Raw genomic sequence first — 57,671 nt, forward strand, 5'->3', positions numbered from 1 at the left:
TTCCTGTTCGACGAGCCGCTGTCGAACCTGGACGCGCAGTTGCGCACGCAGATGCGGTTGGAGATCAAGAAGCTGCACCAGCGTGTGGGCAACACCATCATCTTCGTCACCCACGACCAGGTCGAGGCGATGACCATGGCCGACCGCATCGTCATCATGAAGGACGGTTACATCCAGCAGGTCGGAACGCCGCTCGAGGTCTATCACAGACCCGCAAACATCTTCGTCGCCCAGTTCATCGGCGCGCCATCGATGAACATGCTGCCCGGCACATGGACCGGCGGCGGCGTCCAGTTCGCCGACGGCGTCGGCGTGAAACTTCCCGCCCGCAAGGCCTCCGAAGGCACTGGCGTGGTGCTGGGCCTGCGTCCGGACGACCTGCTCGTGACGAAGGAGAAGGGGCTGTTCTCCGGCACCGTCAACATCGTTGAGCCGCTCGGCGCCGACACGCTCGTCTATGTCGGCGTCAACGGGCACGAGGTCATCGCCAAGGCATCGGGCCGCGAGCCGCCGAAGGTGGGCCAGACGGTCGAGCTCAGCGCGGATGCGGGAGAAATGCACCTGTTCGACGCCAGGAGCGGGGAGGCCCTGCCGTGACGCCAGCCGACCGTTTCGGACGGGTGATCTGCGTCGGCAGGCTCTATTGCGATCTGATCTTCACCGAACTGCCGAAAATGCCGACACTGGGTGAGGAGGTTTTCGCCGGCGGCCTGTCTGTTAAGCCCGGCGGCGGCGCCTTCATCACCGCCGCCTGCATGGCGGCCCTTGGCCGCCCCGTATCGCTCGCCTCGGCGCTGCCGTCCGGCCCTTTCGCCGTCGCCCTGATGGCTGATCTCGAGGCTAGCGGCGTCGACCTTTCCACGTCGGCGCCTTCCCCCGACATGTTGGAACCGCAGATCACGGTCGCCATGGCGTCCGGCAACGAGCGCGCCTTCCTGACGCGCCGCTCCGGCCCCGCCGTGCCCGCCGGTTTTGCAGCAACGCTCGCGACCGGCCGTTTCGGCCATCTGCATATCGGCGAGCTTGCGACGCTTGTCGAGCAGCCCTCGCTGGTACCGCTGGCGCGTGCCGCCGGCCTGACGATCTCGCTCGACTGCTCTTGGGACGACGCGGTTCTGGCCCGCGATGATCTCGCCGCCCTGATCGGCTCCGTCGACATTTTCCTGCCCAATGAGACGGAGGCCGACCGGCTGGGCGTCGCATCTTCCCCGCCGCCGCCCGCGCCTTTGACCGTCATCAAACGCGGCGCGGAAGGTTCCGTCGCCATCAGCGCCGAAGGCGCGGTCTCCGCAAAGGTGCATCCGGTCGAGGTGATCGATTCCACCGGCGCGGGCGATGCGTTCAACGCCGGCTTCATCGACGCCTGGCTCGCCGGCCTGCCGCTCGAGCGCTGCCTGCAAGCGGGCAATTCCTGCGGCGCCGAAGCCGTCACCCGCGTCGGCGGCTGTTGATACCTTAACTGTTGCCGACTAATCGGCTTTGGAAATCCGGCTGATCCAAGACCGCCGTCTCAACGATGCCGCTACTCGAACATCCCCTTCGGCGTTTCGCCCTTCAGGAAGGGCTCGATGAAGGCGTGCAGCAGGTCGGGTTGGCCGATGACGGCCGTGTGCGATGTCGCCGGCATTACGGCAAGGCGCGATTCGGGCAGCGGCTCGCCCATATCGCCCATGCCGCCGCCGCCGAGCAGGCGGAACATTGCCACCGCATGCTCCAGCGTGTTCACGTCGGCGTCGCCGGTGATGATGAGCACCGGGGTGTCGAGCGCCTTCACATCCTCCTCCCAGGCCATCGGCTCGTGTTCGAGCGCGATCAGCTTTTCCACCAGCGCGGGAAAACCTTCCGGATCGGGGGCGAGTTCGCGATAGTCTTCCGCGAACGGCATATCGAGGAACATCTCCACCGTCATCTGCGGGATGAACTGCCTGAACGCCGGCTGCCAGCCCTCCTTGTCATAGGCGACGGAGGCGGCGATGAGTTGGTCGACCTTCTCCGGGTGGCGGATGGCCAGTTGCAGCCCCACCGCCGCGCCCATGGAATAGCCGAACACGTCGGCCTGTTCCAAGCCTACCGCGTCCATGAAGGCCGCGACGTCGTCGGCCAGGTTGGGATAGGTGATCGGCCGGTCGATATCCGTGGTGCGGCCATGGCCCTGCAGCTCGAGCGCATAGACCTTGTGCGTCTCGGCAAGCTTGGGGATAATCTCGCCCATGGTCGGGATGTTCATATAGGCGCCGTGCAGGACGATCAGCGGATCGCCCTGGCCCGAGACCTCATAATACATCTGCATGCCGTTGACTTCGACGCGGTCACCCGTCGGCTGCTCCTCGGCGATAGCGGGGCTGGCAATCAGCAGGATGCCAGCGAAAAGGATTGTGCGGAACATGATCTCTCCTTGTGTCTCGTGCGTTTGGCCACTGAAGATAAGACGACCGGCCCTCCCGCAATCCGACAGGATCGCATCGAAACATTGAGGCCGCCAGCCATGATCAGAAGTGCCGGCCCACCTCCGCGAAGAGCTCCAGGTCGGCAAGCGAATCCTCCAGGTCGGTCTTGGGGCGAGCGCCCTTCGTCACACATTCGTGGAACGCCCCGAGCTCCACCCGGAAGGAATCCTCGTAGAACGGGCCGATGATCTGCGTTCCGGTTTCCCTATCGGTCGAGCTCGTGATCTCGAGGCGCGTCGGCAGGTTGCGGATATAAGGCGTGTCGTAATTGATCCGGTAATGCCGGTTCTGTGTCAGCACCTCGATCCCTGCATCGAAACGCGCCACATCGTGGATCACCGCCTCATAGACGCAGGTGAAGTGGCCGTAGTCGAACAGCACGACGACGGCCTCCCCGCCCGTCTGCCGGGCTGCCGCGACGCCCTTGGGCCGGCCAAGCAGCTCGCGCATGGCCGAAAAGCTGTGCGAGGAGAGGCCGGTCAGCACCTGATAGGCCCGTATCGCGGCCGCCGAACGTTGCTCGCCCATCGCCTCGCATACGAGCATGTGCGTCCTCGTCCGGCCTTCCTCGATGACGGTCTCGGGAATATCCGTGGCGCGCACGACATGACGCGTCTGGTCTATGAAGAAGCGGGATTCGCGAATGAGATCGCGGACGCGCACGTGGCGGATTTCATTCAGCTCCGGCAGGCGCTCCTTCAGCGCCAGGAACGGCCGTGCATAGCGGCGCATATAGCCGACGAAGACGGTTTTCGGATTGGACCCGTTGCGCTCGATGAGCGGCAGAAGCTCACGGCGGGTGAGGCATACCGGCTTCTCGATGAAGGCGTGCTTTCCCACGTCGATTGCCCGGCCGAGCAGTTCGGAATGCAGATAGTCCGGCGCGAGAATGAAGACTGCGTCAATTTCAGATGCGGCGAAGATCTCTTCCGCATCTGTAGTGCGAAGCGTGGCGCCGTAGCGCTTGCCCATCGCCTCGACCAGCATCGGCGAGACGTCGCAGACGCCGGCGATGCGGAAACGCGGATCGTCCGCCAGAAGCGGCAGGTGCATGAGCTGCGCAACCTCGCCCAGGCCGATCAGGCCGACTGAAATCTGCATCGGCATAGCTCCTAAAGAAGCGGTTTCAGAAATTCCGCATTGCGCCTTGCGAGCGCAGCCGGGCTCTCGCCGGAAGCCTCGAAATAGTCCTGCTCCACCACGACCGGCCCGGAGAAGCCGCGATCCTTGAGCATCCGCATCGCCGCGGCGATATCCACGACACCGTCCGGCAGCGGGCACATGATCCCCGCCTCGAAGGCCTCGCGCACACCGAGATTCCCGTCGAGCATGCGCTGCCGCACCGCGGCGTCGACATTCTTCAGATGCATATAGCCGATGCGATCCCAGACCTTTTCCATATAGCCGAGCGGATCCTGGTTCCAGAAGGCGTGGTGGCCGGTATCGAAGCAGAGATCGATGTCGGTTTCCTGAAGCAGGCGGTCGATCTGCGTCTCGAGCTCCACGGCCGTCGCCACATGCGGATGGAAGGTGAGCGTGATGCCGAACTGCCGGTCGAGCAGCGCCTGCGCGTCGCGCAGCATCACCGTCATGGCTCGCCACTGCGCATCGTCGAGCCGGCCGGCCGCGTCCGGCGGGTAGGCGTTGCCCTCGTCCATCAGCACCAACTGGTGGGTTCCAAGCGCATGCAGCAGCCGGCCGATCTTCTCGACATCGGCAAGCAATTGCGGTCCGCCGGCGGGATTGGAGAAGGTATGCACATGCACCGCTCCGGCAAGGCTCAGACCGCGCTCGGCGAGCGCGTCTTGCAGCGCTGCGGGATCGGTGGGCAGGAAGCCGTACGGGCCAAGCTCGGTGCCTTGAAAGCCCGCAGCCGCGACCTCATCCAGATATTGCTCGGCGCTCACGCGCGGAGTGTCGGGGTAGAACACGCCCCAGGAGCACGGGGCATTGGAAAGAAGCATGTCGGCCTCCTACGGCGCGCTGTAAACAGGATTGGAGACGGAGCGGCGCAGCGGCTCGGCCGCAACCTCGCCCTCCGTCAGTCGCCAGGGCAGAGGACCTTCGCCGAGCGCTGCGCGGAACTCTTCGATGAGTGAAGCGTGGCTGGCGTCGGCCAGCACTTCGCAGCGCAGGAAGCCTCGCGGTTGTGCCTCGAGCACCAGCCTCTGGTCGTCTTCGTCGATCGGCATGCGGGCAATCTCCCCGCTTGCGTCGAACCAGGCGAGGATATCACCCGCCGCGCCCTTCACATGCGCCTCGGCCCGTCCGCCGGACACGGTCGAGCCCATCGGCGAACCGCCGATCGTGAGCACAAGATGAGGGCCTGCCGGGCTCTCGGTAACGTATCCCCGCCCCGCCTTCATCGCCGCCAGCACGGCATCCTCCGAAAGCTCCTCCAGCCACAGCACCGTCGTCGGCCGGCCGAGCGCGAAGGGGCCTTCCGGCATCAGCCGGTCCGGCTGGTGAAAGTCGCTGCCGCCGATCGCCGACAATTGAAGGCCGGAGGCAAGCCGTTGCTGATAGCGCTCGAGCGATATCCAGTTGCGGCTGAGCCAGGCCTGCTGCCAGACCTCCATGCAGTCGATCTCGGGCAGGACGTAGTTCCAAGGGATCGGCGGCTTGTCGTGGTTGACCGAGAGCAGCCCGCCCTTCGCGTGCACGATGCGCGCCAGCTCGTGCGGGTCGTCAGGCCGGGTCATGCGGAAATCGATCCAATCGTCGACGCCGAAGACATTGGCGTGGCCCTCTGCCGTCGTCACCTCCATTGCCCGCACGAAGACGAGGTCGGGCGAGGAGTGCGCGTGGGAATAGCGGCGCTGCGTTATGGTGTTGTGATCGGAGACGGCGAGAAAATCGAGCCCCGCCTGCCTTGCCGCCGCATGCAGCAGTTCCGGGCTGCCCTTGGCGTCCGAATGGAAGGTGTGGCAATGCAGATCGCCCTTGTACCAGCCGGCCCCCTTTCTCACCGGAAACGGGCGCACGGGCTGAGGCGTGAGCGCACGGGGGCCGTCGTCGAGTTCGAATGCCAGTTCGACATCCACTCCGCGGGCCGGCACCTTGTAGAGCCCCAGGATCACGCGCCATGTGCCCGCCGGCATCTCGCCATGGACGTAGCCCGGCGTGGCATCGTCCGTGGCGATGAAGAAGCGGTCGCGCGCCCCGCCGCTCCAGCCGCGAAACCCATGCTCGCTCGGGAAATCGCCGAGGCGCGGATCGGCGCAGCCAAGATCGATGATGCAGTCGTCCGTCCTCTCGTAGCGCATCGCCACGTCGATGCGCGTTGTGCCCTCCGGCACTTCGAAAGACACATGGAAGTAGGGCGAACGCGCCTTGTCCGCCGGGGTGAGGTGCAGGTTCCGCGTCATCATCTCAGGCCTGCTCGCGGTCGAGGGGGAGCCTTGTCCCGTTGGAGTCGAAAAGGTGCACATGTTCGGATGCGAAGCCGAGCGTCACCTTGCCGTCGAGCGCCAGCGAATCGTCGGTGAAAATGCGGGCGGTGAAGCGCACGGCATCCTCGCGTTCAAGCGTCACCAATGTCTCCGGTCCCATATTCTCGTTTGCGAAGAGCTGGCCGGAAATCATGTTCCTTTCGCCGCTTTCGGCCACGGCCAGGTGCTCTGGCCGCACGCCCAGCGTCAGCTTTCCGTTGCCCTGCAGCGCTCTCGCCGCCGCCCGGCTTACCGGCAGGGGCGCGGCCGAAAGGCCTTCCGCCTTCAGGTGAACGGCTCCATCGGCGATCGTCGCATCGACGGGCAGAAGGTTCATGGGCGGGTTGCCGACGAAGTTGGCGACGAAGGTTGTGGCCGGCCTCCGATAGATCTCGAGCGGCGGTGCGTACTGGACTACCTTTCCCGCGTCCATCACGGCGATGCGCGTTGCAAGTGCCATGGCCTCGGCCTGGTCGTGGGTCACATAGACCGCGGTCATGCCCAGATCGCGCTGGAGATGGTTCAGAAAGCCGCGCGCCTCGAGCCGCAGCTTGGCGTCGAGGTTCGAAAGCGGCTCATCGAAGAGATAGACGTCGGAGGGATAGACAAGCGCGCGCGCAAGCGAGGTCCGCTGCTGCTGCCCGCCGGAAATCTGCGACGGCATGCGCTCCAGGAGTTGCCCGATCTTCAGGACGTCGGCCACCTCGCGGGCGCGCGCGTGGCGCTTTGCCTCGTTCTCGCCGCGGACCTTCAGCGGATAGGCGATGTTGTCGGCCAGGTTCATGTGCGGGTAGAGCGCATAGTCCTGGAACACCATGGAGATGTTCCGGTCCTTCGGGTGCATGAAGGTGACGTCGCGCTCCCCGATATGCACGCGCCCGCTCGTCGGCGTCTCCAGCCCGGCGATCATGCGCAGCGTCGTCGTCTTGCCGCAGCCCGAGGGGCCGAGCAGGCAGGTGAACTCGCCGTCGCCCATTTCCAGGTCGAGATCGGAGACGGCGGTGAAATCCCCGAACTTCTTGGTGACGCCGTCGAACCTTACTGAAGCCATGCGTTCAAGCCTTGATGCCGCCGAAGAACCGGAAGCCGAATTTCCAGCTCACGAACAAATAGAGGATGATGACAGGGAGCGAATAGATCAGCGAGTAGGCCGCCAGCAGCGTGACGATGGGCGTGCCGGCTTCCGAATAGAAGGAATAGATGGCGACCGCCGCCGGCATCTTTTCGCTGGAGCGCAGGAGAATGAAGGGGATGAGGAAGCTTCCCCAGATGTTCACGAAGGCCCACACCACCACCACGACAACGCCCGGCCGGATAACCGGCAGCGCCACGTCGAAAAAGGCCTGCACGGGTGTCGCACCCGCCACCATGGCGCTTTCCTCATAGCTCTTGGGAATGCTGTCGATGAAATCGCGCAGGATGAACATGGCCGTGGGCAGGAGGCCGCCGGCAAAGACCAGGATCACCGCGATCTGCGTATCGATGAGGCCGATGCCGTTGACGATGAGGAAGATCGGCACCATCGCCGCCGAGCCAGAGACGACGGAGGAGAAGAGGAGGAGGATATAGGTGATGACATTCTTGCCCGGGATCGGCGAGCGCGACAGCGCATAGGAGGCCAGCGTTGCGCCGACGCCCACGAGGATCACCCCGCCAACGCTCTGAACCAGGCTGTTCCAGAGCCCGCGAAGCGCGAAGCGGTTTTCGAACACGGTCTCGAAATTGGAGAAGGAAAACGGGTCCGGAATGGCAAGGCCGAGCTCGGCGCGCGGGTTGAACGGCGCGAAGATGAACCAGATGAGCGGCAGCGCAAAGATGACGCCGATCAGCGCCGTCAGCACGGAAAAGCCGATACGGGTGAAATAAAGGCTCAGATACCGCCTCATGCCGCCACTCCCCTGGCCCGCCTGCGTGTGACCCACAGGTAGAAAAGCGCGAAGACCAGATTGATCAGCATGACGATCACCCCCACGGCAGCGCCCTTTCCGAACTCGAAATCTCGGAAGGCCACGCGGTAGGTGTAGATGGGCAGGATCTCGGTGCGGTAGGACGGGCCGCCATTGGTCAAAAGGAAGGGCGTGAAGACGTTGAACGTCCACATGGTGATGAGAATCAGGTCGGTCACCACGTGGCCGCGGATCAAGGGCAGCCCGATATCGCGGAACTTCTGCCAGCTCGTGGCTCCAGCCACATCCGCCGCCTGGAAATAGCTGGGCGGAATGGAGGAGAAGGCCGAGTTGAACAGCATCATGGAAAAGGCCGTGCCGCGCCAGGTGTTGAAGACGACAATCACCCAGAAGGGGAAGCTCAAGAGCCAGTCGCCCTTTGGCAGGCCCAGCCCCTCCATGATCATGTTCAGCGTTCCGTTATCGTAGTCCAGGAAGGCGAACCAGGCGAAGGCGATCACCACTTCGGGCAGGATCCATGCCGCAATGACCACCATTTCCGTCAGGCTCTTGAGCGTCTTCGGCACGGTTTGCAGCATCCAGGCCAGCAGCATTCCAAGCGCGGCCTGGCCCGCCAGCGCCGACAGGAGCACGAACTGGATGGTGAGGATCAGCGAGAAACCGAACTCGCCGCGCGTGAAGAAGGAGGCGGCATCGAACAGCGAGACATAATTGGCGAGCCCTATGAACTCGGGATTGAGCGCCGTGCGCCCGAGCAGCGTTCGGTTGGTGAAGGAGACGTAGATGACCCAGAAGAATGGCGCGATGACGAAGGCGCCGATCAGCAGCCCCGCCGGTGTGAGGAAAGCCGCGCCGGCGCTCCGCGATAGAAGGGAAAAAGGTCTCATACCCACCGCTGTTTTCATCGATCGTCTTGCGATTTGAACCGTTCAGGCATGGACCACCAGCGATCATTGCAGTTCTCACCTGTCCTCCGCGCTGCCCGGTGCCGGTTCGGTCCGTTTCGTGACGGACGCGCGCCGGCACCGGCCAGGCGGGAGGATCATGTGTTCGTTTGAACGGATGCGCGGCGGTCGCGCCCATCCCGGCAGGCAGGCTCAGCCTAGAGCAGGCTCACCGTGTTTTCCTCGCCGACGATCCGGACCACCGCTTCGCCGTAGCGCTTCATCGCCTCTTCCGGCGAAAGTTCGCCCGACACGACAGCCTCGGTCATGCGCTGGATCTCGGCCGAGACGGCGTTGTAGTCGGCATCGTTCGGCCGCGCCGTGGTGAGCGGCAGGAGTTCCTGCGAGGTCTCCGTCAGAAAGGGCGAGTCCGGGATCGGCACGTCGTCGCGGATGCGGATGCGCGGCTGGAACTTCTGGAACTCGTTGAGCTGTTCCTTGCTGTTCATGAAGGCGAGCAACTCCCAGGCGAGTTCCGGCTCGTCGGTGTTCGGGTTGAGCACGAAGCCCGTGCCGCCGGAAATCGTCACGAAGTCCTGGCCGCGGATGCCCGCACCCGGCTCCTTTGCCGGCATCTTGGCCCAGGTCATGACTTCGTCGCGGTTCTCCACCGCAAATTCCGAGCCCGGCGCGGTGACCGAGCGATAGAACCAGTCACCCTCCACCAGCATGGCCGTGATGCCGTCGCGGAAATTGGCGAAGGTGCGATTGCGGCCGTCGCCCAGAAGCTGTGCCCGCTGATCGCCCAGCTTCTCGTCGATATAGATGGTCTTGTAGAGGTTGAGCGTGTCGAGGATGTCCTGGCTCGCGACGATGTAGCGGCCCTGATCGTCAGTGACGTGCTCTCCCGTGCCGAGCAGCGCCATCCAATAGCCCTGCATGGTGGTCGCCTCGCCCATCGGCACGCCGGCATTGAGCTGCAGCGGGAAGGAGTCCGGGTTTTTCTCCTTGAGCGTGCGCGCCGTCTCCAGCAGTTCTTCCCAAGAGGCCGGCTGCCAGCTTTCCGGGTCGATGCCGGCATCCCGTAACAGGTCGGCGCGCACGAAGATCATGCGCACGTCGGTGCCAAGGGCGATGCCGTATGGCTTGTCCTGATAGGACATCAGCGCCTGGGCTCCCTCGGAGATATGGCTCCAGCCTTCCCAGCCCGTAACCGCCTCCCCCGCAAGCGCGTCGAGCGGCTTCAGCAGCCCGCCCTCGACGAAGCTCGGAATGAGAAAACCGTCGAAGCCGGCGACGTCCGGCCCCGCCCCCGTGGAAAAGTCCAATGCGAGCTGCTGCGTAAGCTGCTCGTCGGAGCCTGCGAACTCGGTCAAGGTAACATTCACGTCCCCGCCCTTCATCTCGGTGAAGGCGGGAATGACGCTTTCCTTGATCCATTTGGCCTGTTCGGAGTTCACGCCGCCGTCGACGCAGCGGCAGGTGATGGTTAGATCGACGGCCATGGCTGGCGTGGCAAGCGCGGTCGCCGCAGCAAGGCCCATCCAGAATGCATGTGAACGAATGCGCATCGCGATATTCCTCCCGTTCGCGACAGTACTAACGGCTTCGGCAACGCTGCCTCTCCGCTTCGATGCCGGGCAAGCACTCGCATTTTCCGGCTGCCTGAAAGTGAACACGATTTCATTTTCTCGTCAATCCTACTGAGTCGTTCATGACGACAGTGACTCATCAAAAGGCCTTTCCTGTTGATACCGTCATGGAATTGTCATGCTCAGCCGGGGAATGTGGAGCATATGCTTGACCAGACTGCTCCGTTGCGAAAATATGCGAAAAATGAACACGCTTTCAAAAATTTCGATGGATTGGCCAGTTGACCGGTAAGTTTGGCGGATCGCCGCGGCGCACCACGGCGGAAATGGTGGCAAGGGCCGCCAACGTTTCGCGCGCCGCGGTGTCTCGCGCCTTCAATCCCGACGCACCCCTGAAGCCGGAGAAGCGGGCACGCATCCTCAAGCTTGCCGAGGAATTGAGCTATACGCCCGACCGCGCGGCGCGGGCGCTCGTCACCCGGCGCACCCATCTCGTCGGGGTGATCGTGCCGGACGTGTGCAGCCCCTGGGAAAGCCAGGAGATCGATGCGCTCACTTCCGCCCTCCAGGCCGAGGGCTTCGCGACGCTTCTTTTCAAAACGCGCACCGATTTCAGCATGGACGAGACGCTGCTTGCCTATATGCGCGGCTTCAACCCGGATTCGGTCATCGCGTTCACGGAAAATGTGCGCCCGCACATCCTTACGCGCTTCCTCGACAGGGCCGTGCCGATCTATATCAACTACGTCATGGAGGGCGGCACGGACGGGCGGCGGCCGGGCGAGCCGGAAACCCTGTTCGACCGGATCGACGTCGACCAGTGGGAAGGCATGGAGCAGGCGGTGGCCCTGCTTGCCGGATATGGCTGCAGCCGCATCGCCTATCTCTGCGGCAAGGAGGATTTCCTGGCCGAGCACGCGCGCCGCAAAACGCTGCAGGCGCTGATGAAACGGCGCGGCCTGGGCAGTCCGGTCATCGTTCCCGGTGATTTCAGCTACGATGCGGGGCATGCGGGTATGCTCGACCTCTTCCGCGTCGGCGAAGGGGCGGACGCCGTGTTCGCCGCCAATGACGAGAGTGCCTTCGGCGCGCTTGATGCGCTGCGCTACGAGCTGAAGCTCCGGGTGCCGGAGGACGTGAAGGTTATCGGCTTCGACGATATCGCCCAGTCCCACTGGCGCAGCTACAATCTCACCACGGTCAAGATCGACCTGGAGGCTCGCGTGCGGGCTATCGTGCGCCTGATCCTACGGCGCCTCAAGGCGCCCCAGGCTCCCGCCCTGTCCGAAACCGTCCGCACGCGCCTCGTCGTGCGCGGGACCGTCGGATAGGCGAGGCCGAGACATGACGGGCCGCATCCACCTGGTCTTCAAGACCCATCTCGACATCGGCTTCACCGACCACGCGGAGAAGGTCCGCCGGCTCTACCACGAGCGCTTCATCCCGCAGGCGATCGCCACGGGCGAGCACTTCCACGCCGAGGATCCTTCGAACCCGAAATTCATCTGGACCACCGGCGCCTGGCTCATCTGGGACCATCTCAACACGCGTTCGAGCGTCGAGGTCGCGCGGCTTGAACAGGCCATAGAGAAGGGGGTGATCCGCTGGCACGGCCTTCCCTTCACCACCCATTCGGAGCTGATGAGCCCGCCGCTCTTCCGCGCCGGCCTCTCCTATTCCGCCGAGCTCGATCGGCGCTTCGGCAAAAAGACCATCGCCGCGAAGATGACCGACGTGCCGGGCCATACGCGGGGCATCGTGCCGCTGATGGCGGAGGCGGGGCTCAAATTCCTGCATATCGGCGTCAACACCGCCTGCCCGCCGCCGGACGTGCCGGAGATCTTCCGCTGGCGCGCGCCGGGCGGGGAGGAGATCGTGGTCATGTACCAGCGCTCCTATGGCGCCACCCATCTGCCCGAAGGCCTTTCGGAAGGCCTGAGCTTCGCCCACACCAACGACAATATGGGGCCGCAGCAGATCCATCAGGTGGTGGAGATCCTGCGCGAGATGGGCCACCGGCATCCCGGTGCGCAGATCCGGGCGGGCACGCTGGAGGACTACGGCGCATTCCTCTGGGAGAACCGCCAGCGCTTTCCGGTGGTCGATCTGGAGCTCGGCGACAGCTGGATCCACGGCAGCGCCAGCGATCCCGTCAAGATCGCCCGTTTCCGTGCCTTGCAGCGACTATACGACGCCTTCGAGGCGGAGGGGCTGAACGCCGCGCGGCGCGCCTTCGGCCGCGGCCTGACCCTCGTGGCCGAACATACCTGCGGTATCGACATCAAGACCTTCCTGCGTGACGAGACGGCGTGGGACCGGACGGACTTCGAGGCGGCACGCGGCAAGGATTTCCGCTTCCGCTACACGGAGGCCTCCTGGGCCGAGCAGCGCGCCTATCTCGACGAAGCCGTCGCTGCTCTCTCGGATGAGGACCGGCGCCGCGCGCACGAGGCGCTTGCGGAGACCGAGCTGCCTTCGGTCCCGCCGGTCGTCACCGGCGATGCGCCGGACAGGGCGATCGAGATCGACGGCTGGCATGTGGAGCTCGATCCCGCGACCGGCGACATCCACGCGCTCGCCGCGCCCGGCGGGGAAAGGCTGACGGGCGGTGAAAGCCCCCTCTTCGGCTATCGCTACGAAAGCTATGACGCGGTCGACGTAGCCGCTTACATGGACAGCTACATCACCGCCCGGCCCGAATGGGCCGTTCTCGACCACGACAAGCCGGGGCTGGCAACAGCGCGCACCGCGCTATCGTCATGCTGGTCGCCGCGCTTCATTGGCATGGCGCAGACGAAAGAGCATCTCATCGTCGCCAACCAACTGCCCGCGGACGCCCATGAGAGGCTCGGCGCGCCGCGCAGGGTCGACTATATCGTCTCGCCCGTGGCCGGCGGGGTGGAGCTTGCCGTCATCCTGCGCGAGAAGCCGGCCAACCGCATGCCGGAGGCTGGCTTTGCGGTATTCGCCCCGAGCGGAGCGCGCAATTGGGAACTCCTGAAGACCGGCCTTTGGCAGGACGCGGCAAGGACGGCGCGGCTTGGCGGCGGCGCGCTTCACGCGGTTTTCGCCGCACGCGCTGCCCGCAAGGAAGGCGGCCGGCTCGAAATCACACCGCTCGATTCGCCACTGGTCGGGCCGCTCGGCCAGCGCTTTATGGTCTTCCCCCCCGACCCGCCGGACTATCGCGACGGCCTGCGCTTCAACCTCCACAACAACAAATGGGGCACCAATTTCCCGATGTGGTGGGAAGGCGATCTTGTTTCGCGTTTCCTGATTTCCCATGGCTGAGGCCGCCGCAATCGCGATCCCGTTCAGGCGATGATCGTGCCCCGGCGGCCATGGGTTGCGGTGCTGGTGCCCATCGCCGCCCTCATGCGGTCGTAAGAACCTTCACCTGACCCTGCCGCCGGAGCACCTCGACGACCACCTGCTCCCCGGACCGGCGAAGAGATACGTCCACCGAGCCGCGCCCTGCGGAAAGTTGTTTCAAGGTTATCTGCTCGAGAAATGCGGGAAGATGCGGTTCGTGGAAAGTGATCTCGTTGCCTTCCGGTTCGAATCCGAGGCCCAGGCACGACTGAAGGAGGGAGAGCGGGGCCGCGGCTGCCCAGGCCTGAGGAATGCAGGCAACGGGATAGAAGGTCGGGCCGTGCGCGCGCTGGCGGGCGAAGCCGCAGAAGAGCTCCGGCAGGCGCCGGAGATCGATATAGGTCGAAGCAGTGAAAAGTCCTTCGAAGATCCGAGCCGCCTCGCGCTTGAAGCCATAATTGGCGAAGCCGGCCGCAATCAGCGCATTGTCATGGGGCCAAACCGAGCCGTTGTGATAGCTGATGGGGTTGTAGCGGCGTTCGTTCGCGGCGATCGTCCGTATGCCCCAACCGCAGAACGAATCGCTCGACATGAGCGTGCGCACCACGGTCTGCGCTCTTTTGGGTAAGGCGATCCGGGTGAACAGCGCGTGACCGGCATTCGAAGACCTGACCCGGCAAGGCCGCTTGTCCCCGTCGAGCGCCAGCACATATGTCCCCAGAGCCTCGTCGAAGAAGGCTTCGTCGAAGCGGGTGCGCAAGGCCTTGGCTTTGCCGTCGAAGCTTGCGGCCTGTTCCGCGAATCCGATTGCGCGTGCAATGCGGGCAGCGGCGCGCCAGGCGCCGTAGACATAGGCCTGCACTTCGGCAAGAGCGATCGGACCGCGTGCGAGAGAGCCGTCATGGTGGAAGACGGAATCGTGGCTGTCTTTCCAGCCTTGGTTTATGAGGCCTTCTTGGGTCCGGCGCCCGTATTCCACGAAGCCGTCACCGTCCCTGTCGCCGAAATCCTCTATCCAGCCGAGCGCGGATCGAAGCGAGGGCCAGAGTTCCCGGACAGTGGCCACGTCCCCGGTTCTTTTGAGGTATTCGCCGGCGAGCACGACGAACAGCGGCGTGGAATCGACACTGCCATAGTACCTGCGGAACGGCACCTCTCCCAGTTCCGCCATTTCTCCGTTGCGCACCTCGTGGAGGATCTTGCCCGGCTCCGCGTCGGCGACCGGGTCGATATCGCTGGCCTGGTGCGCTGCCAGGTGGCGAAGCACGCCCGCAGCGACGGCCGGATCCAGCCACAGCGTTTCCAGAGCCGTGATCAGTGCGTCCCTTCCAAATACCGTGCTGAACCATGGTATGCCCGCATAGGGATACGGGCCTTCGGGAGTGTCGGTGATCAGCATGTAAAGGTCGGAGACGCTGCGCCGCACCGCCTCATTGAAGATTTCGTTCGAGGTGATCACCGCCGTCGCGCGGGAAGAGGAGGCCCGCAGGGCCCGGCGTGCTTCCATGAATGCCGGGAAGAAGCGCTGCCGCACCGGGGTGTTGTAGCTATCCCAGCCGCAATTGATCTCCATGAACAGCGATGCTGGTTCATGGGGGGCCAGTTCGAGTTCAAACACCGCTCGGTTCGCCGTCAGTTCGGCTGGACATGGATCGAAGAGCAAGGTGGTGGCGCGGCGCTTGTCGTCGAGGCCGGTATAGCTGAGAACGACGCTGTCTGCCGCGATTTCAGCCTGGTGGATCTGGCCCCTCCGCTCGCGCCGGGTGCCCCGCACCTCGAAGAGATCCGCGAAATCCGCCCCGAAAGCGACTTCGAAGCGGATCCGGCGCTGCCTTTCATAGAAGCTATGGATGCCGAGGCGTTCGAAGCAGCGACCTCGCCAGAGAAAGCGCGACCTGCGCACATGGATCAGATCGTGCTCCAGTATGATGCGGCCTCCCGCATCGTAAAGGTCCGGGTTCGTGAGATCGCAAGTCAGCGTGGCGTTGTCGTCCCTGAGGATCGAGCTGAGCAGGATCGGCCGATGGCCTTCGATCGTGAGATAGAAATGCGAAAGATGCCGCGTATCGCGATGAAAGATGCCCTCGGGACTGCCGGGGCCGGAGATCGCATCTCCATTGTGATCGAAAAGGCCGAAAGTATCGCCGTGCTTGAGGGTCCGTGGCCGCCGCTCCTGCAGTGACGCCGCGGCCGGGATGAAGAATTGCGCAATTTGCTCCCCTGCTCCGGAAGCATCCGCAGCATGGGGAATCTCGGCACCTGTTGTATCCATGGCAGGTTTCCGTATCGCCGGTTTCCGTGTCGCCTTTCGTTGCTGGAGCATGATCGCGAAAAGTGGATACCCGTTTTCGGAACGGATCATGCTCCAGCAAGGAGATAGGTCACGATGGCGCTTTCGGGAAGCGTCGTCGTGGTGATCTAGCTCACCGCCCTTTGAGCGAAGTCTCCCGGTTCGGACATGAACGGAATCGGGTCTTGACGGGATGTCGCCGCCAGGCGGCGGTAGATCTCGACATAGTCCCGCGCCATCCGGTCGGCGGTGAAGCGCTGCTCGAACGCCTCGCGGACCTTTCGGCGGTCATGCGCCCTTGCGCGATCGACCGCGGCAACCGCTCCCTCGATGTTCTCGACGATGAAACCGGACACGCCATCATCGATGACCTCGGGAACCGATCCGCGGTCGAACGCGATGACCGGTGTGCCGCAGGCCATCGCTTCGATCATCACCAGACCGAATGGTTCGGGCCAGTCGATGGGGAACAGAAGCGCGCTGGCGTTTCCAAGGAACTCCGCCTTCTGGTGCTCGGCGATTTCCCCGATGAACTCGACATTCCGATGCGTGGCGACCAGCGGCTCGACGACCTCTTTCCAATAAGGCAGATCGGCATTGTCGACCTTTGCCGCCATCTTCAACGGCATGCCTGCGCGGGCCGCGATCTCGATGGCGCGGTCCGGCCGCTTCTCCGGCGAGATCCGCCCCAGGAAAGCGAGATATCCGGGAGCGGGCTTGGCCGTGAACGGGAGCAGATCGCGCGGCAAGCCATGATAAACGGTGCCCACCCAGTTCACGGGCGGCATCGGCCCACGCTGGTCGTTGGAGATCGACACTAAAGGCACGTCGGAAAACGCCGAATAGAACGGCTTCAGGTCGAGCAGATCGAGGCGCCCGTGAAGCGTCGTCAGCGTGCGGCTGGCGAATTCGCGAATGAGCGGGAAATGCAGGATGTCGATATGGAAGTGCAGAACGTCGAACTCTTCCGCGCGACGAGCCACCTTGTCCAGCATCATGACGTGATAGGGGATAGGATCCTTGACCGCCGGGTTCAGGCGCAGGGGGCGGTCGACACAGGCGACCAGTTCCGCCGACGTCAGCGAATCGGCGCTGGCAAAGAGCGTGACGTCGTGGCCTTGGCGCACAAGTTCCTCGGTCAGATAGGAGACGATCCGCTCCGTACCCCCATACAATCTGGGCGGCACGCTTTCGGCTAGCGGAGCGATCTGGGCTATTCTCATCTTCAGACCTCCTCGAATTGAGCGAAGCAGAATTCTGCCGCCGGCTATGCCGCACGGCATCAGGAATGGATCAGCCTGCGACCCGGTTTGCCGCCTCGAGCGCCCGCGCGGCAATGACGCCTTCGGTCTCGGGCGCCAGTATTGAATGTCGCTTGGCGAACTCGAGGAAAGCGGCTCGGGCGGTCTCCGGCTCGACCTCGTTGAGAAGGGCTGCCCTGCAAGCCTTGAGAGCGACGGCATGAGCAGCATCCCGCCCGTGCACGGGCCAGTCGCTCAGGAAGACATAGGCTTCTTCCACGTTCTCGATCTTCGACGGACGGTTCAGCCCGACGAACAGCAGCACTGGATTTTCGAATGGTATGCGGTTCATCCACAAGACTCCTGCATTGAACTTGGGAGGAGCGCCTGCAAAGACATCTCCTCCGCTAGGCGGCGCCGCTAACGCAGAAGCTGCGGATTGGTTCCACGCTCCGAGAAATTTTTTTGCGCATGATGAAGCGGCCCGGAAGACCGCTTCCTGGCGCTGTTTTGGCAGGCCAGGGAAGGCGCATGTCGGCGGCTTTCAGAGCTGTCTTTGGCCTTCGCCGCCTGCGCCGGCCGCTCTCGCCATGGCTGCGCGCGAGCGGCCGACGACCGCCGCCTTGAACCCGTACTCCTCTTCATGATGCCTCTTTCAAAAAACGCAAAACTTGCGTAAGCAGGGAAATCGGCTCACGCGAGGCAGAATCCGTCATGACAGCAAACGCCAGGCGCCCCAACCAGACAGAGATCGCCTCGCGGCTGGGCGTATCGGTGAGCACGGTTTCGCGTGCGCTCGCCAACGAGGCCGGCGTCAGCGAGCCCGTCCGGCGCGAAGTGCAAAAGCTTGCCCGGACCCTCGGCTACAAGAGCAAGCATCCGAGCCTGTCCGGCGCCGATCGGCGCGCTGTGGCGCTGGTGCCGCTGGGCGGCGCCACCAGCGGAATGTCCGGCTTCTATGTCGGGATATTCGACGGCATGCGCGCGGCGGCCGAGGAGGCCGGCCTGGCGCTGGACGTGCGGCTGGTCAACGAGACGCAGGTCACCCTCGATCTGATCGAGCGCCATCTGGCGCATTCGGAGGCGAGCGGCGTGCTCCTGGCGGGCATCGATGCCTGGGACGGGCTGGTTGCCTGGTGTGCCGAGCGGGATATTCCCGCCGTGCTTGTCAACGGCACCGATCCGCTGATGCGGCTGAGCTCGGTCTCGCCCGCCAATTTCTACGGCGCCTATCTCGCCACGCAACGTCTACTGGAGGCCGGCCACCGCCGCATCCTGCACTATACCCACTTGGCGCGCCCTACGATCCTGGAGCGCCGCCGCGGTTTCGAAACCGCCATGGCCGCCGTGCCCGGCGCCGAAGCTGTTGTCGTGAGCACCACGGAGCGAAGCATCGGCGAACTGCTCCAGGACATCCTCGCCGACCGCCACGGCGTGACGGCGCTCTTTTCCTGGAACGACCTGGCTGCCGTGGAGATCATGGAAGGGCTCCATGGCGGCAGCGGGGTTCTTCCCGAGACCTTCTCCATCATCGGCTTCGACGACCTGCCGCTCGCCGGCATGACCAGCCCGCGGCTCTCGACCGTGCGGGTCGACCGTGAGGCAATCGGGCGCGGCGCCATCCGCCTCCTCATCAGCCAGATGGAAGGTGAAACGGCCGTGCAGCAGCTTGAAATCGGCGTCACCCCGGTCGACGGGCAGACCATCCGCCGGCTCGAGTTCTAGAAGCGCAGTTCGCTTCGACAATAGGAGATGGCGTGACATCGCTACGGCTCTGGAACGTACGCAGCATGGATGCCGCGCTGGCGCAGGCGGCCGATTTCCGGCCCTTCCCGGCGGGCGCGGAGCGCGAGGCCTGGGTCGGAATTGCCTCAAGAGCCGGGCAGCAGAGCGTGGATCTTCTACATGCCCGGGCGGTCGAGGATGCCGCGACCCCGATTCCCGCGCTGCCGGCAAGCCTTTATCTCGACTTTCAGCGCACCGGCCGGCGCGAGCCCTACGAGGACGCGCAGCGCCGCCGCCGCAACATGCTCTACCGCCTCGTCCTCGCCGAATGCCTGGCGTGGCAGGGCACGTTCCTCGACGCCGTCGCCGACCTGCTCTGGGCGCGGCTGGAGGAGACCAACTGGGCATGGCCGGCCCATGCCCACACCCTTGACCTGCCCGGCCGTCCGACCCTGGATCTCGCCGCAGCCATGACCGCGCTCGACTTGGCCGAGATCGACTATCTGCTGGGCGACCGGCTGGAACCGAACCTGCGTGCCCATATCCGCGCGGAGGTCGGCCGGCGGGCGGTTTCGCCCTTCCTCGAACGGCACGACCATTGGTGGCTGCATCCGACCCCCGACAGAAAAATCAACAACTGGACGGCGGTCTGCGTTACGGGGGCGGCCGGCGCTGCCTGCTATCTGGAGCCGGACAATGCGCGCCTGGCCGAAATCCTGGCGCGTGCCATGGCCTCGCTCGCGGACTATCTGGAGACCTTCGATCCGCGCGGCGGCTCGACCGAAGGACCCGACTACTGGAGCTACGGCTTCGGCAATTTTGTCGTTCTGGCCCAACTGCTGGAGGCGCGGACTGGCGGCGCCGTGCGCCTGCTGCAAGATTCCTTCGTGCGTGAGATCGCGCAATTCCCGCTGCGCACGATCCTGACCCCTGGCCGGTGGGTGAGCTTTTCCGATTCAGATCTCGACGCCGCCTTTCATCCTGGCCTTCTGTCCCATCTTGCGGAAAATCTCGACCTGCCGCAATTGGCCCGGCTGGGCGTTGCCAACGACTTCGCCGTCGATCATTTCAACCAGTTCGCCTGGCCGTTGCGCCAATATCTCTGGCCGCTTCGCGGCGGGGCCCCCGCCTTCGCCGGAGCCGTGCACGACTGGTTTCCGCACATGGCCTGGATGATCGCCAGGCTGGATCCGGCCGATCCGGGCTCGCTGCGGGTCGCGATCAAGGGCGGGCACAATGACGAGATGCACAACCAGAACGACGTTGGCGCGCTGATCGTGATGACGCGCGGCCGAGCCGTCATCGCAGATCCCGGGCGCGGGCGCTATTCCAAGGCCTATTTCGGGCCGGAGCGCTACAACAACCTGATGGCCTCCTCGCGCGGGCACTCGGTTCCGGTGGTCAATGGGCATCTGCAGCGTTCCGGCCGAACCTATGCGGCGCGCGTCCTCCATCATCGACATGACGCAGCGGGTGACCATTTGCTGCTCGACATGGCCGCGGCCTATCCCGCCGAGGCGGGCCTTGGGATGCTTGAAAGGTCCCTCGAGATCGACCGGCATGCGCCGGGCGGGCTGGTCACGCTGACCGACGCGTTCGAATTTTCGGGGCAGGCCGGCGACTTCGAGAGCGTGCTGGTGACCACAGGCGATATCGAGCCTGGAAACGGCTTCGTCATCCTGCGCGAGGGCGCGGGAGCCTTGGAGGTCTCGTTCGATCCGGAGAGCGTCGCCGTGCGGCTGGAGCGGCACCGCGGTATCGAGAAGCAATATGCGCCTTCCATCGATCTGACGCGCGTCATCTTTGCCGTTGCCGCGCCACGAAGAGCCGGCCGGTTGACGCTCGTGATCCGCCCCCACGGCTAGAAGCAGTTCCAGGAAAGGTGGAAGCCGGTCGGGAATTGCGTGGGAATAGTGGATCCGTTCTGCATTTCTATCAAACGGTGACCTGATCTGAAATCGCTCCCACAGAAGGATTAACGCACGCTCTACGCAAATTACGCAAAAATTGGAAATTTGTTGCGTATGCGCAAAATCCTGCTAGCCTTGGCTCCCGTTGAAGGAGGGGCCGCATATGCAGCGGCCGAATGGGAGGAAAAACCAATGCTCAAGCGTATCCTGCATCGATATGCCCCTGCCCCGGCAGGTCGATCCCGCAACGCCGCCGCCATTCTCCTGGCCGGCATTGCCCTTTCGCCGCTGCCTGCGCTGGCCCAGCAGCAGGCGCCCATGCTGGACGAGGGCGTCGCCAGCGGCGAGCTTCCGCCGGTCGCCGAGCGCCTGCCGAAGAACCCGCTCGTTGTCCAGCCGCTCGAAAGCGTCGGCAAATATGGCGGGGTCTGGCGCATGGGCCTGCGCGGCGGCGACGACAATGGCATGATCGCCAAGACCGTGGCCTATGAGGGCCTCGTGCGCTGGGATCACAGCTGGGAGAAGGTCATTCCCAACCTCGCCGTTTCCTGGGAGATCAGCGACGACGCCACCGAATACACCTTCAAGCTGCGCGAAGGGCTGAAGTGGTCCGACGGGCACCCGCTGACATCGGAAGACATCGCCTTCGCGGTCGAGATGTTCAACAACCCAGAATACCCGGCAAACAGCAACTGGATCGACGTGCAGAGCAACCCTGCCTCGGTCGAGGTCATCGACGAAATCACCTTCAAATTCGTCTTTGAAAAGCCGAACGGCACGCTGATGGACACGCTGGCCAGCATCAACGGCACCCAGGTCCTCACCATCCCCAAGCACTATTGCGGCCAGTTCTACCCCGGCACCAACCCTGACGCCGCCAAGATGGCGACCGACGCCGGTTTCCAGAACTGGTCGTTTCTGATGGAAGACAAGTGCGCCTGGGGCTGGGAAACCTCGCGTTGGACCAATCCGGAACTCCCCACGATAAGCCCGTGGATCGTCAAGGAGCCGCTGTCCGGCGATGCCGCCCGGATCATCTGGGAGCGCAACCCCTACTACTGGAAGGTCGACACGGAGGGCAACCAGCTGCCCTATATCGACCGCCTGAACATGCGCGTCAGCCAGAGCCTTGAGGAACTCACCCTCCTTGCGCTGAACGGCGAGATAGACTTCCAGGACCGGCACATAGCCACCAATGCCAACCAGGCCGTGTTCTTCGACGGCCAGGACAAGGGCGACTATCGTCTGGGCAAGGTCGTCCAGTCGACGTCCTCCAGTCTGGTGCTGCAGCTCAACCTGAACCACGACGACCCGGTCAAGCGCGCGCTTTTCCAGAACAAGGACTTTCGCATCGGCCTGTCCCACGCCATCGACCGTCAGGAGATCATCGACGTTGTCTTCATCGGCCAGGGTGAGCCCTTCCAGGTGGCGCCGCGCCCCGAATCTCCCTTCTATGACGAGAAGATGGCCAAGCAATATACGGAGTTTGACCCCGAACTGGCGGCAAAGCATCTGGATGCCGCGGGCCTGACGGAGAAGGACGGCGGCGGCACCCGCCTCATGAGCGACGGGCGCCCGGTGCGTATCACCGTCGACGTCATCGCCGCCCTTCGGCCGGAGTGGGTCGATATGCTCGAGCTGATGCAGTTGCAGCTCGCCGGGGCGGGTATCGATATCGAGATCAACAACATCGATCGCGCCCTGTTCTACGACAAGCGCCCGAACAATGACTACGACGCCCAGGTATGGGCCGGCGATGGCGGCCTCGATGTGATGCAGGAGCCTCGCTACTACTTCCCCTCCTCGCCGGAATCGGTGTGGGCCTACAAATGGCAGGCCTGGTACACCGGCGCCGAGCCGTCGATCGCCGAAGAGCCCGCCGATTGGGCGAAGAAGCAGATGGAGCTCTATAATGAGCTCAACGCCGAAGGGGATGCGGAGCGCCGCAGCGAACTGATGCGCGAGATCCTCGCCATTGCCAGGGAAAACTTCCCGGTGATCGGGGTCAGCCTCATGCCTGACGGCTACTACATCGCCAAGAACAATCTGCGCAATGTGGCGCCGTCGATGATCAATGCCTGGCTCTTCCCCGAGCCCGGCGGCTACGATCCCGTCCAGTGGTACTTCGAGTAGGACGCTCGGTTCGCGCCCGTTCGCCGGGCGCGGTTTTCCGGCTGCGGCCGGCGTTGGAGCGGTTCCGGGAAAGTGGAAACCGGTTTTCCGTCCGGAATTGCCTGGAACCAGATAGTTGGATCAGTTCAGCGCTTCTGTGAAACGGTGAGCTGATTCTAAAGCGGCGGCGGGTGTTCGAAAACCTCCCCGAGCGCCCGCCGCGCTCCATGCTGATGATCTGAACAACCGGAGTCCGGACCCATGCTCCGTTTCCTTGCCGGCCGATTGATCTCGATGGTCCTGACGATCTGGGCCATCTCCTTCGTGGCCTTCGCCATCATCCAGTTGCCGCCGGGCGATTATCTGACGGCCTACATGGCGACGGTGAGTGCCGCGGGCGAGCGGGTCAATCCCGCCGAGCTTGAAGCCATGCGCCGGCAGTATGGCCTCGGAGACCCCTTCCTCGTCCAGTATTGGAAATGGATCACGGGCATCTTCACGAACGGCGATTTCGGCCGCAGCTTCGAGTGGAAACGGCCGGTGACGGAGCTGATATGGGGCCGGCTCGGCAATTCCATCCTGCTCGAGGGCCTTGCCGTGCTCGTCATGTGGCTGGTCGCCCTGCCCATCGGCGTCTATGCGGCGGTGCGCAAATATTCCCTCGGCGACTACCTGGCCACGGTCTTCGGCTTCCTCGGGCTCGCCGTTCCCAATTTCCTCTTCGCGCTCGTGCTGATGTATCTTTCCTACGTCTGGTTCGGCAACACGCTGGGCGGCCTGTTCTCCCGCGAGTTCGAAACCGCCCATTGGAGCCTGCCGCGGCTCTGGGATTTCCTCACCCATGCATGGGCGCCGGTCATTGTGCTTGCCACCGCCGGCACGGCGCAGCTCATCCGCATCATGCGCGCCAACCTGCTCGACGAATTGAAGAAGCCCTACGTGACCACCGCCCGCTCCAAGGGGCTGCCGGAGTGGAAGGTGATCGTGAAATACCCGGTGCGCGTGGCGCTCAACCCGCTGGTTTCGACCATCGGCTGGCTGCTGCCGACGCTCGTCTCCTCATCCGTGATCGTATCGGTGGTGATGAACCTGCCCACGGCCGGCCCGCTGCTCCTGCGCTCGCTCACCAGCCAGGACATGTACCTGGCCGGCGCCATCATCATGCTGCTGGGCGTGCTCACCGTCGTCGGCACGCTGGTCTCGGACCTGATCCTCGCCTGGCTCGACCCGCGCATCCGCTATGGAGGCGGCCAATGACCGCGGAAGCGTTGATCCATCGGGCCGCACTCCCCGCGGCCAGGCACCCGCGCGAATCCCGGGCCGCGCTCATGTGGCGGCGCTTCCGCCAGCACCGCTTGGCGGTCTGGAGCCTGTGGATCGTCGTCCTTTTCTATTTGGTGGCGCTCTTTGCCGAGTTCATCGCCCCGTTCGACCCCTCCGCCTACAACCCGCGCTACACTTATGCCGCGCCGCAGGGCATCCATTTCGTCGACACCGACGAGGCGGGCAACTGGCGGTTCCAGCCTTTCGTCTACGGCTACAAGACCGAGATCGACCAGGCCGCCATGCGCCGCATCTTCGTCGTCGACACGGAGGTGAAGCATCCGATCGGCTTCTTCGTCGATAGCGAGCCGTATCAGCTGATGGGATTCGTCCCGATGACGGTCAAGCTGTTCGGGCCGACCGACCCGCGCGCGCCGTTCTACATCCTGGGTGCCGACCGCCTGGGACGCGATCTCCTCAGCCGCCTCATCCACGGCACTCGCGTCTCGCTCTCCATCGGACTGATCGGCGTGGTGATGAGCCTTTTCTTCGGCGTCATCATCGGCGGCTTCTCGGGCTATTACGGCGGCTGGTTCGACAGTGCCGTCCAGCGCATCATCGAGTTCATCCGCTCGCTGCCCACCATACCGTTGTGGCTGGGACTGGCGGCGGCACTGCCGCGTGACTGGTCGTCGCTGCAGACCTACTTCGCCATCACCGTTATCCTTTCGCTGGTCGGCTGGACCGAGCTTGCGCGCGTCGTGCGCGGCCGTTTCCTGGCGCTGCGCACGGAGGATTTCGTCACCGCCGCCCAACTCGACGGGGCGAGCGACTGGCGCATCATCACCCGCCACATGGTGCCGAACTTCACGAGCCACATCGTCGCCGCGGCCACGCTCGCCATCCCCGGCATGATCCTCGCCGAAACCGCGCTCTCCTTCCTCGGCCTCGGCCTTCAGGCGCCGATCGTCAGCTGGGGCACGCTGCTGCAGGAGGCCCAGAACATCAGGACCCTGGCCAGCGCGCCGTGGCTGCTCTTGCCCGGCGTGGCGGTGGTGGTGGTGATCCTTGCCCTCAACTTCCTCGGAGACGGCCTTCGCGATGCCGCAGACCCCCATGGCCGATAAACCCCTCCTGAAACTCGAAGATGTCGAGATCGCCTTCTCGTCCCCCGACGAGGCGGACATCGTCGCCGTGCGTCAGGTCGACCTGACGCTCGCTGCCGGCAAGACGCTCTGCCTCGTGGGCGAAAGCGGCTGCGGAAAATCGGTGACCGCCCGCGCCATCCTGCGCCTGCTCGACGCCAATGCCGTGATTAGCCGCGGCCGCATCCTCTTCTGCCCGCCGGGCGAAGAGGCGGTGGACATCGCCGCGCTCGAGCCCAACAGCCTGCCCATGCGCAAGATCAGGGGCAACAAGGTGTCGATGATCTTCCAGGAGCCGATGAGCTCGCTCTCGCCCGTGCACACCATCGGCGACCAGATCGACGAGATGATCATGCTGCATGAAGGGCTCAAGCCGAAAGAGGCGCGGGAGCGCACGGTGAGCCTTCTCGATCAGGTGGGCATACCGGGGCCGCGCGAGCGCGCCGACGCCTATCCGTTCCAGCTTTCAGGCGGGTTGCGCCAGCGCGCGATGATCGCCATGGCGCTTTCCTGCACGCCCAACCTGCTGATCGCGGACGAGCCCACCACCGCGCTCGACGTGACCACCCAGGCACAGATCCTCGACCTTCTGAAAAAGCTCCAGGACGACTACGGCATGGCCATGCTCTTCATCACCCATGATCTAGGCGTCGTGGCCGAAATCGCGGATGATGTTGCGGTGATGTATCTGGGCGATGTGGTCGAGCAGGGCAATGTGTTCGACGTTTTCCGCGCTCCGCGCCATCCCTACACCCAGGCGCTGATGCGCTCGATCCCCACCATCGCGCGCAAGAGCGAACGGCAGCGCCTTTCGCCGATCAAGGGCACCGTGCCCTCCGCGAAGGACCGGCCCGAAGGCTGCGCCTTCACCAGCCGCTGCCCCCATGCCTTCGAGCCCTGCACCGGCCGGCAGCCCGGCCGCACGCCCATCGGCGGCAATCACGTGGCGCGCTGCCATCTGCTGACCGAGGACAGGCTAGAGGCGGAGGTGCCGGCATGACGACGCTGCTCTCGGTCGAGAATGTCTCGAAAACCTTCGCCTTCCGCAGCGGCTGGTTCGGGCCGATGCGCACGCTCGATGCGCTCGCCGATGTCAGCCTTTCGGTCGCCGCCGGCGAGACGTTGGCGATCGTCGGCGAAAGCGGATGCGGCAAGACCACGCTCGGGCGCTCCATCGTCCAGGCGCAGCCCGTGAGCGCTGGCAAGGTGACCTACCGTCCGCCGGGCCGCGATCCGGTGGAGCTCACCGCGCTCGACAAGCGGGCCATGAAGCAGTGGCGGCGCGATATCCGCATGATCTTCCAGGATCCCATGAGCTCGCTCAATCCCATGATGCGGGTGTTCGACATCGTGGCCGAGCCACTGCGCATCCACAACGTCGCGTCGAGGCGCGACCTCGAGGAGCGCGTCGTGGGCGTGCTTGAAAAGGTCGGCATCCCGGCCGACGCCATGGGGCGCTACCCGCATGCCTTTTCGGGCGGTCAGCGGCAGCGGATCGGCATTGCCCGCGCGCTGGTGCTCGATCCCAAGCTCGTCATCGCCGACGAAGCCGTCTCGGCCCTCGACGTTTCCATCCAGGCCCAGGTGCTGAACCTGCTCGAAGACCTGAAGGAGGATTTCGGCCTCACCTATATCTTCATCAGCCACGACCTCGGCGTGGTGAATTACATCGCCGACCGTGTGGTGGTGATGTATCTGGGCCATGTGGTCGAGAGCGCGCCGACGGAGGCGCTTTTCGAGCGCCCGCGCCACCCCTACACGGAGGTGTTGCTTGACGCCCTGCCGGTCGCCGACCCGACCCGGCGCGGCAGGCGCACGAAGGAGGTGCGCGGCGAAATCCCCTATCTCGGCCATCGCCCGGCCGGTTGCCCCTTCCACACCCGCTGCCGCTTTGCGGAAGCCCGCTGCCGCACCGAGAAGCCGGCGCTGCGCAAGGTCGCGCAGGCCGACGTCGCTTGCCATTTTGCCGAAACCCTCCATTTGAGGGGCGCCTATGCAGAGGCGCCCGCCGCAAGGACCCCTGCCTGAATGACATACGATCCCCTGAGCGCCAACCCGCTCGCCGGCAATCCGTTGAAGACGCGCGCCGACGTCGAGAAGGCGGCGCACGACGTTTTCAATCCACTGCTCCCCTTCTTCTCGGAAGGCCGTGCGCGGGTGCGGCTGAGCGCGGCCGCGGCCCATTTCGACCGCATCGCCGCCGATGTGGAGGGTTTCGCCCGTCCGCTCTGGGGCCTCGCGCCGCTTGCCGCCGGCGGCGGCCGGTTCGACCATTGGGCGCTCTACCGCGAGGGCCTTGCCAACGGCATGGACCCCGAGCATCCGGAATATTGGGGCGAGGTAAGCTCGACCGACCAGCGTATGGTCGAGATGGCGGCCATCGGCTTTACCTTAAAGATGGTCCCGCATCTCACTTGGGAGCCGCTGCCCGAGCGCGCCAAGACAAACATCGCCGCCTATCTCAAGCACATCCGCCGCTTCGACTACGCCGACAACAACTGGAAGTTCTTCCGCATCCTCGTCGACATGGGACTGGAGGAGGTCGGCGTCGATTTCGACCGCTCGCTGACGGAAAGATATCTCGAGGAACTTGACGGTTTCTATCTCGGGGACGGCTGGTATCGCGACGGCAATGTGCGCCGGATCGACCATTACATTCCCTTCGCCATGCACTTTTATGGCCTGATCTATGCCAGGATCGCGAAGGGCGAGGATGCGCGCGCCGCCCGCTACGGCGAGCGGGCGGCGCAGTTCGCCCTGGATATCCGCCACTGGTACGACGAGGACGGCGGGGCGCTCGCCTTCGGCCGCAGCCTTACCTACCGCTTCGCCTGCGCCGGCATCTGGGGCGCGCTCGCCTTTGCCGATCTGGAGGCGCTGCCCTGGGGCGAGATCAAGGGCCAGTATCTGCGCCATTTGCGCTGGTGGGCGCGCCACCCGATCGCCGACCGCGACGGCGTCCTGTCCGTCGGCTACGCCTATCCGAACCTCTTGATGAGCGAGAACTACAATTCCGCCGGTTCCCCTTACTGGGCGATGAAGGCCTTCCTGCCGCTGGCCCTGCCCGAAGGTCACCCGTTCTGGCAGGCGGAGGAAACGCCTGCCGTGACCTCGAAGAAGCCGGTTCCGCTGAGGCATCCCGGCATGGTGATGATGCACACGCCCGGCAATGTGGTGGCACTTTCAAGCGGGCAGCAGAACTACCAGATGCGCTTCGGCGCGGAGAAATATGCCAAGTTCGTCTATTCCTCGCGCTACGGCTTTTCGGTCGAGAACGACGAGCGGGCCTACCGCTCCGCCTGCTTCGACGGCATGATCGGCTTCTCCGACGACGGCCGCCACTACCGCGTGCGCGAAAGCAACGAGGCGGCGCTGATCGCGGGCGACAGCCTCTACGGGCGGTGGAAGCCGTGGCACGATGTGACGGTGGAGACCTGGCTGGTGCCGGCCAATCCCTGGCATGTCCGGGTCCATCGCATCGAGACGCCGCGTTCGCTGCATGCCACCGAGGGCGGTTTCGCGATTGCCCGTGCGGACTTTGACGCGGATACCTGCAAGGACAGCGCCGGCAGTGCCCTCGCCCGCTCCGCCACCGACCTCAGTGTCGTGCTGGACCTGACGGAAGGGACGAAGCGCGCCGGCCGCGCCCATCGCGCGCAGCCCAACACCAACCTCATCGCCGCCAAGACGATCGTGCCGCAACTGGCGGGCGAAATCCCTCCCGGCACCACCGTGCTCATCACGGCGGCCATGGCCTTGCCGGCGGGGGGAGAAGCCGATGCAGCACTGAACAGCCCGCCGCAACCGCCCGATCTTGCCAGGCTGGAAGCCCTCTTCGCGCAGGAAGCCATTGAAGTCAGCGCCATGAAGGTGGCGGAGAGGTTCTGATGCTGCCAAAACTCGCCTTCGCCATGGCTCCAGCCAAGACACGGCATGTGTTCGATGAGCGCCTGCTCGCCCGGCTTGGCACAAGCTGCGACATCCTTTCGGCAGCTCCGCTGGAGGAGTTCTCCAGCCCCGCCGCGCGCAGCCTCCTGCGGCAGGCCGAAATCCTGGTAACGGGCTGGGGCTGCCCATACGTCTCGCCCGAGCTGTTGGCAGGAATGCCCCGCCTCCGGCTCGTCGCCCATGCCGCCGGCACGGTCAAACACACGCTCGACCCCGCCGTCTACGAAGCGGGCATCGTCGTCACTCACGCCGCGGAGGCCAATGCGGTGCCCGTCGCCGAATTCACGCTGGCTGCGATCATATTCGCCAACAAGCGCGTGTTCGAGCTGCGCGATCTCTACCGTTCTGATCCCTCCCGCAGCTCCACCTGGGCGCTGATGGACGAGCCCATCGGCAATTACCGCCGCACGGTGGGGCTGGTGGGGGCTTCCCGCATCGGCCGCAAGGTTGCCTCTCTGCTGCAGATGCTGGAAATCGACGTGCTTCTGGCCGACCCTTTTGTGGACGAAACGGACCCCCTCGCCAGGCTGGCCGAGCTCACCGATCTCGACGATCTCCTGGCACGCGCGGATATCGTGTCGCTGCACGCGCCGTCGCTCGCCTCCACCCGCCACATGATCGGCGCGCGCGAGCTCAAGCTGATGCGCGACGGCGCCACCTTCATCAATACCGCGCGCGGCGCGCTGGTGGACGAGGCCGCGCTTATCGCTGAATTGCAGACCGGCCGTATGCAGGCGGTGATCGATGTCACGGACCCGGAAATCCCGCCGTCCGGCTCGCCCTTCTACACGCTTCCCAACGTGTTCCTAACGCCGCATGTGGCAGGTGCCGCCGGCCTCGAACGCCTGCGGCTCGGGAAGATGGTTATTGAGGAGATCGAGCGCTTTATCGCCGGTGAGCCGCTGCGCTACGCCATAGAGCCGCACATCCTGGAGCGGCTTGCATGAGCATGGCGGAGCGCATCGGCGGCAACCTGAGCGAAACGGAAAGCGAGCACGAGGCGCGCCTGCAGTTTCTCACCTGGGAGCGCACGCAAGCCGACCTCGACAGCCCCGCGCAGCGCGCCCGCAAGGAAAGCCTTGCCCGCCTTGCCGGCGCCCGCATCGCCGATACCGCCTATGTCGCCGCGCAAGCGCGCATCTTCACTGCCCGCCTCGTCCTTGGCGATCATTCATGGATCGCCGGCCATGCGCTGGTGCGCGGCGATGTGGAATTTGGCGCCCATTGCACGGTCAACTCCTATGCCTGCATCTCGGGCAAGCTCCGCTGCGGCGACGGCGTGCGCATCGCCTCCCACGTTTCCATCGTCGGTTTCAACCACGGTTTCGACGACCCCGACCGGCCGATCCATGCTCAAGAGCATGAAACGGTCGGCATCACCATAAAGGACGATGTCTGGATCGGCGCCAACGCGGTCATCGTCGATGGCGTGACGGTGGGCCACGGCGCGGTGATTGCGGCGGGCGCCGTGGTGACGAGGGACGTGCCGGAAATGGCGGTCATGGCCGGTGTGCCCGCCAGGATGGTGCGCCGGCGCGGCGCGCCATCGGCCGGGCCCCGGTCGCCGCGCGCGGAGGTCGAAGCCGCGTTGACGGCAATCGGCCGCGCCGCCGCCGCCGAATGGCCCCAGGTGCTGGCGCGAAACCTGACCGCGGATGGCTACCTGTCCATCGAAGCCGACGGAACGGCGCGCATGAGCATCCGGCATTTGTGCGACGCCATCGAGATCGCCGCGGGCTTCGGTGCTCTCCCCGAAGGGCTCGACGTCCCTGCGACCATCGAGCGATTGCAGGCGGTGCAGCACCCGGAGAGCGGCCTATTCCCCGACCCGTTTCGCCCTATGGAAGAGGGCAAGGCGCTGCGGGATGACGGGCTGGCGCTCTACAATGTCCTCGCCGTCGGTTACGCCTTGGAGGCGCTGGGGGCAAAGCCGCTCCATCCCGTATCCGCCGTCGAACTCGACGCCCCCGCCCTCTGCGACTGGCTCGATAGCCTGCCGTGGAGCACGCGCGGCTGGAGCGCGGGCGCCCATGTCGATGCCATAGGCACCGCGCTCTATTTCAACGCGCGATATTTCGCCAGCGCACGAGCCCGCGAGACGTTGTTCGGCTGGCTGGCAATGAATGTCGACCGCGGAACCGGCCTCTGGGGCAAACCGACCGCGGAGGAAGGGCTTCTGCAGCCGGTCAACGGCTTTTATCGGCTGACGCGCGGCACCTATGCGCAATTCGGCCTGCCGGTGCCGCGCCCCGAGGCGGCAATCGACGCCGTGCTGGCGAACTACCGCAATCATGGCGGCTTCTGCGCAAACACCTGCACCGCCTGCAATCTGCTCGACACCATCCACCCGCTCTGGCTCTGCCTCAAGCAGACGGACCATTGCCGTGCCGAAGCCGAAGCGATCGCCGAGGCGGTCATCCTGCGGGCTCCGCTGCGCTGGCTGGCAGGAGAAGGTTTTCCTTTCGCCGACGGCCAGAGGGGCAGCCTTCAAGGCACCGAAATGTGGCTATCGGTGCTGCATCTTTCAGCCGGGCTTCTGGGCCTCGCCGACGTCTTCCCCTTCGTGCCCAAGGGCATTCACCGCACGCGCCCGATTGGCTTGGGGCTTTAGGAGGCCTTCCCATGACCGCACGACGCAAAGCCCTGATCGTCCACGGCGGCATGGAACTGCACACCCCGAGGCGCGGCGCCGAGACGGTGCGCGATCTGCTCGAGGCGGAGGATTTCGAGGCAACCCTCACCGAAGACTATGACGCGCTGGGCGCCGGGGACATCGACACCTACGATCTCGTCGTGCCCGTCGTCACGGGCGGCACGCTCAGCCGGGAAAAAGGCGCGCGCCTTGGCGCCGCCATCCGCGCCGGCACCGGCCTTGCCGGCTATCACATGGGCCTGGCGACGAGCTTTCGCGATTGCGTGCCCTTCCGCTATGCGGCGAGTTGCTACTGGGTGGCCCACCCAGGCGACATCCTCACCTACCGCGTCGAGGTCGCACGGCCCGACCACCCGATCATGGCCGGTATCGAAAGCTTCGAGCACACTTCGGAGCAGTACTACCTCAACTACGATCCGGCGGTCGAAGTGCTCGCGACCACCACCTTCACCGGCGCCGTGCACCCCTGGCGCAGGAATGTGGTGATGCCGGTGGTCTTCACCACGACACATGGCGAAGGCCGGGTATTCTACTCCTCCCTTGGCCACACGGCCGACGAACTGGAGATCCCGCAGATCCGCACGATCCTGCAGCGCGGCCTCGTCTGGGCCGCGCGGCCCCGATAAGCTCGCTCAAGGGCGTTTCTGTGAAACGGTGAGCTGATCTATAGCATTTTGCGGTCAGGTGGAATCACCTGACGTCCGCATAAATGCGGAAAAACAAAGAGATGGAGCGTTCTTGTGTAGCGTCCGAATGGACGCACGGCGCTCTAGGACGTCGGCTTTTCGGTCGGCTTTGTCCGGTCCGCGCGCTGTTCGGCCGGTCCTTGCGCCGACATCAGGTTATGCGCCGTATTGACGATGCCCACATGGGAGAATGCCTGCGGAAAATTGCCCAGCTGCCTGCCCAGGAGCGGATCGTACTGTTCGGCCAACAGCCCCAGATCGTTGCGCAGTGACAGCAGCCGCTCGAAAATCTTCGAGGCCTCCTTCACGCGGCCCATCATGGTGAGAGCGTCGGCGAGCCAGAAACTGCAGACAAGGAAGGTACCTTCCGTTCCGCTCAGCCCGTCCGGCGCGTGCTCCGGGTGGTAGCGAAGGACGAGGCCGTCTTGTGTCAGCTCCCGCTGGATCGCCTCCACCGTACCGATCACGCGCGGATCGTCCGGCGGCAGGAACCCTGTCAACGGTATCAGGAGCAGCGAAGCGTCGAGGGCCGTGCCGCCATAGTGCTGGACGAAGGACCGCTTTTTCTCGCTCCAGCCTTTCGACAATATTTCGTCCCGGATCTGCTCGCGTTCGGCTTTCCAGCTCTCCGAAGGTCCGTCGAGCCCGAAATCCTCCACCGCCCGCACGCCGCGGTCGAAAGCCACCCAGGCCATCAGCTTGGAATGCGTGAAATGCCGCGGCTCCCCGCGGATCTCCCATATGCCTTGATCGGGCGAGCGCCATTGCCCCTTGAGCTCCCCCAGCAGCGTCCTTTGAAAGTTCCACGCCTCGTGGGACGGTTCGAGCTGAAACTTTCGGCCGACATGCAGGGCGTCCAGCAGTTCCCCATAGACGTCGATCTGCAATTGGCCATAGGCGCCGTTGCCGATGCGCACGGGCTTGGAACCTTCGTAGCCCGCAAGCCAGGGCAGTTCGACCTCGGTGAGGCGCCGCTCGCCGGCAAGCCCGTACATGATCTGCAATTGCGCCGGATGCCCTGCGGCTGCCCGCAGCATCCACTCCCGCCACGCCTTGGCCTCGTCCCGGTAGCCGGACGTCAGGAACGCATAAAGGGTCAGCGTCGCGTCGCGGATCCAGCAATAGCGGTAGTCCCAGTTCCGTTCCCCGCCCAGCTGTTCGGGCAGAGACGTCGTCGGCGCGGCGACAATTCCGCCGGTCGGTGCAAATGTCAGCGCTTTCAAGGTTATCAGCGAGCGCGTGACCGCGTCCCGCCAGGGATGCTCCTTGTCGATCCGGCACTGGCTGGACCAGTCGCGCCACCAGGTCTCCGCTTCCTCCAGCCGCTGCTGCGGATCTATGTCGCGCTCCTCGACGCGGTGCGAGGGATGCCAGGCAAGCACGAACGGGACGGTCGCGCCCGCGCCGACGGTGAACTCGGCGGTCGTGCGAAGGTTCTCGCTGACGAGCTTGACGCGCGTGCGCAGCTCGATCGCATCGGGGCCGGCCACGGCCCGCGCGCCGAAATCGGCCCGCTGCAGCCAGGGAACGGTACTGCCATAGCCGAAGCGCAGGACGAATTCGCAACGCATGCGGACCCGCCCGCGATCGCCGCGGACAAGGCGCACCACATCGACATGTTCCTCGTCACGGGCGAGCGGCATGAAGTCGATGAGCGTCACCGCGCCCTCTTCCGTCTCGAATGTCGTCTCCAGGATCATCGTGTCGGGCCGGTAGCGGCGCGAGATCTTGGCGCCCTCATCGGCCGGCGCCAGGCGCCAATAGCCGTTGTCCGGCTTGCCGAGCAGAGCCGCAAAGCAGGCGTCCGAATCGAACCGTGGGAGGCAGAGCCAGTCGAGCGAGCCATCTCGCGCCACCAGCGCGCAGGAGAGCATGTTGCCGATCAGGCCGTAATCTTCGATGGGCTTGCTCATAGCGCTCACCCGCTGCCGCGGAAGGCGGGGTAAAGGGCCATACCGCCGTCGACATAGAGCGTGGCACCCGTAACGTAGTCGGAAAGATCCGAGGCGAGGAACAGCACCGCATTGGCGACATCCGGCGGTTCCCCGATCCGGCCGTAGGGGATCAGCTTGAGAAGCTCCGATTCGGCCTGCGGCGTCTCCCACGCTTCGCGGTTGATCGGCGTGCGGATCGCGCCGGGCGCGATCGCGTTGACGCGGATGCGATCGGGAGCAACCTCCTGGGCAAGGGACTGCATCATGAGGGCGATGCCTCCCTTGGAGGAGGCATAATTCACCTCGAAAGCCCAGGGTATCCTCTGATGGACGGAGCTCATGCAGATGATCTTTCCGGTCGCGGCCGATATCTCCGGCTGCGGGCCGCGCCGGAGAAATTCGCGCACCGCCTCCCGGGCACAGAGAAACTGGCCGTCGAGATTGACCGCCATCACCTTGCGCCACTGCTCGATCGTCATTTCCTGAAACCGGGCGCCGGACTGGATCCCGGCATTGTTGACCAGGATATGGACTGTCCCGTACTTGCGGACCGCCTCCTGGAACATGGCCTGGACGTCCTCTTCCCGGGAAACATCGGCGGCAAATGCCGTGGCGCGCCCGCCGGCGCTCTCGATCTCCCGCACCACCTCGGAAGCGGCGTCAGCGGACCTCGACAAGTGGTTGACGACGACCACCGCGCCCGCGCGGCCGAGCGCAATCGCGCAGGCCCTCCCGATCCCGGAGCTCGCGCCGGTCACGATCGCGACCTGATCCTTCAGACCGAAGAGGTGATGTATGTCTGGATGAGATGTCTGGCTCAAAACAAGCTCTCCTTGGCCGATCCAACGCCGGCTGCTCATGGGAGTTCCCGCGGTGCTGCATTCTAAACTGCCAGTGTCGTGGGACTATTTCCAGTGCGACGGCCCAACCGCCCGCTCTTGACCCGATACGCGCTTGCCTGCCCGCCGTGGCGAACAAAGATCGTATCTGTCCTCCTAGTCTGCCGACCAGCGGTCCCGGCCGGCACGTCTTCCCGACTGCGCCAACAGCGGTCAGCTTCGGCGCCGCATGTAAAATAAAATTATACTTGGAAATCCGATGTGATGTTCAATGTTTATGTGAGTGACGCCAATATGTAAAATATAATTTCATGATATTACAGTACATATAGACAAATTGTTGACATACTTGTTTGCATTGTGACTTCTGGGAACAGGGGGATCGCAATAAGGTCGATTATTTATTTCAAGGATCGGCCGCAAATTAAAACGGAGATCTATAAATGAAACATCTTCTTATCACCATCGTTGCTATTGGCTTTGCTGCGCCAGCCTTTGCACAGGTTCCCGACTTCACTTCGATCGATGCCGACCAGAGCGGGGGATAAGCTTGCCGGAGCTGCAGGCGGCGTTCCCGGACGCGACCGAAGAGATGTTCCAGTCCGCTGACGCTGACGCCAGCGGCGAGTTGTCGATGGAGGAATATGCTGCCGTAACTGGCGGCTGATCGGGCCGTGGACAGAAGGGACAAACGCATGATGAAGGTTTTGCTTGCCTCTGCTTCCGCGTTGGCGTTGCTCGTTCTTGCCGCCTGCGATGGAGGTGATAGCGCCCCGCCGGCGGGAGGTGGGGCTATGGACCAGATGGAGCCTGCCGACACGGCCCCGGCGGAACCCGCGCAGTAGCGGTTGCCGCCGAGCATCGCAACGAAGGGGCGCTCCGGCGCCCCTTTTTCATCTTGCAGGCCCCTGGCACCGGCGATTGTCTTGTACCAGCCGAGGACGCCGCCGCCGGATACGAGCCAGACATCGGGGCGCGATGCTGAGGTGAGGTGGCTTCGGCCAGTTCGCTGGCAGGCACATCGGGCCACAGCTGGCATCCTGCTGCACGGCAGCCAGGGCAACAAGGCGGCAATGGGCATAGGCAAAACCAAAGCGGGCGCGGATTGCTCCGCGCCCGTCCTGACCGCCTGGGATCAGACGTTTGGATCAAGCCAGATCGAAGCGATCGGCGTTCATCACCTTGGTCCATGCAGCGACGAAGTCGGCCACGAACTTCTCCTGGCTGTCGGCGCAGGCATAGACTTCGGCCAGCGCGCGCAGCTGCGAGTGCGCACCGAAGATGAGATCGACGCGCGTAGCGCGCCACTTCAGTTCGTTCGTCTTGCGGTCGCGGCCTTCATAGGTGCCGTCGGCAATGGGCTGCCACTGCGTGTCCATGGTCAAGAGGTTGACGAAGAAATCGTTCGTCAGCTTGCCTACCTGTCTGGTGAAGACGCCGTGCTCGGCCCCGCCGGCATTGGCGCCGAGAACCCGCAGGCCCCCGAGCAGGACGGTCATCTCCGATCCTGTCAGCCTCAGCAGCTGCGCCCGGTCGACCAGCGCCTCCTCGGGCATCATGAACTGGTTGCCGCTGAGATAGTTGCGGAAGCCGTCGGCGCGCGGTTCGAGCGCGCGGAAGGAATCGACGTCCGTCTGCTCTTGGCTTGCGTCCATCCGCCCCGGCGTGAACGGCACCTTCACGTCGACGCCGGCGTCCCTCGCTGCCTTCTCGACTGCGGCGGAGCCGCCAAGAACGATCAGGTCGGCGAGCGACACCTTCTTGCCGCCGGCCCCGTTTCCGGATTGGGCCGCGTTGAAATCCTTCTGGATTTCTTCGAGCTTCCCGAGCACCTTCGCAAGCCGTGCCGGGTCGTTCACCTCCCAGTCCTTCTGGGGCGCGAGCCGGATACGTGCGCCATTGGCGCCGCCGCGCTTGTCGGAGCCGCGGAAGGTCGAGGCCGAAGCCCATGCCGTCGAGACCAGGTCGGAGACCGACAGGCCCGAGGCGAGGACTTTCGCCTTCAGGTCGGCGACCTCCTCCTCGCCCACCAGCTCATGGTCGACCTCCGGAATCGGATCTTGCCAGATCAGCGTCTCCTTCGGCACGAGCGGGCCGAGATAGCGCACCTTTGGGCCCATGTCGCGGTGCGTGAGCTTGAACCAGGCGCGGGCGAACGCGTCGGCGAACTGGTCCGGGTTTTCGTAGAAGCGGCGCGAGATCTTCTCGTATTCCGGGTCGAGCCGCAGCGACAGGTCCGTGGTCAGCATGGTCGGCACATGCTTCTTCGACGGGTTGTGCGCATCGGGCACCGTGGCCTCGGCATCCTTCGCCTTCCACTGCCAGGCGCCGGCCGGGCTCTTCGTCAGCTCCCACTCGTGCTTGAACAGGTTGTCGAAGAAGTGGTTGCTCCACCTGGTCGGCGTCTGCGACCAGGTGACCTCGGGGCCGCCGGTGATGGTGTCGGCGCCGAAGCCGGTGCCGTGCCCGCTCTTCCAGCCGAGCCCCTGGTCCTCGATGGCCGCGCCCTCTGGGTCCGGGCCGAGCAGCGACGGGTCGCCGGCGCCGTGGGTCTTGCCGAAGGTGTGGCCGCCGGCGATCAGCGCGACGGTCTCCTCGTCGTTCATCGCCATGCGGTAGAAGGTCTCGCGGATATCGCGCGCGGCCGCGACCGGGTCCGGCTTGCCGTTCGGCCCTTCCGGGTTCACGTAGATCAGGCCCATCTGCACGGCGGCCAGCGGCTCGGCGAGCTGGCGCTCGCCGCTGTAGCGCTCATCGCCCAGCCACGTTCCCTCGGGGCCCCAGTAGAGCTCTTCGGGCTCCCACACGTCCTTGCGCCCGCCGGCGAAGCCGAACGTCTTGAACCCCATTGATTCCAGAGCGACGTTGCCGGCGAGGATCATCAGGTCGGCCCAGGAAATCTTGCGGCCGTATTTCTGCTTGATCGGCCACAGAATCCGGCGGGCCTTGTCGAGATTGGCATTGTCCGGCCAGGAGTTGAGCGGGGCAAACCGCTGCTGGCCGGCGCCGGCGCCGCCGCGGCCATCGGTGATGCGGTAGGTGCCCGCGCTGTGCCAGGCCATGCGGATCATCAGCCCTCCATAGTGGCCGAAATCGGCCGGCCACCAATCCTGCGAATCCGTCATCACGGCATGCAGATCCGCGATCACGGCGTCCAGGTCGAGGCTCTTGAACTCTTCGGCGTAATCGAAATCCTCGCCCATCGGATCGGACAAATCCGAGTTGCGATGGAGCACGTCGAGGTCCAGCTGCTCCGGCCACCAGTCACGGTTCCGGCGCCCGCGGCGGCCACCCCCCGTGAACGGGCACCCGCCCGCATTGTCGTCGGTCTTTGCGTCCATGGTTTTCTCCATCGGCCGAGGCGTTTCTTGTCTGGAATTATTCCAGCCTAACCAAGCTGTGCGATAATTGCCAATTGCGTTTTCTGTTCTTCTCGATAGATTTTCCTTATGGGCAGACCGGCGATCCGCCGGACGGAAAGCGGAACATTTGAAACGCGACCGCGCCTGCTGGAAGCCGGTTCGGTATTCGTCGCCGGCCCCTTCTCAAGCCTCCGCTCCCGGCAAGATCTCACCGCAGCTTTCATGACATCCGAAAAAAGCCGCCAGGGTTCGATCCGCAAGGGGCGAGACCTCTTGACGCTCGACTGAAACATGAATACTGATTCATATTTCATGATCTTGCGATCATCAGGGAGGAAAAAATGAAGCTTGCACTTGGCGGGGCCTTGGCGGCCACCCTGGCGCTGACTGCGGCGGCGTCAGCCGACATCACCATAGCCCACGTCTATGGCAAGACGGGCGCGCTGGAGGCCTACGCAAAGCAGTCGCATATCGGGCTGATGATGGGCTTGGAATATGCGACCGACGGCACGATGGAGATCGATGGCGAGCCCATAAACGTCATCGAAAAGGACACGCAGCTCGATCCCGCCCGGGGCAGAGCCGTTCTGGCGGAGGCCTACGCGGACGATGGCGCAGACCTTGCGGTCGGGGCGGTGAGTTCGGGCGTGGCGCTCGCAATGCTGCCGGTTGCGCAGGAATATGAAAAGATCCTGATCGTCGAGCCTGCCGTTGCCGACTCCATCACTGGCGAGAACTGGAACCGCTACATCTTCCGCACGGGACGCAACTCGAGCCAGGATGCCGTCGCGAACGCCGTGGCGCTCGGCGGCGAGAATGTCAAGATTGCCACGCTCGCCCAGGACTATGCCTTCGGGCGCGACGGTGTGGCCGCGTTCAAGAACGCCCTGGCCGAAACCGGCGCGGAGGTCGTGCATGAGGAGTATGTGCCGACCGATACGACGGATTTCACGGCGGCGGCCGAGCGCATCTTCAATGCCATGGAGGATGTGGAAGGCGACAAGAAGCTCTTCATCATATGGGCCGGTGGCGGCAACCCCATGGGCAAGATCAACGCCATGGATCCCTCGCGCTACGGCATCGAGATCGCCACCGGCGGAAACATCCTTGCAGCGATGACCGCCTATAAGGAACTGCCGGGGATGGAAGGGGCGACCTACTACTATTACGAGATCCCGGACAACCCGGTGAACGACTGGCTGGTGGAAGAGCATCAGGAGCGCTACGGCAGCCCGCCCGACTTCTTCACCGCGGGCGGAATGGCTGCCGGCATTGCGATCGTCGAGGCGATCAGGAAAGCCGGCTCCACCGACACCGAAGCGCTGATCGAGGCCATGGAAGGCATGGAATGGGAGACGCCCAAGGGCACCATGCGTTTCCGCCCGGAAGACCATCAGGCGCTGCAATCCATGTATCACTTCAAGATCCGGGTCGAAGAAGATGTGGAATGGGGCATCCCGGAACTCGTCCGCGAACTGAAGATCGAGGATATGGATATCCCGGTTCGCAACTAGGGTCAGGAGGGCGGGCCACCGCCCTCCCCTTTTCCATTCGAGACCGGCGATGACCGACGCTATCCTGGAGACCCGCGACCTCACCGTCCGCTTCGGCGGGCAGGTGGCCGTCGATCATGTGAGCTGCGCATTTTCCGCTGGGCAGCTCACCGCCATCGTCGGACCTAACGGCGCCGGCAAGACGACCTATTTCAACCTGATCTCGGGTCAGATCCGCGCAACCGCCGGCAGCGTCTTCCTGCATGGCCGGGACATCACGCGCCTGCCCGTGGCCGAACGGACGGCGCGCGGCATCGGCCGCGCTTTCCAGCTGACGAACCTCTTTCCCAACCTGTCGGTGCTGGAGAACGTCCGTCTTGTCGTTCAGTCCAGGCGCAATACCGGCTTTCGCCTGCTCGTCATGGCCGAAAGCCAGACGGAAATCACCGAGGCGGCACTGGACGTCCTGAAGCGCGTGCGGCTCGATCATCTCGCCGGCCAGACCGTCTCGGAACTTGCCCACGGCAATCAGCGCAAACTGGAAGTGGCGCTCCTGATCGCGCTCGATCCGCAGGTGTACATGTTCGACGAGCCGACCGCCGGCATGTCCGTCGACGAGGCGCCTGTCGTTCTCGATCTGATCGCAGAGCTGAAGGCCGATACCAGCCGCACCATCCTGCTGGTGGAACACAAGATGGACGTCATCCGCTCCCTCGCCGACCGCATCATCGTACTGCACAACGGGGCTCTGGCGGCCGACGGCGCCCCGGCGGAGGTCATGGCTTCCGACGTCGTGCAGGAGGCCTATCTGGGCAAGGAGCTGACCGATGTCTGAGCCGACCCTGCGCCTTAAGGGCGTGCACACGAACATCGCCCAGTACCACATCCTGCAGGGCGTCGACTTCGACGTGCCGGCCGGCGGCGTCACCATGCTTCTCGGGCGAAACGGCGTCGGCAAGACCACCACGCTGCGCACGATCATGGGCCTTTGGCGCGCCCGTGCCGGCACGATCCTTTTCGAGGACCGGGACATCACCGGGCTTGCCACATCGGCGATCGCCAGGGCGGGGATCGGCTATGTGCCCGAGGACATGGGCATCTTCTCCGACCTGACGGTGGAGGAGAACATGACGCTCGCCGCGATCGGCGGCCCGCTCGATCCGGACCGGCTCGACTGGCTTTTCAGCGCCTTCCCGCCACTGAAGACCTTCTGGAAGAAGGAGGCCGGAAACTTGTCGGGCGGCCAGAAGCAGATGCTTTCCATCGCCCGCGCGATGGCGGAGAAGCGCAAGCTCTATCTCATCGACGAACCGACCAAGGGATTTGCCCCCGCCATAGTTGCGACGCTTGCCGGGGCCCTGCGCGAACTGAAGAACCAGGGCGCATCCATCCTGCTCGTCGAACAGAACTTCTCCGTCGCCAGGGCGCTCGGTGATTCCTGCGCTGTCATGGACGATGGAAAGATCGTCTGGAGCGGCGCCATGGCGGCACTGGCCGGCGACCACGCGCTGCAGGAGAAGCTGATGGGCCTCAGCGTGGAGACAGCCTGATGAGTGCCGCGCCCGACCACGCACCGACCATGACCGAGATCGCGCTGCACGAGCGCTTGATGAAATACGCGCCGCTGCTGCTGATCCCGGTCCTTGTTCTGCTCGGCTTCCTGGCCATCCAGTCCACCTCCTCATGGCTCACGCTCACCGTTTCCGGATTGGCGATGGGGATGATGATCTTCATCATGGCATCCGGTCTGACGCTGGTTTTCGGATTGATGGACGTCATCAATTTCGGCCACGGCGCCTTCGTCTCCGTCGGCGCCTTCGTCGGCGTGACCATATTGCTGGCGCTCGGCGGCATGACCGGCGCGCCTTCCCTTGCGCTCAACCTGCTGGCCATCCTGGTTGCGGTGATCGGCGCGATGGCGGCAACGGCTGCGGCGGGCTGGGCTTTCGAACGCGTGATCGTCAGGCCGGTCTATGGCGCCCATCTGAAGCAGATTCTCGTGACGATGGGCGGGCTGATCATCGCCGAACAGTTGATCCTCGTCATCTGGGGGCCGGACGAGATCTTCTTTTCGCGCCCCGAGGCGCTGAAGGGAGCCGTGACCTTTGCCGGCGCGGCGCTCGAAAAATACCGGCTCGTCGCCGTTGGGGTGGGCCTTGCGGTCTTTCTGGCCATCCGCTGGGTCCTGCGCTCGACCAAGATCGGCCTCATCGTGCGCGCCGGCGTGCAGAACGGCGAGATGGTGCAGGCCTTGGGCTACCGGCTGCGCCTCGTCTTCGTTGCCGTCTTCGTTGCCGGCTCGGCCCTCGCCGGTCTGGGCGGCGTCATGTGGGCGCTCTATCAGGAGGTCATCACCGCGCATATGGGCCAGGAGATGATGGTGCTCGTCTTCATCGTCGTCATCATAGGCGGGCTGGGCTCGATCGAGGGCTGCTTCATAGGCGCGCTCCTGGTCGGCCTGACGCAGAACTACGTCGCCTTCCTGGAACCCAAGCTGGCGCTGGTCTCCAATATCGGGCTCCTTGTCCTCATCCTGCTGTGGCGGCCGCAAGGCATGCTGCCGGTCGTAAAGGCGAAGTGACATGCTGACGAAACTGATATCGGGCGACAATCCGCGTAGCCCCGTTCTGACCGTCATCCTGTTGGCCATCCTCATCGGTCTCGCCTTTGCGCCTTTCCTGTTTCCCGGCGTCCGCTCGCTGGAAACGGCCGCGCGCATCTGCATCTTCATCGTGCTTGTCGCAAGCTACGACCTGATGCTCGGCTATGGCGGCATTGTCTCCTTCGCCCACACCATGTTCTTCGGCATGGGTGCCTACGGCGTGGCGCTGGCTTGCGCGCACATGGAGCGCGGCTTTCTGCCGCTCGTCGTCGGCACGTCGGCGGGTGCTGTCGTGGCAATCGTGGTCGCGTTCTTCATCGGCCTCTTTTCGCTGCGGGTACGCGCCATCTTCTTCGCCATGATAACCTTGGCGGTTGCCTCCGCGGTCGCTGTCCTGGTGAGCCAGCTTTCGGGCCTTACCGGGGGAGAAGACGGCCTCAACTTCCTCATTCCGCGTGAGCTGACGCCAGCCTTCACCTTGGCGGACGGAGATCTGTTCGGCGTGCGGCTGAACGGCAAGCTCCTCAACTACTACCTCGTGTTCCTTGGCTCGCTCGGCCTGTTCCTGCTGCTGTTGCGCATCGTGAATTCGCCCTTCGGTCGCGTGCTGCAAGCCGTCCGCGAGAACGATTTCCGCGCAGAAGCCATCGGCTATCGCGTCGTCTATTACCGCACGGCGGCGACCTGCATCTCCGCCACCGTCGCATCCCTCGCCGGATCGCTCTTTGCGATCTGGCTGCGATATGTGGGACCGGACACCACGCTCTCTTTCGAGATCATGATCGACATCCTCCTCATGGTCGTGATCGGCGGCATGGGCACCATGTATGGCGCAGTGGTCGGCGCGACGCTCTTTGTCGTGGCGCAGAACTACCTGCAGGAGCTGATGGGCGTTGCAGCCAAGGCACTGTCCGGCCTGCCCGTGCTTCCGCTTTTCCTTGATCCGGACCGTTGGCTCCTGTGGCTCGGTCTGCTCTTCGTCCTCAGCGTCTATTTCTTTCCGAGCGGCATCGTCGGGCGCTTGCGGCAGAGGCGCTAGCGTGACGGAGATTTCCTATACCCGGGAGGCGGGAGCCGGGCCGCCGATCGTCTTTCTGCACGGGTGGACCATGGAAAGCAGCGTGTTCGCCGGCCAGTTCGCGCGTCTGCAGGACCGCTTCCACTGCCTAGCGCCGGACCTGCCGGGCCACGGCCGATCGGTGGATCTCACCGCCAACGTCGAAGCCGCCGCCCGGCTGCTCCGCAGCATTATCGAGAGCCGCAACCTGCGAAACGTGACCCTCGTCGGCTGGTCGCTGGGCGCGACGGTCGCCTGGACTTATCTGGCGCGTTTCGGGAGCGGCCGGATCGGGCGCATGGTTTCCGTGGACATGAGCCCGAAGATCGTCAACGAAGGCGACTGGAGCCTTGGCCTGAAAGGCCAGAATCGTGCTCAGACGGCAGTAAAGACGGCGCATTTCGCCGAGGACTGGCACGCGAGCGCGCCGGCGATTGCCACGAACATGTTCGCCAGCCGCAACGGCGCGCCGGATCTCGGTCTGGAGCGCGCGGTGGAGAAGATACGCGCCAACGATCCGGCGGCCATGAACAGCATGTGGGCATCGCTGGTTTCCGCCGACTGCCGCCCTGTCATTCCGTGCTTGGGGGTGCCACTGCTTGTCGCCCATGGAGCGCTCAGCCGCGTTTACCCCGCCGCGACGGCAAAATGGCTTGCCGAAACCGCCCGGCAAGCCCGCCGCCATACTTTCGAGGCGTCGGGCCATTCACCGCATCTGGAGGAGCCCGACGAATTTGCCCGGACATTGGCAGCGTTCGCATCCATTTGAAGCTGGCCGCTCAGGCACCGACGTCTTTCGCCAGCACCAGCGACCGCCCCTCGCACACCAGATTTCTGTCCGAGGTCTCGCAAGTCGCCCAAAGGTCCACAAGATGCCCGTCCGCACGGAACCGCGAGATCGTCACCCGCGCGGTAAGGTCGGTGTCGAGCGGCGCGGATCGGAGGAAGCGCATTTCCTGCTTGAGGTAATTCGTGCCGGGGCCAGGCAGCCTCACTCCGAGAAGATAGGAAAAAAGCGCGGCGATCAGCGGTTCGGGAACCGTATCCGGCGCAGCGGCCGTCATGTCGATAAGCGCGCCGAACGCTTCCAGATCTTGCCTGCTGTAGCGCCGCGTGATCTCGGCTGACTGGCCGACCTCCATCACGCGAGCTCCGTTTCGCCGACGAGCAATTCCGCCCCGTCCGCCTGCCGCAGCGCCTTCATCGCAAAACGCCTCGTCCCGATCTCCTCGACCGTCAGTTCCACCGGCTCGCCCGTGAAGCACGGGTTCGGAAACATCATCGTCTGGTGGGCCTGCCGAACGCCCGGAAGGCTCGTGCAGAGCATCGCCCACAGTTTCGAATAGATGAGCATGCCATGGGAAACGGTGCGCCCGAACCGCGTGCGGGCGGAGAACGCGGGATCGACGTGGATGGGATTGTCGTCGCCGGAGATGCGGGCAAAGCGGTCGAATTCGTCCTGCGTCGGCGTCCAGACGGCCTCAACGTGCAGCGGCATCAGATCATCTCCCTCAGATCGTGCTTGCGCACCTTGCCGGCGGCCGTGCGCGGAAAATCCTCGACGATTGCGAAGCTCTTCGGCACCTTGTAGGCGGCCAGGCGCTCGCGGCACCAGCTTGCGACGGTGGCGATATCCAGCGTCTTTCCCGGCCTCGGGATAAGGAACGCCGCGCCGACCTCGCCCCATTTTTCGTCCGGCACCCCGATGACGGCGGCTTCCAGTATGGCCTCGTGCCCGTTCAGGACACGCTCCACCTCGGCCGGATAGACGTTTTCACCGCCGGAAATATACATGTCCTTGATCCGGTCGACGATGTAGTAGTAGCCGTCGGCATCGCGGCGCGCGACGTCGCCGGATTTGAGCCAGCCGTCCTCGGTGAACGCCTTGCGCGTCGCCTCCTCATTGGCGAAGTAGCCGGGCGTGATCGCCGGGCCGCGCATCTGCATCTCGCCCTGCCCCACGTCGCCGGGCGCAAGGCCGTCGATCCGCACTTCGGTCAGCATCTGTGCCTTTCCAACGGAGCCGATCTTTTCCTCGACATGCGCGCGATCCATCAGGAATGCGGTCGGCCCGGTTTCCGTCATGCCGAAACCGTTGCAGATCAGGCAGCCGCGCTGCGCGAAGAAGCGGATCAGCGATTCAGGCAGCGGCGCGCCGCCGCAGCCGCAGCGGATCGTCTTCCAGTCCACCTCGTCCACCCTCTCGTGCAGGCTGAGGGCCTGGAAGATCGCCGGCACACCGAAGAACTGCGTCACCGCGCCGGATCGAAGCAGATCAAGAATGCGGTCGGGCTCGAAACGCGGCAGGACCGTCGACGCCCCGCCGAACAGAAAGACCGGAAGAGTGTACAGATTGATTCCCGCGGTATGAAACAGCGGCAGGAAGTTGACGCTGCCGTCCTGTGAGGTCAGGTCGATCGCCTGGCCGATATTGACGGCATTGGCCCAGCCCATGCGCGCCGTCTGGATGACCGCCTTGGGCAGGCCCGTCGTGCCGGAGGTGAAGAGCAGGTACCATGGCCGGGTCGCGCTGACCGCCTTGGGCACTGGTCGGCTCTCCGTGTCAAGAAGCTGCGAAAACGCCGTTTCCGAGCCCTCGGCCGGGCCGATTGAAATCCCCGGAAGCGCCAGAGCCGAAGCAAGCGCGCGAGCGGTCCCGGCGTTTTCCACGTCGAACAACAGAGCCGAGGCGCCGACGCTCTGCACCACCTCCGTCAGTTCGGCGACCGGCTGGCGCCAGTTGAGCGGTGCCATGACGATGCCGGTCTTCTGGCAGGCGAACAGGGCAACGAAGAATTCCACGCGGTTGAGGCTCAGCACCACCAGCCGGTCGCCTCTTTCAAGGCCCATCTCCAGCAGCCCCGCGGCGAGCCTGTCTGCCGCCGCGTTGACGTCGGCGAAGCTCCACCGACGTTCCGTCTCGTGCTCGATGAAGGCGACGGCCCGTGGCGTAAGCTCCGCCCTCTTGGCCGCCATATCGGGTATTGTGTCGAACAATTGCGCCTCCCGTCACAACGTATCGAGAAATCTCTCCATCCCCGCCGCCGTCTCCTCGCGGCCGATCAGGCTTCGGAAACTGTCCTGCTCCGCCCGCAGCCGCTCCGAGACGGCAGCGATCCTTGGCTCGTCCCATACGAGGCGCTTTGTCGCGCGCATGGAGTGGAGAATGCCGGTCTCGTCGAGGCGGCGGATCTTGTCCCCCAAGCATCTTTCCAGTTCGGCCGCGGGGACCGTCTCTTGCGCGATGCCCAGTTCAACCGCCATCGGCGCGGTCAGCCGGCGGTTTTCAAGCTGGATGTGCAGCGCGCGGGCTGCGCCGATCCTTTCGGGCAGCAATGCGCACCAGCCGCCATCCGGCGCAAAGCCCACTTCGGTGTAGAAGGGCTGGATGAACGCATTCTCGGCCAGCAGAGCAAGATCGGATGCAAAGAGGAGGCCGGCGCTGCCGCCTGTGCAGGCCCCTTGCACGCCCGCGACGACGATGGCAGGAAGCTGGAGCATGGTCCTGACGATGTCCTGCAACGGACCGACGACCGTGTCCGCGTAGGCAGCCCGGTCCCTGCTCGCATGAAACGCTGCGACATCGCCTCCGGTAGAGAAGTGGCGGCCTTTCGCCGTGAGCGCGACAAAGGCCGCGTCCTGCCTGCGCGCATGGCCCAGCGCATCGCGCAGTTCCTCGACCATCTGCGGGTCCAGGCTGTTGCAGCGCTCCGGCGCGTTCAGCTTGATCCGCGTCAGGAGAGCCCCGGACGGAAGGGGCTCGTCGGTAACGGCGATCTTCGGCGCGCTCATGGCTCAAGGCCGTTGCGTATCAGGTCGGTCGCGCTGTCGACCACCTGGTCGAGATCCGTATCGTCCTGCCACAGAACGTAGCGCTCGCCGAGCGTCTTGGCCATTCCCATCAGCGCCCAGGCGCGGATTTCCGCATTGCCGGGGCGGATTTCGCCGGTCGCTTCCGCTGCGAGCAGATGGCTGCGGTAGGCATTCGCGAATTCGGTGAAGTATGCCCTATACGCATCCGGAGCGGCTATCCGCGCTTCCTCGACGATCCGGTAGAGTTCGGGGCGCTCGGCGACGAAGCGGAGGAAAGCCGAAAGCCCCAGCCGCTCCGCCTCGAGACGCGAGGGAGCACCCGACACCGTCCTCGAGATGACTTCACGGGTAAGGTGGCCCATTTCGCGGACCAGCTCGATAAACACCTCATGCTTGCCCTTGAAGTAGATATAAAGGGTCCCCTGCGCGGTGTTTGCCTCACGCGTGATGTCGGTGATCGACGTATCGGCATAGCCGATCGTCCCGAAAACGCGCTCCGCGGCACGCAGGATCTGTTCTCGGCGCACCTGTCCGCGCTTTGTCTTGGGGGCGTATGACGGCTTCATCACAAACATGACATCCGATTCATGTTTGTGATATCGGCTGTCAGGCAAGGGGTCAACATCTTTCCGGCGCGCGCGACAAGCGCACGCCGGTCTTCCTGTGCAGGAGAGCCGGGCCGCCTGCGCGATGGCCATGCGACGGCGGTTCAGTGGCGGCAAACCATGCGCTCGCGCAGGTTTCCTTGGCGGGTTCCTTCCTGCCTCGAGCAGCCCTCAATCGCGTTGCTCGACCTCGCCCGCGGCCCCGCGTCGCCAATAGGCGGCGACCAGGCTGTCTCGGCGCTGCAGGCCGCGCTCCTTGCGCAAATGAGCACGAATCTGTCGGGCGGCGGTGTGCTCGCAGCCTGCCCAGACGAAAACGGATGCGTCGTCGCATGGAAAATCGAGCGCCCGCACCGCGTCAGTGAGCAGAGTCGTGCTGCCTGCCGCCCTGCCTCCGCGCGAAAGCCAGCGCAGGTCGAGATGCGCCTCCGTGCGAAGCTCCTGGCGCTCCGCATCGTCGGCGATCTCGATGAGCGCGACCACTTTCTTGCCGGCCGGCAACTGCTCCAGCATGCGGCCTATCGCCGGAAGCGCGGTCTCGTCACCGGCAAGCAGGTACCAGTTGGCTTCACGCAGTTCGCCGCCGCCGGGGCCGGTCATGCCGACAACGTCGCCCGGCTTGGCGTCGAGAGCGAAGGTGGCGCCGGGGGTCTCTTCGCCCTCATGGAGCACGAAATCAATGTCGACTTCACCCGCGTCCACGTCGATGCGGCGGATCGTATAAACGCGGGGAACCGGCCGGGGGCCCTCGGGCCAGGCCTGGCGTCCGTCGGCGGCCATCACCGGCCAGACCGGTTTTACGCCTTTTTCCGGCGCAAGCAGCAGGCGGACATGCAGGCCGTCATGGCTGAAGCGCTCGAGATCGCGGCCGGCCAGCGTCAGCCGGCGCATGCGCGGCGTAAGCTGCCTGGCGCGCAGGACGCGCATCTCGCGGAAATAGGGCAGCGGGGCGCCAGCCCTGACGCCACCCTCCCAAACGATCTCAGGCGTCTCGCCGGGCGCGAACTCGCACACATGCTCGGCCACGCCCCATTGCAGGTAGGCGAGCGAGGTCGCGTCATCGGCCGAAACCCGAAATGCGATCGCCCCGGCGCGTGCTTGCGCCTCGGCCGTGCCGATCCCGAATTCGACCCTCCACCGGTCATCGGAACCGGTCACCGTCCCATGCTCGACGAAATGCTCGCGCAGCTTCGTCATGACATCGAGCGGAGCAGCCAGCCTCACCGTCGTTTCGGCAAGCAGCGGATGGTGGGCGTTCACGGGTTCTCTCCAATCTGCGCGAGGGCCGCAGGGCGCGTCGTTTCTATGCGTCCGGTTTCACGGGCCACGGACCGGCCGGCAACGACGGCGATCGCCGGTATCGTGGCTAGCGCGATCACGCCGGCACCGGCGAAAAAGATGCCGTAGCCCAGGTGCTGCGCGACATAGCCGGCTCCGACGCCGCCGCCCATGCTGACGAGCGCGTCCATGGACTGGAACAGCGTAAAGTCGACGCCGCCCTGGCGCGGGTCGGACCAGTGCATGAATTGAGCATAGAGGGCGACGAAGCCGAGCGCCATGATCCCTGAAGAGCTGGCGACCGCAACGGTGGCCAGCGCCCAATTCGGGATATCGGGAAAAAGGCCGCTGGCGGCGAAGAAGAGCAGAGCACCGGCCTGCAGGACCAGCGCGATCACCAGCACGGCACGCGCGCCCAGCACCCGCACCAGCGCGCCGCCGACAAGTGCCGCGGCAAGCCCGACAAACATGCTGCCGGCGCCGTTGATCAAGCCCATCGCCGCAAGGTCCAGCCCCGCATCGATGAGGAACGGACCAATCATTATCATGGCCGTCTTCTGGGCGATCACGTAGAGCGCGGCGGCCAGCAGGCCGCGGCGGATCTCCGGCCGGCGGAGAGCGGATGCGAGCGAGGGCACGTGCGTGCGGGTTTCGGCCGCCGCATATGCGCGCGAGCGCAGCAGGAACGGCACGCCGAGCAGCACCAGAAGGGCGGCCATGCTCCACACGGAAACGCTCCAGCCATAGGCCGCAACGATAATCAGGAACAGCCCGCCGCCGATTGCCGAACCCAGATAGGCGCCTCCCACCTGGGCCGCATTGGCCCAGCCGTGCTGTTTGCGCGGAAGGGCCTCGACCGCGTAGCCGTCGCAGGCGATATCGACCGTGGCGGCGGCGAGCGCGATAATGGTGAGGCAGGCGAGAACCGGGCCCAGCAAGCCAGGGCCGATCAGCCCCACCACGCCAAGGCCGAGAACCGAGATGCCGCCGCCGATGGCGACGATCACGGCGGAGCGGTTGCGGCCGGCGGGCGGAAGCCTGAAGCGTTCCACCATCGGCGCCCACAGGAACTTCAGCGCCCAGGGCAACGCGATCAGCGAGAGCAGCCCGACCTCATCGAGCGCCATGCCCCGGTCGCGCATGACCGCCGGCAAGCCGGCCCATGTGATGCCGCCGATGACGCTTTGCGCGACATAGAGGCCGCCGACCGCCAGCACGACGGCGGCAGGCGAACGCGTGACGGGGCTATTCGTTGCCATCCTGTCAGAACCGGTAGCGCAGGCTGCCGAAGACCGACCGGCCCTCATCCCAGTAGCAGTTGCCCGCCGTGCAGATGGGCTTGCGCTCGTCGAACAGGTTCTTTGCGTTGACCTGCAGCATCAGCCCTTCGAGCTTTGGGTTGTTTGCACCGAAATCGTAGGAGAGTGCGGCGTCGACGAAGACGCGGTCCTCGTTCTTGAACGAGTTCAGGTCGTCGCCATAGCTTTCGCCGACATAGCGCACGCCGGCGCCCAGGCCGAGGCCTGCCACCGGTCCATCCCGAAACGTGTAGTGCCCCCACAGCGACAGGATATGGTTTGGGGTGGAGGAAAGCTCGTTGCCTTCCGTTCCCGCGGCGCCCCGCTCGATCTTCATGCGCATATGGGTGTACGAAGCGATGAGGCCGAAGCCGTTGTCGAAAGAGGCGTTCGCCTCCAGTTCGAGCCCTCGGGAATTCAGGTCCAGCTGGCGCTGGCGCTGATTGCCCGCACTGTCGAAGGTGCCGTCATAGACGACGCCGTCCGTCTGGTCGATGTTGAAATATGCCGCGCCGAGCACCGCATTGTATCCGGGTATCTCGTATTTGACGCCGACTTCCACCTGCTCGCCCTTGGTCGGCCGCGCCACCCGCCTCTCGTTGGTCGCGCTGTCATAGACGAAGCCCAGGTTCGGCGAGAACGAGGTCGAGTAGTTCGCATAGGGGATGATGCCCCACTCCGTCCGGTAGGACAGGCCGAGCCTGCCGGAGAACGCTCTGTCGCTCTGGTCCGTCTCCTTGAACTGGTGGTCGGTGCTGCGGCTTTCGACCCAGTCGTAACGGCCGCTGGCGAAAAGCGTGAAATCGTTCCACCGCATCTGGTCGTGCAGGTAGATGCCGGCCTGGTGCATCGATTGGCCGCCGGAGAAGGCGAGCGGCATGGCGGCGATATCGTCGACCGAGATATACGAAATGCCGTTATGGGCTTCGTAGTCCGACCAGCCGTAATCGAGGCCCGCGACCGCGACATGGCTCACCGGCCCGGTGTCGAACTCGAACTGCGCGATGTTGTCCACGACGAAGTTCTTCATATCCTCCTTGTAGTGGCCCCAGTAGCGGGCCAGCACGTCGGGATTGGTCCGGTCTGGAGGATAGTGGCCGCTATATTCGAGATCGGCATCGACCATGTTGAAGCGCAGGTTCTGGCGAACCGTGAGCACATCGTTGAAGCGGTGCTCGAACTCGTAGCCGATGCGGCCCTGGATCCCGGTGAAGTCGTTCCAGGCAGGATCGCCATTGTAGATGTTGGACACCTGGCCGTAGGAAGGGTTGTAGAAGAACGCCGTCCCGCCGGTCACCGCGCGGGAGATCTCGCCGAGCACCGTCAGCTTGGTGTCCTCGTCGGGCTGGAAGGTGATGGCCGGCGCCAGGTAGAACTTGTCGTCCGGATAGCCCGCAAGCTCTGTGCCGGAGAGCCGGCCGAGGCCGGTCAGGCGGTATAGGATCGTGCCCTCTTCGTTGGCCGGTCCGGACAGGTCGAAGGCGGTCTGATAGCGGTCGTGCGTGCCGCCAAGGAACTCGATCTCGCGGAACCGCTCGTCCTTCGGCCGTTTGGTCACCAGGTTGACGATGCCGCCGGGACCGCTGACGCCGTAGAGCGAGGACGCGGGACCCTTGAGCACCGTCAGGCCCTCAATGCCGTAAGGTTCGGTCTTGAACCACGCGGACGGGCCGTTGTACTGGCGCAGACCATCGCGAAAAATGCCGTTGTAGTAGGCCGGAAAGCCGCGCAGATAAAAGGCGTCGTAGCGGCTGTCGAAGCCGAAACTATTCGGATTGGCGCCCGCCGTGTAGGAGAGCGCCTCGTTGAGCGTTCGCGGCTTCTGGTCCTCGATCTGATCCTGCGTCACCACGGAGATCGACTGCGGTATCTCGACAATCGGCGTATCCACCTTGGTGCCGATCCTGCCCTGCTCGGCGACATAGCCGTCCTGGACGAGAATATCGTCGCTTTCCGCCTCGACCTCCAGCCGTTGAAGGAGCGTCGGCGCCTCCTGCGCAACGGCTTGCGGAGTGATCCAGAAGAGAGCGCTCGTACCCATCAGGGTAAGAGTCAACGAACGGAACAGCGAACGAAAAGGCATGGCGCGCCCCCTTTGCGACCAAGGAAAACTGATTGTTCTGGGTCGCTTGTCCGGTGGGGACGTGGCTGCCTGGCGCGAACTGCTATTAAAGATGAGTTATCATGTCAACTTAGAAGGAGCGGGATCGGCAAGCCGGCGGGGGCAGAACCCGGCGGCCCACCTAACCGCGTCTGACGGATGCAAGCACAGTCATGACGATATTGTCCTCCCACTCGGCCAACCGCGCCGCATCAGTAAGGTCGCGATTGAAGATGGCTGAAAGGGTGTGCCGGTTGGACAGGTAGAAATACCCGAGCGCCGCAATGGTCAGATAGACGTTCACCGGTTCAATGCCTGGCCTGAAGACGCCGTCTTCGGCACCGCGCTTCAGCACGTCGGCAAGTTCCGTCACGAAATGTACATGCATCTCCATCAGCTTGCGGGAGCCCTTCAGGTGCCTCGCCTCGTGGAGGTTCTCCGTGTTGAGCAGGCTGATGAACTCCGGGTGCTTCAGGAAATAGTGCCAGGTGAAGCGCGAGAGTTCCGACAGCGCCTCCTCCGGCTTCTTGTGGGTAAGATCGAGATTGCGCTCGGCCGAACGGATAGACGCATAGGCCGCTTCCAGCACGGCCACATAGAGGCCGGTCTTGTCGCCGAAATAGTGGTAGAGCATGCGCTTGTTGGCGCCGGCACGCTCGGCGATGGTGTCGACCCTGGCGCCGCCGATGCCCTTTTCGGCAAACTCCGCGGTAGCCGCCTCGAGGATGCTTGCCCGCGTGAGTTCCGGATCGCGGCTCACCCGCTGCCGTCTCTTCGCCGCTGGCTTTACCTTTGTGCCGGCATTCACCTTCTTCTCCCGTCCCCCTTGCTCCCAAGAGGCCCTATAGCGCGAGACCGGCAAGGGTGCCAGCCGCGGCCGCCGCATCCTGGAGCAATTCCGGGAAAAGCCGATACCTGTTTCCGTCCGGAACTGCATAAAGCAAAAAGCTCAGATCACCCGCCCCTCCGCGTCGAACAGGTGACAGGTCGCCGGATCGATGAAAGTGTCGATGGCTGCGCCCGCCTTGATGTCGCGCTGACCGTCCAGGGACACGGTCAGGCTCTGGCCGTCTGCGAGTGATGTATAAAGAAGGGTCTGGCCGCCGAGATTCTCGACCAGGTCCACCTTCACCCTTGCAAGGGGCACGCGGCCACGCTCGCCCGTGATGGCGATATGTTCGGGACGCACGCCGAATTCGACCCTCTGGCCCTTGGAAGCGCCGTTCGTCGGCCGTGGCAGAGCGACCGGATCGCCGCCGATGCGGATGGAGGAGGAGGCGACGTCCGTCCCGTCGATTTCGGCATCGAGGAAGTTCATCTTCGGGCTGCCGATGAAGCCGGCGACGAAGCGGTTGGCGGGCCGGTTGTAGAGATCCAGCGGCGCGCCGACTTGCTCGACATGGCCGAGCCGCAGGACCACGATCTTGTCGGCCATGGTCATGGCCTCCACCTGGTCGTGGGTCACGTAGATCATGGTGTTGCCGAGGTTCCGGTGCAGCTTGGCGATCTCCACCCGCATCTGGACGCGCAGTTCGGCATCCAGATTGGAAAGCGGCTCGTCGAACAGGAATATCCTCGGTTCGCGCACGATGGCACGGCCGATGGCGACGCGCTGGCGCTGACCGCCGGAAAGCTGCTTGGGCTTGCGGTCGAGCAGCGGCTCGATCTGCAGGATTTCGGCCGTGCCGCGAACCCGCCGCTCGATCTCCTGCTTCTTCATGCCCGCCGTCTCGAGCCCGAACGCCAGGTTCTTGTGGACGCTCATATGCGGGTAGAGCGCATAGGACTGGAACACCATGGCGATGCCGCGCTTTGCCGCCGGCACCTCGTTCATCAGTTCGTCGTCTATTCTGAGTTCGCCGCCGGAAATGGGCTCCAGGCCGGCGATCATCCGCAACAGCGTCGACTTTCCGCAGCCGGACGGTCCGACGAAGACGGTGAACTCGCCCGGCTCGACCGAAAGGTCGATCCCGTGAATGACTTCGACGCTGCCGAAGCGCTTGTAGACCTTTGAGAGCGTGACTGAGGTGGACATGTGGTTCCTCTGCTGACGGGCTCAGGCCGAGCGGGATTGCGGTTGCTGGGGAATCCAGGTTCGGTAGCACGGATGGTCGGGGCCGAGCGGAAACGCGACCTCCTGGCGCGTGCGCGCCGAATGGTAGAAGGCCGCCACGAGTTCGAGGGCGGCGCGGGCCTCGGCCGTGGTGGCGGGCGGCGTCCCGTCTTCCACGATCGCCGTGTGGAAGTCGCGCATCTGTCCGGCAAAACGGCGCGGCACGGGTTGCCAGTCGGCAAGGAGCGCGTCGATCTCGGCCTGTACCTTCGTATCGCGCGGCACCATGCGCCACGGCTCGTCGCCGAGCGCATAGGGAAAATGGCTGGATTCGAAGGTGACGTTCTCGAAGGCCAGATGCAGGCGCGATATCTCCTCCTGCGCGCCCAGCGTCGCGGTGAGCGAGACAAGGGCGCCGCTCGCAAGCTCAAGGCTTCCCGAGATGCAGTCCTCCACCTCGATCGCATGCACGCGCGTCGCCACCCGCCCATAGAGCGATTTCGGCCGCCCCATGAGCCACATCAGCATATCGTGATTGTGGATGGCATGGCTCATGAGCACGCCCCCGAGCTCGGTTGCCCACTTGCCGCGCCAGGGCACGGCGTAATATTCCGGCAGGCGCTGCCAGTATGTCTCCACGGTGCCGACAAAGGGTTTTCCGGCGATCCCGGACTGGATGATCTTCTTCGCCTTCTGAGCGCCGTCGCCATAGCGATACTGGAAGATGGGCATGAGCTTGCCCTTCGATCGGCCTTCCGCCGCGATCACCTCGTCGATGTCGCTCAGGGAACCCACCAGCGGCTTCTCGCAGACGACGTTCTTGCCCGCCGCAAGGGCGGCGATGATCTGCGAATAGTGGACGGAAGGCGGCGTGCAGATATCGATGATGTCGATGTCGTCCATGGCCAGCAGATCGTCGAACACCGTCGTCTTGCGCTCGATCCCGAACTCGGCCGCAAGGGCATCGAGCCGCGCCGAGTCGAGGTCGCAGACCGCCAGCACCCGAAAGCGTCCGGGGTTCGTCAGATAGCCTTCGACGATGTGGGCGCGGCCGATCCCGCATCCGACGACGGCAACGGTCAAGGTTTTGGGCATGGGCCTATCCATCGGTTGCGGCGCCTTCGGCCAGCGCCTGTGCCTTCAGTGCAAGTTCCATGGCGAGATAGCAGCGCGCCTGCGGCATCGCCGTCTCGGTGCGGTTGTCGATATCGGAAAGGAATGCGCGGCCGAAGGGCAGCTCGACGTTCCGGCAGTCGAAATGTTGCACCCCATCCTTGTTGACGAGAAAGAGGTGGTTGGCCCCCTCGCGCCCGGCGATGTCGATGTTCTTGCGGATCTCGATATAGCCTTCGGTGCCGAGGATGGTCAGGCGCCCGTCGCCCCAGGTCGGCAGTTCGGGCGGCGAGAACCAGTCCACGCGCACATAGCCGGTGGCGTTGTCGCTTTTCAGATGCATGTCGCCGAAATCCTGCAGGCCCGGCGTGTCGCCATTGGCTCTGTTGGCGATGGTGGCCGAAAGCACCGCCGCGTCCTTCGCCTTGGTGAAGAACAGAAACTGCTCGGCCTGGTGGGAGGCGATGTCGGTGAGGATGCCGCCATACCGTTCGCGCTCGAAGAACCAGCCCGGCCGCTGCGGCTTGCGCAGGGAGTGGGGGCCGAGCCCGACCGTGTGGATCACCGTGCCGATTGCCCCGGCCTCGACCAGCTCGCCTGCCATGACGGTGGACGGGCTCTCGAAATGCTCCGAATAGAGGATGGAGAAGATCCGCCCCGTGCGGGCCTGCACGCGCCTGACGTCAGCAAGCTGCTCGAGGCTCGTCATGCCCGGCTTGTCGAGCAGGACGTCCTTTCCGTGCTCCATCGCCGCAATGGCAAGCGCGGCTCGGTCGGCAGGAACCGCCGCGCTTGTGATAAGCCCGATGGACCTGTCTTCCAGGATCGCATCCCGGCTTGGAACGCGCTGCGCCTGGCGATAGCGCTGGGCAAAACGGTCGGCAAGATCGTCCTCGTCCGAATGGAAGGAGACAAGCTCGGCGCCGGCCCGCATCAGCATGTCGGTCTGGCCGTAGATGTGGTCGTGGTTGAGGCCGATGGCCGCAAATCGGATGGTCGTCATGAGGCTCCCTGAGTTTCCGCCTAGCGCTTGAGTCCCGTGGTCGCGATGCCCTCGATCAGCAGCCGCTGAAAGAAGAGAAAGAAGAAGAACACCGGGATCAGCGACAGGATCGACATGGCGAACAGCCCCGACCAGTCCGATAGGCCCGTTGAATCGACGAAGGAGCGCAAGCCGAGCTGCACCGTGTAGTCGCGCATGTCGTTCAGATAGATCAGCGGCCCGAAAAAATCGTCCCACGTCCAGATGAAGGTGAAGATCGCCGCGGTCGCAAGCACCGGCAGGGAGAGCGGCAGCATGATCTTCCAGTAGATGCGCCAGGCGCTGCAGCCGTCCATCATCGCCGCCTCGTGAAGCTCGCGCGGGATGCCTCGGAAGAACTGCACCATCAGGAAGATGAAGAAGGCGTCGGCCGCCAGGAATTTCGGCACGACGAGCGGCAGGATGGTGCCTACCCAGCCCAGGTTGAGGAACAGCACATATTGGGGGATCAGCGTCACATGATAAGGCAGCATCAGCGTGCCCAGCATGATCGCGAACCAGAAATTGCGGCCGCGGAACCGCAGCCGCGCGAAGG

Annotated in this window: 48 protein-coding genes (2 of these 48 running past the window's edge); 21 read left to right on the forward strand and 27 right to left on the reverse strand. The window is 64.5% G+C overall.

The window, feature by feature from the left end; genetic code table 11:
• Together NTH_RS05195 and NTH_RS05200 are read left to right on the forward strand one after the other, a co-directional pair.
• Positions 1-597, forward strand: partial view of an ABC transporter ATP-binding protein gene (locus tag NTH_RS05195; protein ID WP_338529021.1) — the 3' portion only. The gene continues 462 nt to the left of window position 1, outside the view; 597 of the gene's 1,059 nt are visible here — the last part of the coding sequence; its start codon lies beyond the left edge, outside the window; the stop codon is at positions 595-597.
• A complete protein-coding gene (locus NTH_RS05200) occupies positions 594-1,451 on the forward strand; it encodes a carbohydrate kinase family protein (RefSeq protein ID WP_338529022.1) in 858 nt (285 codons plus the stop codon). Before NTH_RS05195 ends, NTH_RS05200 begins: the two co-directional genes overlap by 4 nt.
• A 71-nt stretch (positions 1,452-1,522) precedes the next feature.
• On the opposite strand, the gene NTH_RS05205 is transcribed toward NTH_RS05200, so the two are convergent.
• The 8 genes from NTH_RS05205 to NTH_RS05240 form a co-directional block, all read right to left on the reverse strand.
• Positions 1,523-2,386: an alpha/beta fold hydrolase gene (locus NTH_RS05205; RefSeq protein ID WP_338529023.1), complete on the reverse strand. Its 864-nt coding sequence runs from the start codon at positions 2,384-2,386 to the stop codon at positions 1,523-1,525.
• Positions 2,387-2,489: 103 nt separating this feature from the next.
• A complete protein-coding gene (locus tag NTH_RS05210; protein ID WP_338529024.1) occupies positions 2,490-3,548 on the reverse strand; it encodes a Gfo/Idh/MocA family protein in 1,059 nt (352 codons plus the stop codon).
• Between the two features lie 11 nt (positions 3,549-3,559).
• Positions 3,560-4,411 carry a sugar phosphate isomerase/epimerase family protein gene (locus NTH_RS05215; protein ID WP_338529025.1) on the reverse strand — a complete coding sequence of 284 codons (852 nt, stop codon included), beginning with the start codon at positions 4,409-4,411 and terminating at the stop codon, positions 3,560-3,562.
• Positions 4,412-4,420: 9 nt separating this feature from the next.
• Positions 4,421-5,818 carry a CehA/McbA family metallohydrolase gene (locus NTH_RS05220; RefSeq protein ID WP_338529026.1) on the reverse strand — a complete coding sequence of 466 codons (1,398 nt, stop codon included), beginning with the start codon at positions 5,816-5,818 and terminating at the stop codon, positions 4,421-4,423.
• Position 5,819: 1 nt separating this feature from the next.
• Positions 5,820-6,929 (reverse strand): ABC transporter ATP-binding protein, encoded by a 1,110-nt coding sequence (locus tag NTH_RS05225; RefSeq protein WP_338529027.1) that lies wholly within the window; start codon positions 6,927-6,929, stop codon positions 5,820-5,822.
• 4 nt (positions 6,930-6,933) lie between these two features.
• Positions 6,934-7,764 (reverse strand): carbohydrate ABC transporter permease, encoded by an 831-nt coding sequence (locus NTH_RS05230; protein ID WP_338529028.1) that lies wholly within the window; start codon positions 7,762-7,764, stop codon positions 6,934-6,936.
• Positions 7,761-8,672: a sugar ABC transporter permease gene (locus tag NTH_RS05235; protein WP_338529029.1), complete on the reverse strand. Its 912-nt coding sequence runs from the start codon at positions 8,670-8,672 to the stop codon at positions 7,761-7,763. Before NTH_RS05235 ends, NTH_RS05230 begins: the two co-directional genes overlap by 4 nt.
• A gap of 215 nt (positions 8,673-8,887) precedes the next feature.
• A complete protein-coding gene (locus NTH_RS05240) occupies positions 8,888-10,240 on the reverse strand; it encodes an extracellular solute-binding protein (protein ID WP_338529030.1) in 1,353 nt (450 codons plus the stop codon).
• A gap of 302 nt (positions 10,241-10,542) precedes the next feature.
• Between NTH_RS05240 and NTH_RS05245 the strand changes: the two genes are divergently transcribed.
• Positions 10,543-11,592, forward strand: a complete 1,050-nt coding sequence (locus NTH_RS05245; RefSeq protein ID WP_338529031.1) for a LacI family DNA-binding transcriptional regulator — start codon at positions 10,543-10,545, stop codon at positions 11,590-11,592.
• A gap of 13 nt (positions 11,593-11,605) precedes the next feature.
• Positions 11,606-13,552, forward strand: a complete 1,947-nt coding sequence (locus NTH_RS05250; protein WP_338529032.1) for a DUF5054 domain-containing protein — start codon at positions 11,606-11,608, stop codon at positions 13,550-13,552.
• Between the two features lie 82 nt (positions 13,553-13,634).
• Here NTH_RS05250 and NTH_RS05255 read toward each other — a convergent pair whose 3' ends face one another.
• From NTH_RS05255 to NTH_RS05265, 3 genes are all read right to left on the reverse strand, one after another.
• Entirely contained in the window at positions 13,635-15,845 is a 2,211-nt protein-coding gene (locus NTH_RS05255; protein ID WP_338529033.1) for an amylo-alpha-1,6-glucosidase, read from the reverse strand.
• Between the two features lie 146 nt (positions 15,846-15,991).
• A complete protein-coding gene (locus NTH_RS05260) occupies positions 15,992-17,086 on the reverse strand; it encodes a glycosyltransferase family 4 protein (protein ID WP_338529034.1) in 1,095 nt (364 codons plus the stop codon).
• A gap of 70 nt (positions 17,087-17,156) precedes the next feature.
• Entirely contained in the window at positions 17,157-17,456 is a 300-nt protein-coding gene (locus NTH_RS05265; protein ID WP_338529035.1) for a DUF982 domain-containing protein, read from the reverse strand.
• A 362-nt stretch (positions 17,457-17,818) separates the two neighbouring features.
• Between NTH_RS05265 and NTH_RS05270 the strand changes: the two genes are divergently transcribed.
• The 11 genes from NTH_RS05270 to NTH_RS05320 all read left to right on the forward strand — a co-directional run bounded on the left by NTH_RS05270 (position 17,819) and on the right by NTH_RS05320 (position 32,486).
• Complete coding sequence (locus tag NTH_RS05270) at positions 17,819-18,829, forward strand: LacI family DNA-binding transcriptional regulator (protein ID WP_338529036.1); 1,011 nt, start codon at positions 17,819-17,821, stop codon at positions 18,827-18,829.
• 32 nt (positions 18,830-18,861) lie between these two features.
• Positions 18,862-20,694: a heparinase II/III domain-containing protein gene (locus NTH_RS05275; protein ID WP_338529037.1), complete on the forward strand. Its 1,833-nt coding sequence runs from the start codon at positions 18,862-18,864 to the stop codon at positions 20,692-20,694.
• A gap of 237 nt (positions 20,695-20,931) precedes the next feature.
• Positions 20,932-22,872 (forward strand): ABC transporter substrate-binding protein, encoded by a 1,941-nt coding sequence (locus NTH_RS05280; RefSeq protein WP_338529038.1) that lies wholly within the window; start codon positions 20,932-20,934, stop codon positions 22,870-22,872.
• A gap of 240 nt (positions 22,873-23,112) precedes the next feature.
• Positions 23,113-24,108 carry an ABC transporter permease gene (locus NTH_RS05285; protein ID WP_338529039.1) on the forward strand — a complete coding sequence of 332 codons (996 nt, stop codon included), beginning with the start codon at positions 23,113-23,115 and terminating at the stop codon, positions 24,106-24,108.
• Between the two features lie 71 nt (positions 24,109-24,179).
• Positions 24,180-25,241: an ABC transporter permease gene (locus NTH_RS05290; RefSeq protein ID WP_422392424.1), complete on the forward strand. Its 1,062-nt coding sequence runs from the start codon at positions 24,180-24,182 to the stop codon at positions 25,239-25,241.
• Entirely contained in the window at positions 25,231-26,259 is a 1,029-nt protein-coding gene (locus tag NTH_RS05295; RefSeq protein ID WP_338529041.1) for an ABC transporter ATP-binding protein, read from the forward strand. The genes NTH_RS05290 and NTH_RS05295 overlap by 11 nt, the downstream gene beginning before the upstream one ends.
• Positions 26,256-27,287: an ABC transporter ATP-binding protein gene (locus NTH_RS05300; RefSeq protein ID WP_338529042.1), complete on the forward strand. Its 1,032-nt coding sequence runs from the start codon at positions 26,256-26,258 to the stop codon at positions 27,285-27,287. The genes NTH_RS05295 and NTH_RS05300 overlap by 4 nt, the downstream gene beginning before the upstream one ends.
• The gene (locus NTH_RS05305; protein ID WP_338529043.1) at positions 27,288-29,147 is read left to right on the forward strand and encodes a DUF2264 domain-containing protein; all 1,860 of its coding nucleotides are present in this window, start codon (positions 27,288-27,290) and stop codon (positions 29,145-29,147) included.
• Positions 29,144-30,154: a hydroxyacid dehydrogenase gene (locus tag NTH_RS05310; RefSeq protein WP_422392425.1), complete on the forward strand. Its 1,011-nt coding sequence runs from the start codon at positions 29,144-29,146 to the stop codon at positions 30,152-30,154. The genes NTH_RS05305 and NTH_RS05310 overlap by 4 nt, the downstream gene beginning before the upstream one ends.
• Positions 30,151-31,818, forward strand: coding sequence for an acyltransferase (locus NTH_RS05315; RefSeq protein ID WP_338529045.1), 1,668 nt, complete (start codon positions 30,151-30,153; stop codon positions 31,816-31,818). The genes NTH_RS05310 and NTH_RS05315 overlap by 4 nt, the downstream gene beginning before the upstream one ends.
• Before the next feature lie 11 nt (positions 31,819-31,829).
• On the forward strand, positions 31,830-32,486 hold the full coding sequence (locus tag NTH_RS05320) for a ThuA domain-containing protein (protein WP_338529046.1): 657 nt from the start codon (positions 31,830-31,832) through the stop codon (positions 32,484-32,486).
• A 143-nt stretch (positions 32,487-32,629) separates the two neighbouring features.
• Here NTH_RS05320 and NTH_RS05325 read toward each other — a convergent pair whose 3' ends face one another.
• From NTH_RS05325 to katG, 3 genes are all read right to left on the reverse strand, one after another.
• A complete protein-coding gene (locus tag NTH_RS05325) occupies positions 32,630-34,459 on the reverse strand; it encodes a glycoside hydrolase family 15 protein (RefSeq protein WP_338529047.1) in 1,830 nt (609 codons plus the stop codon).
• Between the two features lie 5 nt (positions 34,460-34,464).
• On the reverse strand, positions 34,465-35,301 hold the full coding sequence (locus tag NTH_RS05330) for an SDR family oxidoreductase (RefSeq protein WP_338529048.1): 837 nt from the start codon (positions 35,299-35,301) through the stop codon (positions 34,465-34,467).
• A gap of 1,166 nt (positions 35,302-36,467) precedes the next feature.
• Complete coding sequence (katG, locus tag NTH_RS05335) at positions 36,468-38,660, reverse strand: catalase/peroxidase HPI (RefSeq protein WP_338529049.1); 2,193 nt, start codon at positions 38,658-38,660, stop codon at positions 36,468-36,470.
• Positions 38,661-39,022: 362 nt separating this feature from the next.
• On the opposite strand from katG, the gene NTH_RS05340 reads away from it, so the two are divergent.
• From NTH_RS05340 to NTH_RS05365, 6 genes are read left to right on the forward strand one after another with little or no spacing between them, the layout of a single operon-like run.
• The gene (locus NTH_RS05340) at positions 39,023-40,195 is read left to right on the forward strand and encodes a substrate-binding domain-containing protein (protein WP_338529050.1); all 1,173 of its coding nucleotides are present in this window, start codon (positions 39,023-39,025) and stop codon (positions 40,193-40,195) included.
• A gap of 49 nt (positions 40,196-40,244) precedes the next feature.
• On the forward strand, positions 40,245-41,009 hold the full coding sequence (locus NTH_RS05345) for an ABC transporter ATP-binding protein (RefSeq protein WP_338529051.1): 765 nt from the start codon (positions 40,245-40,247) through the stop codon (positions 41,007-41,009).
• Positions 41,002-41,724, forward strand: a complete 723-nt coding sequence (locus NTH_RS05350; protein WP_338529052.1) for an ABC transporter ATP-binding protein — start codon at positions 41,002-41,004, stop codon at positions 41,722-41,724. The genes NTH_RS05345 and NTH_RS05350 overlap by 8 nt, the downstream gene beginning before the upstream one ends.
• A 29-nt stretch (positions 41,725-41,753) precedes the next feature.
• Positions 41,754-42,755, forward strand: coding sequence for a branched-chain amino acid ABC transporter permease (locus tag NTH_RS05355; RefSeq protein WP_338531810.1), 1,002 nt, complete (start codon positions 41,754-41,756; stop codon positions 42,753-42,755).
• 1 nt (position 42,756) lies between these two features.
• On the forward strand, positions 42,757-43,815 hold the full coding sequence (locus tag NTH_RS05360; protein ID WP_338529053.1) for a branched-chain amino acid ABC transporter permease: 1,059 nt from the start codon (positions 42,757-42,759) through the stop codon (positions 43,813-43,815).
• A gap of 1 nt (position 43,816) precedes the next feature.
• Complete coding sequence (locus NTH_RS05365) at positions 43,817-44,602, forward strand: alpha/beta fold hydrolase (RefSeq protein ID WP_338529054.1); 786 nt, start codon at positions 43,817-43,819, stop codon at positions 44,600-44,602.
• Positions 44,603-44,612: 10 nt separating this feature from the next.
• Here NTH_RS05365 and NTH_RS05370 read toward each other — a convergent pair whose 3' ends face one another.
• From NTH_RS05370 to NTH_RS05430, 13 genes are all read right to left on the reverse strand, one after another.
• Positions 44,613-44,975 (reverse strand): phosphate acetyltransferase, encoded by a 363-nt coding sequence (locus NTH_RS05370; RefSeq protein WP_338529055.1) that lies wholly within the window; start codon positions 44,973-44,975, stop codon positions 44,613-44,615.
• A complete protein-coding gene (locus NTH_RS05375; protein ID WP_338529056.1) occupies positions 44,975-45,331 on the reverse strand; it encodes a MaoC family dehydratase in 357 nt (118 codons plus the stop codon). Before NTH_RS05375 ends, NTH_RS05370 begins: the two co-directional genes overlap by 1 nt.
• The gene (locus NTH_RS05380; RefSeq protein WP_338529057.1) at positions 45,331-46,830 is read right to left on the reverse strand and encodes an AMP-binding protein; all 1,500 of its coding nucleotides are present in this window, start codon (positions 46,828-46,830) and stop codon (positions 45,331-45,333) included. Before NTH_RS05380 ends, NTH_RS05375 begins: the two co-directional genes overlap by 1 nt.
• A gap of 12 nt (positions 46,831-46,842) precedes the next feature.
• A complete protein-coding gene (locus NTH_RS05385; protein WP_338529058.1) occupies positions 46,843-47,625 on the reverse strand; it encodes an enoyl-CoA hydratase/isomerase family protein in 783 nt (260 codons plus the stop codon).
• Positions 47,622-48,212, reverse strand: a complete 591-nt coding sequence (locus NTH_RS05390) for a TetR/AcrR family transcriptional regulator (RefSeq protein ID WP_338529059.1) — start codon at positions 48,210-48,212, stop codon at positions 47,622-47,624. Before NTH_RS05390 ends, NTH_RS05385 begins: the two co-directional genes overlap by 4 nt.
• A gap of 210 nt (positions 48,213-48,422) precedes the next feature.
• Positions 48,423-49,511, reverse strand: coding sequence for a siderophore-interacting protein (locus tag NTH_RS05395; protein WP_338529060.1), 1,089 nt, complete (start codon positions 49,509-49,511; stop codon positions 48,423-48,425).
• Complete coding sequence (locus NTH_RS05400) at positions 49,508-50,788, reverse strand: MFS transporter (protein WP_338529061.1); 1,281 nt, start codon at positions 50,786-50,788, stop codon at positions 49,508-49,510. The genes NTH_RS05395 and NTH_RS05400 overlap by 4 nt, the downstream gene beginning before the upstream one ends.
• 4 nt (positions 50,789-50,792) lie before the next feature.
• A complete protein-coding gene (locus NTH_RS05405; RefSeq protein WP_338529062.1) occupies positions 50,793-52,910 on the reverse strand; it encodes a TonB-dependent siderophore receptor in 2,118 nt (705 codons plus the stop codon).
• A gap of 160 nt (positions 52,911-53,070) precedes the next feature.
• Complete coding sequence (locus NTH_RS05410) at positions 53,071-53,736, reverse strand: TetR/AcrR family transcriptional regulator (RefSeq protein WP_338529063.1); 666 nt, start codon at positions 53,734-53,736, stop codon at positions 53,071-53,073.
• A 141-nt stretch (positions 53,737-53,877) separates the two neighbouring features.
• Complete coding sequence (locus NTH_RS05415; RefSeq protein WP_338529064.1) at positions 53,878-54,963, reverse strand: ABC transporter ATP-binding protein; 1,086 nt, start codon at positions 54,961-54,963, stop codon at positions 53,878-53,880.
• Between the two features lie 21 nt (positions 54,964-54,984).
• Positions 54,985-56,076, reverse strand: coding sequence for a Gfo/Idh/MocA family protein (locus NTH_RS05420; RefSeq protein WP_338529065.1), 1,092 nt, complete (start codon positions 56,074-56,076; stop codon positions 54,985-54,987).
• Between the two features lie 4 nt (positions 56,077-56,080).
• Positions 56,081-57,097, reverse strand: a complete 1,017-nt coding sequence (locus NTH_RS05425; protein ID WP_338529066.1) for a Gfo/Idh/MocA family protein — start codon at positions 57,095-57,097, stop codon at positions 56,081-56,083.
• Between the two features lie 20 nt (positions 57,098-57,117).
• Positions 57,118-57,671, reverse strand: the 3' portion of a protein-coding gene (locus NTH_RS05430) for a carbohydrate ABC transporter permease (protein WP_422392350.1). It continues 343 nt past the right edge of the window; only the last 554 of its 897 coding nucleotides appear in the window; its start codon lies off the right edge, out of view; it ends in the stop codon at positions 57,118-57,120.

It is taken from the genome of Nitratireductor thuwali (assembly GCF_036621415.1).
Taxonomy (GTDB): Bacteria; Pseudomonadota; Alphaproteobacteria; order Rhizobiales; family Rhizobiaceae; genus Chelativorans; species Chelativorans thuwali.

Excerpts from the sequence above, each read along its gene's own strand:
- NTH_RS05215 (WP_338529025.1), bottom strand. The coding sequence starts at position 4,411 with ATGCTTCTTTCCAATGCCCCGTGCTCCTGGGGCGTGTTCTACCCCGAC.
- NTH_RS05290 (WP_422392424.1), top strand. The coding sequence starts at position 24,180 with ATGTGGCGGCGCTTCCGCCAGCACCGCTTGGCGGTCTGGAGCCTGTGG.
- NTH_RS05390 (WP_338529059.1), bottom strand. The coding sequence starts at position 48,212 with ATGAAGCCGTCATACGCCCCCAAGACAAAGCGCGGACAGGTGCGCCGA.
- NTH_RS05265 (WP_338529035.1), bottom strand. The coding sequence starts at position 17,456 with ATGAACCGCATACCATTCGAAAATCCAGTGCTGCTGTTCGTCGGGCTG.
- NTH_RS05370 (WP_338529055.1), bottom strand. The coding sequence starts at position 44,975 with ATGGAGGTCGGCCAGTCAGCCGAGATCACGCGGCGCTACAGCAGGCAA.
- NTH_RS05325 (WP_338529047.1), bottom strand. The coding sequence starts at position 34,459 with ATGAGCAAGCCCATCGAAGATTACGGCCTGATCGGCAACATGCTCTCC.
- NTH_RS05240 (WP_338529030.1), bottom strand. The coding sequence starts at position 10,240 with ATGCGCATTCGTTCACATGCATTCTGGATGGGCCTTGCTGCGGCGACC.
- NTH_RS05420 (WP_338529065.1), bottom strand. The coding sequence starts at position 56,076 with ATGCCCAAAACCTTGACCGTTGCCGTCGTCGGATGCGGGATCGGCCGC.
- NTH_RS05295 (WP_338529041.1), top strand. The coding sequence starts at position 25,231 with ATGGCCGATAAACCCCTCCTGAAACTCGAAGATGTCGAGATCGCCTTC.
- NTH_RS05255 (WP_338529033.1), bottom strand. The coding sequence starts at position 15,845 with ATGGATACAACAGGTGCCGAGATTCCCCATGCTGCGGATGCTTCCGGA.
- NTH_RS05225 (WP_338529027.1), bottom strand. The coding sequence starts at position 6,929 with ATGGCTTCAGTAAGGTTCGACGGCGTCACCAAGAAGTTCGGGGATTTC.
- NTH_RS05285 (WP_338529039.1), top strand. The coding sequence starts at position 23,113 with ATGCTCCGTTTCCTTGCCGGCCGATTGATCTCGATGGTCCTGACGATC.
- NTH_RS05300 (WP_338529042.1), top strand. The coding sequence starts at position 26,256 with ATGACGACGCTGCTCTCGGTCGAGAATGTCTCGAAAACCTTCGCCTTC.
- NTH_RS05400 (WP_338529061.1), bottom strand. The coding sequence starts at position 50,788 with ATGGCAACGAATAGCCCCGTCACGCGTTCGCCTGCCGCCGTCGTGCTG.
- NTH_RS05280 (WP_338529038.1), top strand. The coding sequence starts at position 20,932 with ATGCTCAAGCGTATCCTGCATCGATATGCCCCTGCCCCGGCAGGTCGA.
- NTH_RS05315 (WP_338529045.1), top strand. The coding sequence starts at position 30,151 with ATGAGCATGGCGGAGCGCATCGGCGGCAACCTGAGCGAAACGGAAAGC.
- NTH_RS05210 (WP_338529024.1), bottom strand. The coding sequence starts at position 3,548 with ATGCAGATTTCAGTCGGCCTGATCGGCCTGGGCGAGGTTGCGCAGCTC.
- NTH_RS05270 (WP_338529036.1), top strand. The coding sequence starts at position 17,819 with ATGACAGCAAACGCCAGGCGCCCCAACCAGACAGAGATCGCCTCGCGG.
- katG (WP_338529049.1), bottom strand. The coding sequence starts at position 38,660 with ATGGACGCAAAGACCGACGACAATGCGGGCGGGTGCCCGTTCACGGGG.
- NTH_RS05425 (WP_338529066.1), bottom strand. The coding sequence starts at position 57,097 with ATGACGACCATCCGATTTGCGGCCATCGGCCTCAACCACGACCACATC.
- NTH_RS05250 (WP_338529032.1), top strand. The coding sequence starts at position 11,606 with ATGACGGGCCGCATCCACCTGGTCTTCAAGACCCATCTCGACATCGGC.
- NTH_RS05345 (WP_338529051.1), top strand. The coding sequence starts at position 40,245 with ATGACCGACGCTATCCTGGAGACCCGCGACCTCACCGTCCGCTTCGGC.
- NTH_RS05385 (WP_338529058.1), bottom strand. The coding sequence starts at position 47,625 with ATGAGCGCGCCGAAGATCGCCGTTACCGACGAGCCCCTTCCGTCCGGG.
- NTH_RS05305 (WP_338529043.1), top strand. The coding sequence starts at position 27,288 with ATGACATACGATCCCCTGAGCGCCAACCCGCTCGCCGGCAATCCGTTG.
- NTH_RS05360 (WP_338529053.1), top strand. The coding sequence starts at position 42,757 with ATGCTGACGAAACTGATATCGGGCGACAATCCGCGTAGCCCCGTTCTG.
- NTH_RS05320 (WP_338529046.1), top strand. The coding sequence starts at position 31,830 with ATGACCGCACGACGCAAAGCCCTGATCGTCCACGGCGGCATGGAACTG.
- NTH_RS05375 (WP_338529056.1), bottom strand. The coding sequence starts at position 45,331 with ATGCCGCTGCACGTTGAGGCCGTCTGGACGCCGACGCAGGACGAATTC.
- NTH_RS05405 (WP_338529062.1), bottom strand. The coding sequence starts at position 52,910 with ATGCCTTTTCGTTCGCTGTTCCGTTCGTTGACTCTTACCCTGATGGGT.
- NTH_RS05235 (WP_338529029.1), bottom strand. The coding sequence starts at position 8,672 with ATGAGACCTTTTTCCCTTCTATCGCGGAGCGCCGGCGCGGCTTTCCTC.
- NTH_RS05340 (WP_338529050.1), top strand. The coding sequence starts at position 39,023 with ATGAAGCTTGCACTTGGCGGGGCCTTGGCGGCCACCCTGGCGCTGACT.
- NTH_RS05350 (WP_338529052.1), top strand. The coding sequence starts at position 41,002 with ATGTCTGAGCCGACCCTGCGCCTTAAGGGCGTGCACACGAACATCGCC.
- NTH_RS05230 (WP_338529028.1), bottom strand. The coding sequence starts at position 7,764 with ATGAGGCGGTATCTGAGCCTTTATTTCACCCGTATCGGCTTTTCCGTG.
- NTH_RS05220 (WP_338529026.1), bottom strand. The coding sequence starts at position 5,818 with ATGATGACGCGGAACCTGCACCTCACCCCGGCGGACAAGGCGCGTTCG.
- NTH_RS05415 (WP_338529064.1), bottom strand. The coding sequence starts at position 54,963 with ATGTCCACCTCAGTCACGCTCTCAAAGGTCTACAAGCGCTTCGGCAGC.
- NTH_RS05260 (WP_338529034.1), bottom strand. The coding sequence starts at position 17,086 with ATGAGAATAGCCCAGATCGCTCCGCTAGCCGAAAGCGTGCCGCCCAGA.
- NTH_RS05355 (WP_338531810.1), top strand. The coding sequence starts at position 41,754 with ATGACCGAGATCGCGCTGCACGAGCGCTTGATGAAATACGCGCCGCTG.
- NTH_RS05205 (WP_338529023.1), bottom strand. The coding sequence starts at position 2,386 with ATGTTCCGCACAATCCTTTTCGCTGGCATCCTGCTGATTGCCAGCCCC.